The following is a 56,714-nucleotide window of genomic DNA, read 5'->3' on the forward strand; positions in this document are numbered from 1 at the left end:
ACCGGGCAGCGGACGGCCGTGGCGCCAACCGGGCGGTCGAGGACAGAGCCGCCGGGCGGAGCACCGACGACGAAGAGACCGTGCGCTTCTCCGTGGCCGCCCTCTCGGCCGCGGCCGGCAAGACCGGCCTCTCGAACCTCTCGGGCCGCGAGCTGCACATCACCGAGTTGCTGCGCCGTGAAGGCCGCGCCGGTGAAGAGGAGCGCGGCGGCGGGTTCTCCGTGCCGAAGCTCGTCGCGATGGCCAGTGGCGGCGTGGTGCTCGCCGGCACCGTCGCGTTCACCGCGACCAACCTGATGTCGTCCCCGGACGAGCGACCGCTGGCGGAGGTGCGCTTCGACGCCCGCCCGGCCGCCCGCGCCACCAACACCCTCACCAAGGACCTCGCCGCCGCTGCCGCCCAGCAGCAGGCGCAGCAGACGCAGGCCGAGACCACGACGACGACGCCCGAGCAGGCGCCGGAGACGACGACCCAGCGCACGCAGCGGCCCGCCACCCAGCAGACGACGACCACGACGCAGCAGCAGACGCAGCAGGCGCCGTCGAGCACGACCACGCAGCCGCCGAGCTCCAGCAGCCAGCAGACGACGACGCCCCCGCCGCCGAGCACCACGACGCCCGCGCCGCCGAGCGACAGCACTCAGCCGCCGTCGTCCTCCACGCCGCCGTCGTCCTCCACGCCGCCGCCGTCCTCGTCCAACCCGAGCACCCCGCCGTCCGACGACGGCTCCGGTCTCGACCTGGGCCTCGAACTCGACCTGGGCGGGATCCTGAACCCGATCGGCGGGTTCGACTTCTTCGCCCCGGCCAGCTGACCGCCTCACCGGCGTTCCGCGATCCCACCGCTCGGGCACGCCGAGTGGCGGGTTCGCGCCGTGCGGTCCGACGGCCCGGGACGGCGGGCGGGCGTCCGGGGTCCCCTCGACGCGTGACTCCTGCGCCCGAACGGGTGAGATGTCACCGGATTAGTCCGTTCGGCCGCAAAACTGGTGATCTTCGTGCGAACGGGTGTCCTTACGGCCCGGTATCCGGTATCCCTTCCCGGTCACCCCTCGGCTCACGTGACCTGCGCAACGGCTCGAAAGGCGTAGTCACGGCCGGGGTAGGCTCTGCGGGCGAGCGGTGGCCTAGCCTGTTCCGCGCACCGATCCGCACGACGAGGAGCCCGAGCGTGAGACCTGCTGCCCTTGCCGCGGTCACGCAGCGCCCCAGCGAGGTGGTCCGGTGAGCAACGACGGTCGCGTCATCGCCGAGCGCTACCGGTTCCTGGACCGGATCGGCAGCGGTGCGATGGGCGTCGTGTGGCGCGCCCAGGACGAGCGCCTCGGCCGCATCGTGGCGGTCAAGCAGCTGCTGCTGGCGCCGAGCCTCGACGAGCGCGAGCAGGACGAGGCGATCCAGCGCGCCATGCGCGAGGGCCGCATCGCCGCCAAGCTGCACCACCCCAACGCCATCGCCGTCTACGACGTGGTGGAGGAGAACGGCGCTCCGTGCCTGGTCATGGAGTACCTGCCGTCCTACAGCCTGGCCGACACGATGGCCGAGCACGGTCCGCTGGACCCGATCGAGGTGGCGCAGATCGGCATGCAGGCCGCGTCCGCGCTGGCCGCCGCGCACACCGCCGGGATCGTGCACCGCGACGTCAAGCCCGGCAACGTGCTGCTCGCCGACAACGGCCTGGTCAAGATCACCGACTTCGGCATCTCCCGGGCCAGCGACGACGTCACGGTCACCAAGACCGGGCTGATCGCGGGCACGCCCGCCTACCTGGCGCCGGAGATCGCGCGCGGCCAGGACCCGACACCGGCCTCGGACGTGTTCTCGCTCGGCTCGACGCTGTACGCGGCGGTCGAGGGCGAGCCGCCGTTCGGGCTGTCGGAGAACACGCTGGGCGTGCTGCACGCCGTGGCGGCCGGGCGGATCAACCCGCCGACGGTCGACCACCCGTTGACCGACGTGCTGCTGCGGCTGCTCAACTACGACCCCGCCGACCGGCCGACCATGGCGCAGGCGCGCGACATGCTCAGCGCCGTCGCGCACGGCCGCAACCCCAGCCTGACCGGCCTGCTGCCGGCCAGCTCGCCGGGTTTCGCGCCGGTGCCCGCGGGAGCCACGGCCCTCATCGACGCCGACCGGACCCGCGTGGTGCGGCCCGGACCGCGGTCGACGGGCGGCGCCACGCCGGTCGCCCCGCCGCCGCCGCGGTCGAGCGGCAACCGGCCGCTGGTGATCGCCGCGGTGGTGCTGGGCATCGTGCTGCTGCTCGGCTTCCTGGCGGTGGCGCTGGACTGGTTCGGCGGGAAGGACCCGGTCACGCCGCCGGCGGGCGGGTCGAGCTCGTCGTCGGCCACGCCGACCACCACGACCACGACGCAGGCTCCGACGACCACCGTGGAGACGCAGACGGTCACGGTCCAGCCGACCACCACGACCGCGCCGACCACCACCACGACGACGACACCCACCACCACGACCACCACGACGACGAGCACCACGACCACCACCACGACGACCACCACGGCGCCGCCGACCACCACGACTACGACGACGGTGGCGCAAGGAGGGCCGTGAACCTCGTATGGTGGTGCCGAACCCGATCGGGTGACGCAACGTTCTTGTCCTAGTGGCGTCTTGTCGTTCGCCACTGAATGAAGCCCTAGCAGCTACTGGGAGCACGCCGTGAGCGACGATGGCCGCCTGGTTGCCGGCCGCTACCGACTTGGCCGGCGGATCGGCAGCGGTGCGATGGGCATCGTCTGGGAAGCGCACGACGAGCGACTGCACCGCACCGTCGCGGTCAAGCAGCTGCTGCTCCAGCCCGGCTTGGCCGAGTCCGACACGGACGAGGCGAAGCGCCGCGCCATGCGCGAGGGCCGGATCGCGGCACGCCTGCAGCACCCGCACGCCATCGCGGTGTACGACGTGGCTGAGGACGACGGCCAGCCGTGGCTGGTGATGGAGTACCTGCCGTCCAAGAGCCTGTCCACGGCGCTGTCGGAGCGCGGCACGCTGCCGCCCCGTGACGTGGCGTCGATCGGCTCGCAGGTCGCCTCGGCGCTCGCCGCCGCGCACAACGCGGGGATCGTGCACCGCGACATCAAGCCGGGCAACATCCTGCTCGGCAACGACGGCACGGTGAAGATCACCGACTTCGGCATCTCCCGGGCCACCGGCGACGTCACGGTCACCGCGACCGGGATGCTCGCGGGCACGCCCGCCTACCTCGCGCCCGAGGTGGCCAAGGGTTACGACCCCGGCCCGCCCTCGGACGTGTTCTCGCTCGGCTCGACGCTGTACGCGGCCATCGAGGGCGCGCCGCCGTTCGGCCTGAACGAGAACACCATCGCCCTGCTGCACCAGGTCGCGTCGGGCAAGGTGGTGCCGCCGAAGCAGGCCGGCCCGCTGACCGCGCTGCTGATGCGCCTGCTGCGCGCCGAGCCGGAGGACCGGCCGACCATGGCCGAGGCCCGCGAGGCGCTGGCCGCGGTGGCGGCGGGTCGGGCCGCGCCGGAGTTCCCGGTGGCGATGCCGCAGAGCCACCCGCCGTCGTGGCAGGGCGCGCCCGTCCAGGCGCAGCCGACCCACGCGCTGGCCCCGGCCGGCCGACAGAACCCGCCCGCCGCGCAGAACAACCCGCCGCACGCCGCGACCAGGGTGGCGCCCGCGCCGACGCCGCCGCCCGTGCCGCAGCGGCAGGTCAAGCACAGCCCGCCGCCCGTCCGTCCGACCGGCGCGTCGAGACCGGCCGGCGGTCCGATGAAGAGCAAGCGGTCCACGGTGCTCACCGCCCTGGCCATCGCGGGCGCGGCGGTCGTGGGCATCCTGCTGGCGAGCATGCTGTCCAACAACGACGAGCCGGGTGGCGACCAGGCAGGCTCGACCACGACGACCGCGGCGCGCGAAGCGGGCGGCGAGGCGTCGGTCACGCAGTCGAAGAAGCCGTCCACCCCGACCGCGAAGATCACCGTCCTCCCGACGCCCCAGCAGCAGGAGCAGGCGCTGCGCGACTACTTCGCCCTGCTGCCGGAGAACGTGGACGAGGGCTACAGCCGGTTGACCGCCAAGATGCAGGCCACGGCCGGCGGCGCGACCGGCTACCAGGGCCAGTGGAGCCAGGTGAAGTCGATCGAGCTCAAGAACGTGCGGGAGAACTCGTCGTTCGCCTACGAGGTCGACATCGACTACCACATGAAGGACAACTCGGTCAGCACCGAGCGCAAGCTGATCATCCTGAAGTGGGAGAACCAGGGCATCTACATCGACGGTGAGCAGAAGCTCGGTCAGCCGTAGGTCGCCGGGTCCGCCTCCCTGGTCGGTGTCTTCCGGGTCGGAGCCTCCCGGGTCAGCGTGACGACGCCTTCAGCGCGTCGAGCAGGCTGGTCACCGCGGGCGAGCCTGCCCCGCCCTCGCGGATCGCGGCGCAGATGGTCCTGGTCGGCTCCGGGTGGCGCAGCTTGCGGATCACCACCCCGGGGTGCACGACGCCGAGGCTGAGCTTCGGCACGATGGTCACCCCGAGCCCGGCCGCGACGAACCCCTGGGCGGTCGGGTAGTCGTCGGCCTCCACCACGACGTTGGGCGCGAACCCGGCGCCCGCGCAGGCGTCGAGCACGATGTCCCGGCACGGCCCGGGCGGCGTCACGGCGTCCACCCACTGCTCCTCCGCCAGGTCGGCGAGGGCGAGCACGCGCTTGCGGGTCAGCTCGTGGCCGCGCCGCAGCACGGCCAGGTACGGATCGTCGAGCAGGTGCACGAGCTGCACGCCGCGCGGCGGCTCGCCGTCCCGGTGGTGCACGACGATGGCCACGTCGGCGCGACCGGCCTCCACCTCCACCATCGGGTCGTCCGGCTCGGTCAGCTTGAGGTCGAGCTGGACGTCGGCGTGCCTGGTCCGGAACAGGGCGACGGCGGGCGGCACGAGCGCCGCGCCCGCCGTGGCGAAGTAGCGCACCCGCAGCCGCCCGGTGCGACCCTCGCGCAGGTCCGCGAGCGCAGCCTCCGCCTCGACCAGCCGCTCGGTGATGTGCGCGGCGTGCTCGGTGAGCAGCCGGCCCGCCGGCGTCGGCCGCACGCCCCGCCCGACCCGGTCCAGCAGCGGCAGGCCCGCCTGCTTCTCCAGGGCCGAGACCTGCTGGCTGACGGCCGAGGGCGTGTACCCGAGGTTGACCGCCGCGGCGGTGATGGAGCCGGTGGTCACCACGGCCCGGAGCACCTGCATGCGTCGCACGTCCAACATGGTGCAACCGTACAGCTGTGCTTAAGTGACGTGCAGTTCTATTCACTTGTGCTGATGCTTCGGGACCGCGCAAAGTGTGGTCGTGAACAAGCCTGGCACGCTGATCAGGATGGCTGTCCTGGCCCTGCTCTGGGGTTCCAGCTTCCTGTGGATCAAGATCGCACTCACCGGCCTCTCCCCGGTCCAGATCACCCTCACCCGCACCGCGCTCGGCGCGGTGGTGCTGGTCGCGCTCGTCTACTGGAGCAAGCAGCGGCTGCCGCGGGACCGGACGTCCTGGCTGCACCTCGGCTTCGCCGCGCTCTTCGGCAGCGCGGTGCCGTTCGCGCTGTTCGCGTTGGGCGAGCAGACGGTGGACTCGGGCGTGGCCGGTGTGCTCAACGCCACCACGCCGCTGTTCGCGCTGGGCATCGGCTTGGTCCTGGGCACGGAACGGCAGCGCAACCCGGCCCGGTTCGCCGGCCTGGCGCTCGGCTTCGCGGGCGTGCTGATCATCTTCGCGCCGTGGCAGAAGGCCGGGCTGGCGAGCTGGGGCGCGCTGGCGTGCCTGGCCGCCGCGGCGTCGTACGCGGTCAGCTACGCCTACATCGGCCACAAGGTGTCCGGGCGCGGCCTGACGCCGATGCAGATCTCCTCGACCCAGCTGGTGGCCGCGGCGGGCATGACGGCCGTGGTGGTGCCGGTGGCCGGGTTGCAGCCGGTGCAGCTGTCCTGGCAGCCGCTGGTCGCCGTGGCGATCCTGGGCGTGTTCGGGACGGGCGTCGCGTTCGTGCTGAACTACCGCGTGATCGAGGACGAGGGCGCGACCAACGCCACGATGGTCGGCTACCTGCTGCCCGTGGTGTCGGTGCTGCTGGGCGCGATGTTCCTCGGCGAAGCGCTCAACCTCCGCGTCGTGCTGGGCATGGTCGTGGTCCTCGTCGGCGTCGCGCTGACCCGCAAGCAGCCCGCGACGGCGATCGTGCCGCTGTCCGGGGCCACCGCGGACGGGCCGGAGGCTTCGGAGGCGGCTTCGGAGACCAGGGTCGCTACGCTCAAGTGACCTGCGATAACGCAGTGTTACCCGTCGGTATGGCAGGGCCGGCGGCCAACTGAGACACCGGTCCTGGCCAAACGGGTGGACTTGAGAGCCAGGTCTCCCCCGATCGCGTGGTGTTCAGGCGATACGCGTCCTGATTCGCCCTCTCGGACGTCTCCTCACATGAGAGGGACGACTTCGGAAGGGAACCCACAGGCATGAGCAACGACAGCATCACCATCACGACGACGTTCCACCTGCTCGTCCCGGGCGTGGCCGCGGCACCCGTGGAGGCCGAACTCCACTACGAACCCGAGGACCCGTACGCGGTAGCCGTGCTCTTCCACACCGGCCAGGGCAAGGTCGAGTGGATCTTCGCCCGGGACCTGCTCGCGGACGGCCTGCTGACGTCGTCCGGCGAGGGCGACATCCTGGTCCGGCCGGCCGCCGACGACCCGGAGCGGGTCCTGGTGGAGCTCAACGCGCCGACCGGCTTCGCCATCCTGTCGGCCGACGCCGAGGACATCGCCGAGTTCCTGGACATGACCTACGACGTGGTCCAGCCCGGCGAAGAGGACCTGTGGATCGACTTCGACCGCGAACTGGCCAAGCTGGTCTCGACCAACTGACACCATCGAGGGCCACGCCATCGCTTAACCTGCTGGCGTGGCGGAGTCCGGGGGGACAGGAACAGGGACGGGGACGGTCGGCGGTCGGTACGCGCTGGTCGAGCGGGTCGGCAGCGGGGCCATGGGCGTCGTCTGGCGGGCGCGGGACGAACTGCTGGACCGCGAGGTGGCGGTCAAGCAGCTCCGGTGGCCAGACCTGACGGCCGACGAGCTCGAGGTGGCCAGGGCGAGGGCGATGCGCGAGGCGCGCAACGCGGCCCGGCTGCAGCACCCCGACGCGATCTCCGTGTTCGACGTGGTGGTGGAGGACGGCCGGCCTTGGCTGGTCATGGAGTACCTGCCCTCGCGCAGCCTGGCCGGGCTGCTGGCCGAGCGGGGCAGGGTGAGCCCGGACGAGGCGGCCAGGATCGGTGGTCGGGTGGCCACCGCGCTGGCCGCGGCGCACGCGGCGGGCATCGTGCACCGGGACGTCAAGCCGTCGAACGTGCTCATCGGGCACGACGGGACGGTCAAGCTCACCGATTTCGGGATCTCACGGGCCGCCGGCGACGGCACGCTCACCGACAGCGGCATGATCACCGGCACCCCGGCGTACCTGGCGCCCGAGGTGGCGAGGGGTGAGCAGCCGGATCAGGCGTCGGACGTGTTCTCGCTGGGCGCGACGCTGTACGCGGCGACGGAGGGGCAGTCGCCGCACGGGGTGAGCGACAACAGCTTCGGGCTGCTGTACCGGGCCGCGGCGGGGCTGATCGAGCCGCCGACGCGTTCCGGGCCGTTGACGGGTGTGCTGATGAGGTTGCTCGCCGCGGATCCGGCTGAGCGGCCGACGGCGGTGGAGGCGGCCGGGTTGCTGGCCGAACCCCTGCCCGCCGAGCCCTTGCCCGCCAAGCCGCTGACCGCCGGGCCGCGGTCCTCGGAACAACTGCCGGTCGAGCTGCCGCCGGCCGTGCCCGCGGACACCGCGACGGCCGGGCCCGACGCGGCCCCTCCTGGTCCGCGCGTCGGAACCGACCCGGAGCAGGCCCCGTCGGACAAGCAGCGGAAGCGCTGGCAGGCGCCCCTCGTGGCGGCGGTCGTGCTGCTGCTCACCGCGGGCGCGGTCGCGGTGGCCGCGCTCCAGCCGTGGACGTCCCGCGAGGCGGCCCCGACGACGACGTCCCTGGGCCTCACCGCGAGCGACGCGGCGGAACTGGTGCGCAGGCACTACGAGGCGCTGCCCGAGGACACGGCAGCCGCCTACGCGAACCTGGCCGTGCCGTTCCAGCGGCCGTTCGAGGAGTACCAGGCGTTCTGGGGCCAGTACGACGACGTGCGCGCCCAGGGCATCGAGGTCGTCGAGATCGGCCCCGCCAGGTACGCCGTGCGGGTGCACGTGAACTTCACGCACGCGGGCGCGGCGTCGTACGGGCGCTACGAGCTCGGTGTGTGGCCCGACGGCGGCAGGTTGCAGATCTTCTCGTCCCAGCAGCTGGAGTAGCTCCGGGCCAGGTCAGCAGCTCCGGGTCGGCAGCGCCGGGTGGGCGACGCCTCAGACCAGCCTGCGGTCCGAGGCCCAGCGCGACAGCTCGTACCGGTTCGACAGCTGCGTCTTGCGCAGGACGCTCGACACGTGCGTCTCGACCGTCTTCACCGAGATGAACAGCTCGGACGCGATCTCCTTGTACGCGTAACCACGCGCCAGCAGCCGCAGCACGTCCCGTTCGCGCGGGGTCAGCAGGTCCAGCTCCGGGTCGCTGATCGGGGCCGCGCCGGGACGGTCGGCGAACGCGTCCAGCACGAACCCGGCCAGCCGCGGGCTGAACACCGCGTCGCCCTCCGAGACCCGCACGACCGCGCGCACCAGCTCCTGGCTGGAGATGGTCTTCGTCACGTACCCGCGCGCACCGGCGCGGATGACCGCGATGACGTCCTCGGCCGCGTCGGACACCGACAGCGCCAGGAACACCACCTCCGGCAACGCCGTGCGGACCTGCCGCAGCACCTCCGCGCCGCCGCCGTCGGGCATGTGCACGTCGAGCAGCACCACGTCCGGGCGGTGGTGCCCGATGCCCGCGACCGCCTCGCCGACCGAACCGGCCTCACCGACCACCTCGACCTCGTCGGTGATCGAGTCCAGCTCGGCACGCACCCCGGCGCGGAACAACGCGTGGTCGTCCACCAGGAACACCCGAACGGTCATGTCCTGGCCCCCGTCTCTCGCTTGTCTGCGGTCTTCCTCGGCATCATCAGCTGCACCTCCGTGCCCTCACCCAGCCGGGTGCGGATCCGGACTTCGCCGCCGTGCCGGTCCATCCTCCCCCCAATCGAGTCCGCGAGGCCATGCCGGTCCTCCGGCACGGTCTTCGGGTCGAAGCCCTTGCCCCGGTCGCGGACGAACACCGCCACCCGTTCGGGCTCGACTTCGCCGTACACGCTGATCTCGCCGACGCCCGCGTGCTTGGCCGCGTTGACCATCGCCTCGCGGGCCGCCTGGACGAGGGCGTACAGGTTCGGGTCGAGCTCGCAGTCGCCGACGACGACCTGCTGCACGGCCAGCGCGAAGCTGTCCTCGACCTCGCCGGCCGCCTTGGCGATCGCGGCGGACATGGTGGTCGGCTGGCTGTTCTCCTCCACGACCCGCCCGTACAGCCACTCCCGCAGCTGCCGTTCCTGGCCGCGCGCCAGGCGCTTGACCTCGCGCGGCTGCTCGGCCTGCTTCTGGATCAGGGCGAGGGTCTGGAGCACGGAGTCGTGCAGGTGGGCGGCGATCTCGGCGCGTTCCTCGGTGCGGATGCGGACCCGGCGCTCCTCGCCGAGGTCGTTGATCAGCTTGATCCACAGCGGCACGGTGAGCACCGCCACCCCGCCGAGGGTCGCGACCACGGCGAGCAGCGCGAAGCGGAGCTGGTCGATGCCGTAGCTGTTGACGAGCAGCACGCCGATGCCGATGGCGACGAGCGCCACACCGGCGAGGACGCGCACGATCGTGCTGCGGCCCGTGCCGCCGAAGATCCCGGACTTCGCGCCGGCCCGCCAACGGCGGCGCTGCGCCTCGTCCGCCTCGCGCCAGACCACGGCCGCGCCGACCAGGGCCACCGCGAGCGGCCCGGCGATCCAGCCGCTGACCGGGCCGGAGAACAGGCCGGCGAGCACGGCCGCGGCGATGCCGAGGGCGACCAGGCCCAACGCCTGCTGGCGTTCCCTCGGGTTCGAGGGCCCTTCCGGTTCGCCGGCCGCGCGTTGGGGCACGAACAGCCACAGCAGGCCGTACGCGATCACGCCGACGCCGTTGAGCGCGGTCAGCGCGGCGAACGCCGCCCGCACCCAGAACACCTCGATGCCGAGGTGGTCGGCGACACCGCCTGCCACACCCGCGACCACCCGGCCGGTCCGCCTGCGGCGCACGGGCTCGACGGCCTTCGTCTCCACACTCACCCGTTGATGGTCACACGCTGGTCCGGGCCGGTCATCAGGGTTCCACCCGATGCGCGGTTCAGGGTGGCCCCCCGATGTGCGGACGCCCACGCCCGAGCAAGCTTGTCGTTGTGAGCGGGAGCATCAGCGCAGCCAGCGTCGAAGAGACGCTGAAGGACTTCTGGGCCACACGGCCCAGGCGGCCTCACGACGGTCGCAAGATCGCCGGTGTCGCCGCCGGTATCGCCCAGCGGTACCAGATCGACCCGGTGATCGTCCGGGTGGCGTTCGTGGCCATGGCGTTGTGCAACGGCGCCGGAGTGCTCATCTACCTGCTCGGCTGGTTGTGGCTGGCGCAGGCCGACGACGAGGTCTCGGCGGCGGAGGCGCTGATCGGGCGTGGGCGCAGCTCGACCCCGACGGCGTTGACCGTGCTGCTGGGGATCGCGGTGATCCCGGCGACCGGGTTCTTCGTGGACGGCGGGTTCACCATGGTCGGCGGCGTGCTGCTGTCCGTGGGTGCGATCTACCTGCTGCACCGCGGTCGGGGCCAGCTCAACCGGCCGGAGCCGACCGCGGCTCTCGGCGGTGGGAGTGGTGTCGGAGTTGGCGTTGGAGTCGGTGACGGTGTGGGGGGCAAGGTGTCGACGGACGAGCAGACGACCGAACGCGTGACGCCGCCGGCTTGGGATCCGCTCGGCGCGGCGCCGTTCGCGTGGGACCTGCCCGAGCCGGCCGGCGCGCAGGAGCCGGTGGGCGCGACGCCCGCGCCGGTGGCGGTGCGCCGCCGCAGGTCGCGGGTGGGAGTGGCGACGTTCGGGGTCGCCATGGTGGTGCTGGCCGCGTCGTTGGTGACGTCGGCCTACTCGGACTGGTTCGACGCCGGGCACATCCTCGGCCTGCTGGTCGCGGTGCTGGGCGGGGGGATGGTGCTCGGGGCCTTCCGCGGTGGCGGGCGCGGGCTGATCTGGCTGGTCGTGCCGCTGTCGGTGATCGGGGTGGCGATCACCTCGATCGACTTCGACGGGATCGACTCGGATCGGGTCGGCAGCTACCAGGACCGGCCGACGTCGGTGGAGCAGGTCGACCCCCGGTACGCCACCGGCGTCGGCGAGGTGCAGCTGGACCTGACCGCGCTGCCGAACGCGGGTTCGGTGCGGACCGAGGTCGAGGTCGGGCTGGGCAACGCGCACGTCAGGGTGCCCGCGAACGCGGACGTCGTGGTCACCTGCCGGGCCGACGTGGGAGACGTGCAGTGCCTCGGGCAGACGTCCGACGGCAGGGGCGCGCACCAGGAGGTCACCGACCACGGGGCCGACGGCGAGGGCGGGTTGAAGATCGAGCTGGACGTGCGGAGCGAAGTCGGACAGGTGGAGGTGAGTCGTGGCTGACCAGGACCAGATCGAGAAGCGCGGTGTCGACGTGGTGGGGTTGGTGTTCGGGGTCGCGGCCCTGGTGGCCGCCGCCTACATGCTCTCCGACGGCGCGTCCTGGCCGGAGTTCCTGGACCTGAGGTGGGCGTTGGCCGGCGGGGCGATGGTGATCGGGCTGGGGTTGCTGGCGGGTTCCGCTCGACGGCGTCGGTAGTCGGGGGTTCGTCCCGGGGATGCCCAGGTGGTTCCTGGGGAGGAGAAGCGAAAGGCCCGTCCGGGAGGACGGGCCTTTCGCGTGTGGTCCGCTACTCCCACTCGATGGTGCCCGGCGGCTTGCTCGTCACGTCCAGGACCACGCGGTTGACCTCGTTCACCTCGTTGGTGATGCGGGTCGAGATGCGCTCCAGCACGTCGTACGGCAGGCGGGTCCAGTCCGCGGTCATGGCGTCCTCGCTGGACACCGGGCGCAGGACCACCGGGTGGCCGTACGTGCGACCGTCACCCTGCACGCCCACGCTGCGCACGTCGGCCAGCAGCACGACCGGGCACTGCCAGATCTGGCGGTCGAGGCCGGCGCTGGTCAGCTCCTCGCGGGCGATCGCGTCGGCCTTGCGCAGGACGTCCAGGCGCTCCTGGTTGACCTCGCCGATGATGCGGATGCCCAGGCCGGGGCCGGGGAACGGCTGGCGCTGCACGATCGTCTCCGGCAGCCCCAGTTCGGTGCCGACCCGGCGGACCTCGTCCTTGAAGAGCGCGCGGAGCGGCTCGACCAGGGTGAACTGGAGGTCCTCGGGGAGCCCGCCGACGTTGTGGTGGCTCTTGATGTTGGCCGCGCCCGTGCCGCCGCCGGACTCGACCACGTCCGGGTAGAGCGTGCCCTGGACGAGGAACTGGTAGTCGCCCTCGGCCTTGAGGTCGCGTTCGGCCTGCTCGAAGACCCGGATGAACTCGCGGCCGATGATCTTGCGCTTCTGCTCCGGGTCGGTGACGCCCTTGAGCGCGTCGAGGAACCGCTCGCGGGCGTCGACGGTGACGAGGTTGACGCCGGTCGCGGCGACGAAGTCGCGCTCGACCTGAGCGCGTTCACCCGCGCGCAGCAGGCCGTGGTCGACGAAGACGCAGGTCAGGCGGTCGCCGATGGCGCGCTGGACGAGGGCGGCGGCCACGGCGGAGTCCACGCCGCCGGACAGGCCGCAGATCGCCTTGCCGTCGCCGACCTGCTCGCGGATCAGCGCAACCTGCTCGTCCACGATCGAGGACGTGGTCCACTGCGGCCGGATGCCCGCGATCTCGTGCAGGAACCGGCGCAGCACCTCCTGGCCGTGCGGCGAGTGGCCCACCTCCGGGTGGTACTGGACGCCCGCGAAGCGGCGTTCGGCGTCCTCGAACGCGGCCACCGGCGCGCCTTCGCTGGTCGCGGTGACCGTGAAGCCCTCGGGAGCCTTGGTGACGCAGTCGCCGTGGCTCATCCACACCGGGTGGTTGGCGGGCAGCTCCTCGTGGAGCAGGCCGCCGGCGTGCTGGACGCCGAGTTCCGTGCGGCCGTACTCACGGGTGCCGGTGTGCTCGACCGTGCCGCCGAGCGCGCCCGCCATGGCCTGGAAGCCGTAGCAGATTCCGAAGACGGGGACGCCGACCTCGAACAGCTTCGGGTCGACCTGGGGCGCGCCGGGCTCGTACACGCTGGACGGGCCCCCGGACAGCACGATGGCGGCCGGGTCGCGTTCCAGCAGTTCCGCCACGGGTGTGGTGTGCGGGACGACTTCCGAGTAGACCTGCGCCTCCCGGACTCGCCGGGCGATCAGCTGCGCGTACTGCGCGCCGTAGTCGACTACCAGCACGGGGCGGTTGCTGCTCTCGGCCACTGGGGAAAAACCTCTCGTCTGGCGGGTCCGCGCAGGTGAAGGATGTCATGCGTGCAGGAAGAAGTGCTCACCGGAGGCGGGCTCAACGAGGTCGTGCGGGTCGGGTCCACGGTGCGGAGGCCGACCGGTCCGTGGACGCCCAACGTGCACCGGTTGCTGGAACACCTTGCGCCGCTTGGCATCGCGCCGGTGGTGCACGGGGTGGACGAGCGCGGGAGGGAGGTGTTGTCGTACCTGGAGGGTGAGGTCGGCCACCCGCCGTTGGCGTCTTGGTTGCGGTCGGACGAGGTGCTGGTGGCGGTGGCGCGGATGGTGCGGCGGTTGCACGACGCGTCGGCGGGGTTGGTGGGGTCGGCGGAGTTGGTCGGCGGGTCGGAGGGGTGACAGTTCGAGGCCGTTCAGCCGGTGGAGGTGATCTGTCACAACGACCTCGCGCCGTACAACATGGCGTTCCGGGATGGGGCGCCGGTCGGGGTGTTCGATTTCGACGGGGCTCGGCCGGGACCCCGGTGGTGGGATGTCGCGTACACGGCGTACTGCCTGGTGCCGTTTTCGCCGGAGTTCGGGACGGTTGAGGAGCAGCGGCGGCGGGTGGGGTTGTTCTGCGAGGCGTACGGGTTGCCGGAGGCGGTGGCGGTTGAGGGGATGGGGTTGAGGGTGTTGGCGAGGTTGGAGGACATGGTCGCGATGATTCGGGAGCGACCCGAGTTCTGGCGGCAGAGGGAAGAGGGGCACGCGGAGTACTACCTGGGGCACATCGAGTACGTGCGGGAGAATTTTGTGGATTTGTAGGTGAGTGGTGGTTGGGAAGTTTCGGGTTTGTTGCGGTGCGGCGGGGGTCTGCGGTCCTCGCGCGCCGGTCGCCGCCCTCCTGGGGTTCCCGACTCGCGGCCGGACGGGCAGCGGCTCCCGGCCACCCACCGGGGTCCCGCCGGGGTGCACCCCCCGTGGTCGTGGGGTGGCGTCCGGGGGGGTAGTTCGAAGATCAATAGGTCGAAGGGCGCGGGTCGGGCATACGGTGTTCGGCATGGACGCGTTCACGCCGCAGCCACGGCCTTGTTGGATTGCCGGACACGCCGAGCAGGGTGTTTCCGCCCTCACTGTCCATCACCCGTTCGACGGAACAGAGGTGGCCTCGGTCGCGGTGCCGGGGTTGGAGCAGGTGGAGCGGGCCGTTGCCGCTGCGGCGGCGGTGGCGAAGGAGTTCAGGCGGACGCCGGCGCACGTGCGGGCGGGCGCGCTGTTGCAGGTGTCCAGGGCGTTGGAGGAGCGGGCCGAGGAGATCGCGGAGACGATCACGGCCGAGAACGGCAAGCCGTTGAAGTGGGCGGACGTCGAGGTGAAGCGGGCGGTCAACACGTTCCGGTTCGCGGCGGAGGAGGCGCGGCGGTTCACCGGCGACTTGCAGCGGTTGGACACGGATGCCACCGGTGAGGGGCGGTTGGCGGTTGTCCGGCGGGTGCCACGTGGGCCCGTGTTGGCGGTGGCGCCGTTCAACTTCCCGTTGAACCTCGTGGCGCACAAGGTGGCGCCCGCTTTGGCGGTGGGTGCGCCGGTGATCGTGAAGCCCGCTTCGGCGACCCCGTTGTCCGCGTTGTTGTTGGGCGAGTTGTTGGCGGAGACGGATCTGCCCGAGGGTGCGTTCTCCGTGCTGCCGGTGCGCGGTTCGGACATGAAGGCTTTGGTGACGGACGAGCGGTTGCCCGTCATCTCGTTCACCGGGTCGACGGAGGTCGGGTGGTCGTTGACGGATTCGGCGCCCCGCAAGCACGTGCTGATGGAGTTGGGGTCGAACTCTGCGGCGATCGTGTGCGCGGATTGGGACGACCTGGAGTTCGCGGCCGGGAGGATCGCCACGTTCGGGAATTACCAGGCGGGGCAGTCGTGCATCGCGGTGCAGCGGGTGTTGGTGCACCGGGACGTGGCCGATGAGTTCGTGCCGAAGTTGGTGGAGGCGGTTCGGGGGTTGAAGACCGGGGATCCGCACGACCCCGAGGTGGAAGTCGGGCCGTTGATCGACGAGGACAACGCTCGGCGGGTCGCGGAGTGGGTTTCCGAAGCCGTGGCGGGTGGCGCGGTGCTGCACGTCGGTGGTGGGAGGTCGGGCACTTCGGTCGAGCCGACGGTGGTGCAGGACGTGCCCGTGGACGCGAAGTTGTGGCGCCAGGAGGTGTTCGGGCCCGTGCTGGCCGTCGCGGTGGTGGATTCGGTCGACGAGGCGTTCGAGCAGGCCAACGCGACGGAGTACGGACTTCAGGCGGGTGTGTTCACCAAGGACGTGACGGTGGCGTTCGCGGCGGCTGCGGAGTTGGAGGTCGGCGGGGTGATCATCGGCGACGTGCCGTCCTACCGGGCCGACCAGATGCCGTACGGCGGGGTGAAGGGGTCGGGGACCGGGCGGGAAGGTGTCCGGTCGGCGATGGTGGACTTCACCGAGGAACGCACGATGGTGCTCACCGGCATCACTCTTTGAGCGCGCCCTTGGCGAGCATCAGCAGGCCGTTGACCAGGTCGTCCGCACCGGAGCCGGTGGCGAGGGCGCGGAGCTTGAGGCCCATCACCATGCCGACGACGGCACTGGCGACCTGGTCGGCGTCCTTCACGCCGATGGACGCCAGGACCGTTTCGGCGAGCTTGTCGTAGGCGGCGAAGCACTCGGCGGCGGCGGCCCGGAGTTCCGGGTCGCGGCCGGCGTGCAGGTAGAGCTCGTAGGGCGCGATGCGATCGCTGTCGGTGCCCGTGGCCTCGGCGACCTGGCCGACGATCTCGACCACCTGGTCGAAATCGGCGCACTTCGCGTCGTTCCGGGTGGCCAGCTCGCCGAAGCGCCTGGTCTCCTCGGTGACGAAGTGCCGCAGGCTCTCCCGCAGCAGGTCCTGCTGGGTGGCGAAGTGGTAGGTGACGGAGCCGAGCGAGACGCCCGCCTCGTGCGCGATGCGCCGGTTGGTCACGCCGGCGACGCCGTCGTCACCGATGATCCGCAGCACGGCCGCGATGATCCGCTGCCTCGTCTCGGCCGGTCTCGTCATGTCGTTCATTGTCCGCCATGGGACGGATCGGCGGATTCGCGATACTGTTCGTTCGAACGAACAGTATCGGGAGGGCGCATGCGGGTCTCGGGATCGACCGTGTTGTTGACCGGCGCGACGGGTGGGATCGGGCACTCGATCGCCCGTGCGCTGGCCGGTCGTGGCGCGACGGTGGTCTTGACCGGGCGGAAGGTCGCCGAGCTGGCGCGGCTCGCCGACGAGGTCGGCGGGCGCGCGGTGGCGGCCGACCTGGCCGAGCCGGGGGCGGTCGGGCGGTTGCTGGACGAGGCGGGCGCGGTGGACGTGCTCGTCGCCAACGCCGCGCTGCCGGCCAGCGGGGCGTTGGTGGACTTCACGGCCGAGCAGGTGAAGCGGGCGTTGGCGGTGAACCTGGAGGCGCCGATCGCGTTGGCGCACGCGTTGACGCCGTCGATGGTGGCGGCGGGGCGTGGGCACGTGGTGCTCATCGGGTCGTTGGCGGGCAAGGTGGCGTCGGCGTACGCGTCGCTGTACAACGCGACGAAGTTCGGGCTGCGCGGCTTCGCGCTGGGACTGCGGGAGGACCTGCGCGGCAGCGGGGTCGGCGTGTCGGTCGTGCAGCCCGGGTTCGTGCGGGACGCCGGGATGTTCGCCGACACGGGCGCGAAGCCACCGGCGGGGATGCGGACGGTGTCGCCGGAGCAGGTCGCGGAGGCGGTGGTGCGGGCGGTCGAGGAGGACCGGGCGGAGGTGAACGTGGCGCCGGTGGAGCTGCGGGCGGCGAGCCTGCTCGGTGGCGCGTTCCCGGCGTTCTCGGCCGGGTTGCAGCGGCGGATGTCGAACGACGAGGTGATGCGGCGGATGAGCACGGCGAACCGGGGGAAGCGGTGACGGCCGCGGTGATCCCGCACCCCCGGTGGCGGGTGCCGTTCCTGGGTGACGTGCTCGGCACGAACCGGCGGACGCCGGTGCAGGACACCATGCGGATGGGACGGGAACTCGGCCCCATCTTCACGCGGCGGTTCCTGGACCAGGAGATCGTGTTCGTCGGCGGGGCGGCGTTGGCGGCGGACCTGGCCGACGAGTCGCGCTTCGCCAAGCACCTGGCGCTGGGCGTGGAGGCGTTGCGGGACGTCGGCGGGGACGGGCTGTTCACCGCGTACAACGAGGAGCCGAACTGGAAGGCGGCGCACGAGGTGCTGCTGCCCGCGTTCACGCAGAGCGCCATGCGCGCCTACCACCCGACGATGGTGGACGTGACCGCGCAGCTGGTCGGGAAGTGGGACCGCGGCGGGGTCGTCGACGTCTCCGGCGACATGACGAAGTTGACGTTGGAGACGATCGGGCGGGTCGGGTTCGGGTACTCGTTCGAGTCGTTCTCGCGGTCCGAGACCCACCCGTTCGTGCGGGCGATGATCGGGTCTTTGCGGTACGCGCAGCGCAAGAACTTCGTGCTGCCGCTGCTGCGCCGGGTGTTCGGGCGGGAGGCTGAGGAGCGCTACCAGCGCGACCTCGCCTACCTGGCGCAGGTCGTGGACGAGGTGGTGCGGTCGCGGCGCGGGTCGGGCGGTTCCGACCTGCTCGGGCTGATGCTGTCGTCCGGTGAGCTGGACGAGGTGAACATCCGCAACCAGGTGATCACGTTCCTGATCGCCGGTCACGAGACGACGTCCGGCGCGCTGTCGTTCGCGCTGTACTACCTGTCGCGGCACCCCGAGGTCGTGGAGAAGGCCCGCGCCGAGATCGACGCCGTGTGGGGCTCGGCGGAGGTGCCCGAGTTCGAGCAGGTCACGAAGCTGCGGTACGTGCGGCGGGTGTTGGACGAGGCGTTGCGGCTGTGGCCGACGGCGCCGGGGTTCGCGCGGGAGGCCCGTGCGGACACCGTGCTCGGCGGGCGGTACCCGATGCGGGCGGGCCAGTGGGCGCTCGTGCTGTTGCCGCTGGTGCACCGTGATCCGTCGGTGTGGGCGTCGCCGGAGTCGTTCGACCCGGACCGGTTCGCGCCGGCGGAGGTGAAGGCTCGGCCGGCGCACGCGTACAAGCCGTTCGGGACGGGGGAACGGGCGTGCATCGGGCGGCAGTTCGCGGTGCACGAGGCGACGTTGGCGCTGGCCACGGTGTTGCGCCGGTACGAGCTGGTCGCCTCCGCCGACTACGAGCTGCGGGTGGCGGAGATGCTGACGTTGAAGCCGGACGGGTTCACCGTGACGCCTCGGCGGAGGTGAAGCCCTTGGCCCGCCGCAGCGCCCGGTCGAGGTCGGTCGCGGTCGCGGCGGTGTGGCCGTCGGGGCGGATCAGCGCGTCCCCCTCGACGGTGAAGCCGGGGCCGTAGCGGTGGCTGTTCGGGCGGAGTTCGCCGTCGCCGTTGGTGGTGAGGGGCGAGTCGCGGTAGGCGAAGGGCTCGAAGAGCTTGCCGGAGTCGATCTGCTCGGTGAGGCCGTGCTCCAGGACGTGGCGGCGGTGGGCTCGTTCGGCCGGTGTGCGCGGCACGAGGAAGCGCATGGTCGCGCCGGTGATGCGGAGGTTCTCGTCGGCCGCCGCGGCGCGTTCCCGGTGGTAGGACTCCAGGAGGTGCGGGCCCGCTTCGCCGGCGCGGTCGAGGGCGATCTTCCAGGCGGCGTTGTCGGCGTCGCAGATCCCGGAGTTGAGGCCGCGCGCGCCGAACGGGCTCATCACGTGTGCCGCGTCGCCCGCGAGGAGGACCTTGCCGACGCGGAGGCGGGCGGCCCGGCGCTGGTGGAAGCGGTAGGTGGACTGCCAGAGGACCTCGTACGGGCGGTCGCCGGTGATCGCCCGTACGTGGTCGGGCGTGAGCTCGAAGCCCTCCGGGACCTGCCAGTCGATGCGGTGGACGCCGTCGGGCTGGGGGTGGACGAGCACCTGGCGGCCGGGGTGCCACGGCGGGTCGAAGTAGAAGCGGCGCTCCGGCTCGGGGTGGCCCAGGTCGACCCGGATGTCGGCGATGACGAATCGGTCGGCGAACGAGTGGCCCTCGAACGGGATGCCGAGCAGGTCGCGGACGGTGGAGTGGGCGCCGTCGGCGGCGACGCAGTGCGTGCCCTCGAACGTGCGGTCGGGCGTGTGGACGGTGACCGTGTCGGCCTGCCGGACTTGCACGGCCCGCCGGCCGAAGTGGAGGTCGATCAGGGGGCTGGCCAGGGCTTTCGCGTGCAGGATGTGCTCGACGGTGGTTTGCGGGGTGTTGACGAACGGCGGGAAGCCTTCGGTCCGCGGCAGTTCGACGGTGAGCACCTCGCGGTCGCGGAAGTAGGTCCGGCCGCGGTACCAGGTGACGCCGGCGTCCACGACGGCTTGGCCGACGCCGACGCGTTCGAGGATGTTCAGGACGTCCCGGTGGACGCAGATGGAACGGCTGCCGATGGCTTCGCGGTCCGCGGAGGCTTCCAGGACGGTCGTCGGCACGCCCGCTCGGGCCAGCAGGAGCGCGGTGGCCAGGCCGACCGGGCCCGCGCCGACGACCAGCACCGGGGTCATCGCAACGCCGCCCACACCTCGCGGTCCCGTTCGGCGGTCCAGATCCGGGGCCAGTCGACGCCGTCGCACTCGTCCCAGTACCGCTGCACGTTGAACGGCATGCAGTGCTCGAAGATCGGCCACCGGCCGTAGCGCGGCGCCAGGGCGGCGTGCGCGGCCTCGAACGCGTCCTTCACCGTGCCGCCGCTGAGGTGCGTGGTCCCTACCGTGCGGCGGAGCTCGTCCAGGAAGTGCCTCGACTGGGCGATGGCCGCGTCGACCTCGGTCCGGTCACGGGCGAGCGCGCCGCGTCCGCCGACGAGTTGCTCGGCGCCCAGCGCGGCGACCCGGTCCAACGTCGACGTGGCCCACTCGTCGTGGAACGCGTCGCCGGTGTAGAGCGCGGCCTGCGACTCGACCAGGTCGCCCGCGAACAGGACGCGCTGGTGCGGCAGCCAGGCCACGACGTCGCCCGCGGTGTGGCCGCGTCCGCAGAAGCGGAGCTCCACCTCGCCCCGGTCGCCGCCGAGCGGGATCGTGAGGCGGTCGGAGAACGTGACGGTGGGCCAGGTGAGGCCGGGGATGGTTTCGGGCTCCTCGAACAGCCGGGGCATCCGGCCGTACTCGCTGAGCCAGTCCTCCCGGCCGCGTTCGGCGATCAACGCCCTGGTGTTCTCGTGCGCGATGATCTCGGCGGCGTCGAACGCGCTCGCGCCGAGCGTGCGGACCGCGTGGTAGTGGGTCAGCACCAGGTGGCGGACGGGTTTGTCGGTGCGCTCGCGGAGCCGGTCCAGCCAGCGCCGGGCGGCCGTCGGCGTGGCCCTGGCCTCGATGCAGACCAGGAAGTCCTCGCCCTCGATCGCGCCGACGTTCGGGTCGCCTCCGGCGGTGAGGGCGTAGACGCCGTCGGCGAGCTCGACGAACCGCTCGTCCTTGGGCGTGAGGTCGGCGCTGGACGCGAACGGCTTCGTTGCCACACAACCCACCATAGGGCGATCAGGTCGACTTGACCTCCACGATCGGCAGCCGCAGCGCGCCGGGCGCCCCGGCCGGGACGGCGGGGTTCTTCGGCGCCACCGCAGCGATCCGCCGGTAGCCGGCGGACTGGTCGGGGCGCTGGTCCGGCTCGCCCTTGTTCGGCCACACCGAGAACGCCCGCTCGGCCTGCGCGGTGATCGTCAACGACGGGTTCACGCCCAGGTTCGCCGAGATCGCCGAGCCGTCCACGACGGACAGGCCCGGGTAGCCGTAGACCCGGTGGTACGGGTCGATGACGCCGCCGGCCGGGTCCGAGCCGATCGGGCAGCCACCGATGAAGTGCGCGGTCAGGGGGATGTTGAACAGCTCGCCCCACGTGCCGCCCGGGATGCCGTCGATGTGCTCGGCCGCCCGCAGGTTGGCCTCGTGGCCCGCCTCGATGAACGTCGGGTTCGGCTGCCCGTGCCCCTGCTTCGACGTGAGCTTGCGACCGAACAGGCCCTTCTTGGTGAACGTGGTGATGGAGTTGTCGAGGCTCTGCATCACCAGCAGGATCACCGTCCGCTCGCTCCACCGGTGCACCGACATGAGCCGGGCCAGCCGCAGCGGGTGGCGGACCGCCTGGGACAGGAACTGCAGGATGCGCGGGGTGGACTTCGCGCCGTCCGTGGCCAGCGTCTGGAGCAGCCCCATGGCGTTGCTGCCCCTGCCGTAGCGGACCGGCTCGATGTGGGTCTGCTCGTCCGGGTGGATGGAGGACGTGATCGCCACGCCCTGGCTGAAGTTGCGCTCCTCGTCCACCGTGAAGCGGGCCGCGCCGATGATCGACTCGGAGTTCGTCCTGGTCAACTCGCCGAGCTTGGGCGAGAGCTCCGGCAGCGCGCCGTCGGCCTTCATCCGGTGCAGCAGCTGCTGGGTGCCCCACGTGCCGGCGGCCAGCACGACCTGGCCCGCGGTGATCGTCCGCCTGCCCTTGCGCAGCTTGCCGCCCGTGCGCCGGGTGCCGATCGCCCACGTGCCGTCCGGCGCCTGGCGCAGGTCGGTGACGGTGGTCAGCGGCAGCACCCGCGCGCCGTTGCGCTCGGCCAGGTAGAGGTAGTTCTTGACCAGGGTGTTCTTCGCGCCGACCCGGCAGCCGGACATGCACGCGCCGCACTGCGTGCAGCCGGTCCGACTCGGGCCCGCGCCGCCGAAGTACGGGTCCTCGGCGGGCTTGCCCGGCTCGCCGAAGAACACGCCGACCGGCGTCGGGTGGTAGGTGTCGGCCACGCCCATGTCCTCGGCGACCTGCCGCATCACCACGTCCGACGGCGTGGTGGTCGGGTTCTCCACCACGCCCAGCATCCGGCTCGCCTGGTCGTAGAACGGGGCGAGCTCGGCCTCCCAGTCGGTGATGTGCGCCCACTGCCGGTCGGCGTAGAACGGCTTGAGCGGCCGGTACAGGGTGTTGGCGTACACCAGCGACCCGCCGCCGACGCCCGATCCGGCCAGGATCATCACGCTGCGCAGGGCGTGGATGCGCTGGATGCCGTAGCAGCCCAGCGCGGGGGCCCACAGGTATCGCCGCAGGTCCCAGGACGTCTCGGCGAACTCGTCGTCGGCGAACCGGCGGCCGGCCTCGATGACGGCCACCCGGTAGCCCTTCTCGGTGAGCCGGAGCGCGGCGACGCTGCCGCCGAAGCCCGACCCCACCACCACGACGTCGTAGTCGGTGTTGTTACCGGCGAGTTCACCCATGGCACAGGAGGTTAGGCGTAACTTCCGGTAACAGGCTAGTGCTCAATCGGTTCAGGCACTTCCGGGCACGAAAAAGCCCCCGCCTGGAGCAGGGGCTCTTCTCGGTGTCGGGTGGCCGCTGCTCCGCAGACGGCCGGCGTCTCCTAGCCGCGGATCGTCAGGCCGACCTTCTGGAACTCCTTGAGGTCCGAGTAGCCGGTCTTCGCCATCGCCCGGCGCAGCGAGCCGAACAGGTTCGTCACGCCGCGCGGGTCGACGGACGGGCCGAACAGCAGCGTGCGCAGGTCGACGACCTGGTCCACCCCGGTCGACACGTGGCTGCGCGGCACCGACGGGTGCGCCGACGCGGCCGTCCAGTACAGGCCCTGGCCCGGCGCCTCGGACGCCGCCGCCAGCGGCTCGCCCAGCATCACCGCGTCCGCGCCGCAGGCGATCGACTTCGCGATGTCGCCGCTGGTCAGCACGCCACCGTCGGCGATCACGTGCACGTACCGGCCACCGGTCTCGTCCAGGTAGTCCCGGCGGGCCGCGGCGGCGTCGGAGATGGCCGTCGCCATCGGCACGCCGATGCCGAGCACCGAGTCCGTCGTGGTCACGCCCGGCGTGTAGCCGTAGCCGACGATCACGCCCGCCGCGCCCGTGCGCATCAGGTGCATCGCGGTCCGGTAGTCGCCGACGCCGCCCGCGATCACCGGGATGTCGAGGTCCGCGATGAACGACTTCAGGTTCAGCGGCTCGCCGTCGCGCGAGACGTGCTCGGCCGAGATGATCGTGCCCTGCACGACCAGGATCTCCACGCCGGCCGCCAGCAGGTCCGGCGTGAGCTCGGCGGCGCGCTGCGGGCTGACCCGCACCGCCACCGTGACGCCCGACTCGCGCACCTGCTTGATCGCCTCGGCGATCAGGTCCATCCGCACCGGCTCGGCGTGCAACTCTTGGAGCACCCGCACCGGCGCGGCCGGGTCGTCGGTGTCCTCCACCGCCTGCACCAGGCGGAACAGGGCCTCTTCCACGTCACCGTGGCGGGCCCACAGGCCCTCCGCGTTGAGGACGCCCATGCCGCCAAGCTCGCCGATCGCGACCGCCGTGCCCGGCGACACGATCGCGTCGGTGGGGTGGGTGATCAGCGGGATCTCGAACCGGTAGGCGTCGATCTGCCACGCCGTCGAGACGTCCTTCGAGGATCGGGTCCTGCGGGACGGGATGATCTCGAGGTCGTCCAGCTCGTAGGCCCGCCTCGCGGTCCGGCCCATGCCGATCTCGACCAGATCGCGCACCTTTGTCGTCCTTCCGTGGAGCTGATGGTCCCGGGGGATGCCGGCGGAACCTGCGAACACTAGCCCAGGGCGATCCGATTCAGCGGGTCGTGTAGTTCGGGGCCTCGACGGTCATGGTGATGTCGTGCGGGTGGCTCTCCTTCAGCCCGGCCGCCGTGATCCGCACCAGCTGCTTGCGCTGCAGGTCGGCGACGGTCTTCGAGCCGGTGTAGCCCATGGCCGCGCGCAGGCCGCCCACCAGCTGGTGCACCACGGTCGACAGCGGGCCGCGGAACGGCGTGCGGCCCTCGATGCCCTCGGGCACCAGCTTGTCCTCCGACAGCACGTCGTCCTGGAAGTAGCGGTCCTTGGAGTAGGACTTGGCCTCGCCGCGGCCCTGGAGCGCGGCCAGGGAGCCCATGCCCCGGTAGGTCTTGAACTGCTTGCCGTTGACCAGCACCAGCTCGCCCGGCGACTCGGCCGTGCCCGCGAGCAGGCTGCCGAGCATGACCGCGCTCGCGCCCGCCGCGATCGCCTTGGCGATGTCGCCCGAGTACTGGATGCCGCCGTCGCCGATCACCGGCACGCCCGCCGGCCCGCACGCCAGGCTCGCCTCGTAGATCGCGGTGATCTGCGGCACGCCGACGCCCGCGACCACGCGCGTGGTGCAGATCGAGCCGGGGCCGACGCCGACCTTCACGCCGTCCGCGCCCGCGTCGACCAGCGCCTGGGCGCCCGCGCGGGTGGCGACGTTGCCGCCGACCACGTCGACCTCGTCACCCAGCTCCTTCTTCACCTTGGCGACCATCTCCAGCACGTTGCGCTGGTGGCCGTGGGCCGTGTCGACCATGATCACGTCGACGCCCGCGTCGGCCAGCGCCATCGCCCGCGCGAAGCTGTCGTCGCCGACGCCGATCGCGGCGGCGCACAGCAGCCGGCCGTCCGGGTCCTTCGAGGCGTTCGGGTACTGCTCGGTCTTGACGAAGTCCTTGACCGTGATCAGGCCGCGCAGCTTGCCGTCGCCGTCCACGATCGGCAGCTTCTCCACCTTGTGCCTGCGCAGCAGGCCCAGCGCGGCCTCCGCCGACACGCCGACCTGCGCCGTGACCAGCGGGCCCTTGGTCATCACCTCGCTGACCTTGCGCGAGTGGTCGACCTCGAAGCGCATGTCGCGGTTGGTGATGATGCCGACGAGCTTGCCGCTCGCGTCCGTGACCGGCACGCCGGAGATCCGGTAGCGCGCGCACAGCTCGTCGACGTGGCGGATCGTGTCGTCCGGGGTGCACGTGACCGGGTCGCTCACCATGCCGGCCTCGGACCGCTTCACGGTCTCCACCTGGCGGGCCTGCTCCTCCAGGGACAGGTTGCGGTGCAGCACGCCGATGCCGCCCTGGCGGGCCATCGAGATGGCCATCCGGCCCTCGGTCACGGTGTCCATCGCCGCCGATGCCAGCGGCACGCGCAACGTGATGTTGCGCGAGAGCTTGGTGCTGGTGTCCACGCCGCTCGGCACGATCTCCGACTCGGCGGGCAGCAGCAGTACGTCGTCGAAGGTCAGTCCCAGCATGGCGAACTTGGGCGGGACTCCGTCAGCGTTGAGCTCGCTGGTCATGGCGGCTGGCTTGCCTTCCGTCGTGCGGCGATCCCGCCGCCGCGGATCGGGTTCCACGCAGCGGCGATGGGTTCAGGTCATGGTATCTGGACGTGGCCGGGGGTCCGCCCGGTACCGTGCGGGGTCGTGCCGCACGACGCGTTGCCACCAGACCCGTTCGCGGGCGACCCGGAGGACCCGGCCCGGGCCCTCGGCGAACCCGACCACGACCACCCGCCGATGGACGACGCCGAGCGGGCCGAGCTGGTCGGCGACCTCAGCGACCTCGCGGTGTACCAGGCGCTGCTCGAACCCCGTGGTGTCAGGGGAATCGTGGTCGACTGCGGCGAGTGCCAGGAGCCGCACTACCACGACTGGGCCCTGCTGCGGTCGAGCCTCGAGCAGCTGCTGGCCGACGGCCGGATGCGCCCGCACGAGCCCGCGTACGACCCCGACCCGGCGGCCTACGTCAGCTGGGAGTACTGCCGCGGTTACGCGGACGGGGTCACCGCGACCGAGAGCGCCCGCTGACGATGTGACGAAGCCCGCCCCCGGACGAGGGGCGGGCTTCGTCACAAGCGTGCTCCGGGTCAGCCGCCGGACGACGGGGTCTCGCCGTCGGTGCCGCCGGGCGTCTGCGTCTCGCCCCGGTTCTGGCCGTTGGTCGACTCGCCCGAGGTGGGCGGCGGCGGCTGGGCCGTGCCGTCCGTGGTCGGGACCGTCGAGGTGGTCGTCGTCGGCGCGGTCGTCGTGGTCGGGTCGGGCGTCGTCGTCGAGGTCGGTGACGGCAGGCTGGGCTCGGTCGTGGGCAGCACCGGCGTCGTGGACGGTCCGACGGTGGTCGGCGTGTTCGGCGACGGCGTGGTGCTGGTCAGCTCCTCCAGCAGCGACTCGTGCTTCTGGGTGAGGTCGTCCTTGCCGTCGTCCGGCGAGACCGACGGCAGGCTCTCGCCCGCCTTGAGCAGCGCGTCACGGGCCTCGCTGTACCGGCCGTCGCGCAGTGCCGCGCGAGCGGTGTCGAGGTCGGTGCGCACGGCCACGGCGGCTTCCACCGACCGCGCGTGCTCGGAGTACAGGACCCGGGTCAGGCCCCAGAGCGCGTCGCCGGGCTGGGCGTCCCGCGCGACCAGGCTCATCCCGGTGAACGCGATCGCCAGCACGGCGGCGGCCGCGGCGAGGGGGATGAGGAGGCGCTGCCTGGCCCTGGGCTGGGTGCGGGCGGCGGCGATCGTGGCCACCGCCGTGTCGGTGTCGACCAGCTCACCCATGGGTGGGCGGTCGACCTCGCGCCGCCAGGCCAGCAGCAGTGCGTTCAGCTCGTCGTCGACGAGCGAATCCGGCTGGTCGCCGTCACGCCCGCCCAGCACGTCGAGCAGCACGTCGTCAGCCCGGATGCCCGCGAGGTCGTCCCCCGGCTCGGCCGCGACGCCCTCGACCAGGGTGTCATCAGACTGCGGCGGTCTCTCATCTCGTCCGCGCACGACTTCTCCGTTGCCCTTCTCGTGCTGGTCGGCCACTCAGACCACCTCCTCCGCTGCCAGCGTCTTGCGAAGGCGGGCCAGGGCGCGGTGTTGCGCCACCCGAACCGCGCCCGGCGTCGAGCCGACCGCGTCGGCGGTCTCTTCGGCCGACAGGCCGACGACCACGCGAAGCAGCAGGATCTCCCGCTGCTTCTCCGGAAGGACCTTGAGGAGCAGGGCCATCCGCTCCGACAGCTCGCCCTGCATGGCGCGCTGCTCGGGACCGGCCTCCGTCTCGGGGGCGTCGGGCACCTCCGGGACCGGTTCGGACCGGTTCCGGGCTGCGGAGCGATGCGCGTCGGCCACCTTGTGCGCGGCGATCCCGTAGACGAACGCCAAGAACGGCCGACCCTGGTCGCGATAGCTGGGCAGGGCCGTCAGCACCGCGAGACACACCTCCTGGGCCACGTCGTCCGCCGAAGCGAAGGACCTCTCCTGCCTTCCGACTCTGGCGCGGCAGTACCGCACCACGAGGGGTCGGATGGATGCCAGGAGCCGCTCGATCGCGTGGCGGTCGCCATCGACGGCTGCGCCCACTTCGGCGTCCAGTCCGTCCCCCAAGTTGGTCATCGCAGACAACTGCCCTGGTGTTACGCGTAGGCGTACCGACAAAGAGCAGCACGGGACGATCGACGTCGCCCGTACTGGTGATGCTCACCGTACCGGTCGCCTGGCCGAATGTTCCGCAATGGGGTCCAGATGGGGTCTTTCGACCTCACCTGACCAGCCGACACGCCGGAGGCGCGCGACGGCCCGCGGAGGCCCGGGAACCCGGCCTTGCGGGACAGCCCGCCGACGCCGCGCCGGCCCGGCGAAACCCGGTGCCAGGCCGCGGCACGTGAGGTGCGAGGCGGCCTCACCGCGTCCCGATACGACGCACGGTGCCCCACGGCATCCCGGTGGGCGCACGGCAGCCTCACGGCGTCTCCGTGGGCGCACGACGGCGTCACGGCGGCCGGTGGACGCACGGCGGCCCGGCGACGCCTGATGACGTCGCCGGGCCGTGGCTGGAGGAAGGAGTGCCGGTGCGACTCGCCTGACGAGTCCGACGAGCCTGTGCCCCGAGCCCTGGGTGCCGTGCGCTACGACACGAGGCCGCGCCGGAAGCCGTGTGCGACGGCCTGGGCACGGTCGCGCACGCCGAGCTTGCGGAACAAGCGCCGGGCATGCGTCTTCACCGTGTCCTCGGACAGGTAGAGCTCACGCCCGATCTGCCCGTTGCTCTTGCCCTGGCTCATCCCGCGCAGCACCTGGAGCTCGCGCTCGGTGAGCTGGACGCCCGGATCCGACGGCTGGCGCGGCGCGGGCACGCTCGTGCTCGCGAGCGTGTGCGCCAGTGCGGCGACCAGCTCGGGGCGCGAGGCGTCCCAGCGCAGGTAGCCGCGGGCCCCGCCGGCGATCGCGGCGGCGATGCTGCCCGCGTCGTCCGGTGCGCCGAAGACGATGACGTTTGCCTGCGGGTTGGCCGAGACGAGTCGCCGGGTCGCTTCGACCCCGGTCGGGACGGCGCGCTGGGTGCCAACCAGTACGACGTCGACCGGCTGCCGAGAGAACCGAGCCAACAACTCGTCACCGTGCGCTACGCAGTCGATGCGGCTAACCCCTGGGACAGCCGACATCACGCGGGTGAGACCCTCCCGCACACTGCGCCGGTCGTCGCAAATAAGGACCGTGGTCACGGGGACTCCTTCCTGCAGCCGAGTGACGTTCCACATCCCCTATCGGACGCTAGAGGCCGAACCTTGACACGATCCGGTGCTTAATCCGTCAAGAAGTTCGTCTCAGCGTCTGCGTTCGGGGGTTCCCCGGAACGGAGCAGCGAAGTCGGGATCCACGGCGAGCGGTGCGCGAGCCGGCGGCCCGACGGGTCGGCTCTGCGCAACACGCAGCTCAGAGCGTTTTCGGCGCGATCCTTCACGTTTCCCGCGTCCGCAATAGTGCGGTCTGCCAGGGCGTTTGCCAGGACGAGCGCCGTCGGCCAGATCAACGAGAAAAGCCCTCGACGGTCAGTGTGATTTAGGTCACACAGTAGCACTTCGACCCCTCGGTCGACGCTTTCGGGTGTCCCCCACACCACCAATGCCGCACCCAGGACGAGGTCGGACTTGAGGATGTGTCGCGTTGCGCCGGCCTCACGGGCGGTCGCGGCGGCCACCTCGGCCGGGTGCACCGCCTGCTCGGCGTGACCGCCGGCCAAGGCGATCTCGGCGGCCAGCCACTGATGCCGCACCCGGCTGCGCCATCCGCGTGGCTCGACCCCGGCGTGCAGCCGCCGTGCCTCTCCGAGCCGGCCCGCGCCGATCGCGTCGGCGGCGAGCCCGAGGAGCGCGTCGGCCCGCGCACCGGCCGGGTCCACGTCGTCGGGGTCCCGGTCGTCGCCTCCGGGCGCCATGGCCAGCGCCCGCCCGTCGAGCACCCGTGCCGCCGCGTGGCCGCCCAACTGCCGCCGGTGCGACGCGAGCGTCGAAGCCGCCAACGACCCGAACAACCCACCGCGCCCGATCAGCTCACCGAGCACCGAGGCCGCCGCCGCGTAGCGCCCCTGACCGCCGAGCACGACCGCCGCCAGCCACCGCTCCTCCACCCCGCCGCGCAACGCCGCCCACACGTCGGCCTCGGGCCGATCCCCGAACGCCGCCTCCCGCACCTGCACCGCTCCACCCACCTCACTCGCGTGTCCTACCTCCAGGACGCGCGTGTCCTACGTCCAGAACACCCGAGTTGAACGCTCAGGACCAGCGCGGTCGCGCCCTGGCGGCAGTTGTCCACAGGCAGCGCGCGGACGCGTCGGATTGTCGGACCTTCGTGGCAGGGTAAAAGCAGGGGTCCCCTTGGCGGGGACCCCTGCGGAGCAGGAGCAGGAGGCGGCGGCGCGGGCGGCCGGGCGCGAGAGAGGGCCGGTCGGGTGCGGTGGGGCCGCAGCCGGGCCCGAGGCAAGACCGGTCGGGTGCGGTGGGCGCGGTCGCGTCCGAGGCAGGACAGGTCGGGCACAGGGGCGAGGGCGGCCGGGCCCGAGGCGGGGGCAGGGTCGGTCGGGTCAGCAGACGGCGCGTTCGATGGCGTCGGCGGCGGTGGCGAGGTCGTTGATCCGCTCCGCCGGCTGCGGCACGACGCCCCGTTCCCAACCCGGTCCCCCGGCGAACACGCGGACCTGTTGGCGGGTCCTCGGCAACGCCGTGACGACACCCGGATCGGCGTAGCGCGGCAGCTGCGCCCACAGCACCACGGCGGCCGGTGCGGTGCGCCGGACCGCCGAGGACAGGGCGTCCACCGGCAACGCCGCGCCCAACTGCCGCACGCCGACGCCGCGCTGCGCCAACACCGCCGCCAACGGGTACAGCGGCAGGTTGTGCCGTTCGTCCGGCATGCACGCCAGCAGCACGGGACGGTGGTTGCGCGGGCCCGCCACGACCGGGGTCGCGCGCACCACGGCGGCCAGCACGCACTCCTCCACCAGGTGCGACACCTCGACCCCCGCGCCGGAGTGCTCCCACCTCGCCGCGATCGCGGCCATCACCGGCCGCACCACCTCGTCCCACGTCGTGATCACGCCGTCCGCCTCGATCGCGTCGGCCAGCAGCGTCTGCACCGCCGCCGAGTCCATCGCCAACGCCGCCCGCCCCACGCCGCGCGCCCGCCGGTTCGCCGCCTGCAGCTTCAGGCCGCGCCCACCGGTCGGGGGCGAACCACCGTCGAGCTCACCGCCGGTCAGCGACGCCGGCACGGCCGCCAGCGGCGCGCGGACCGGGCTGGCGAGGGCGTACTTGGCGGCCTCGGCGGACGACGCGCCGCGCAGCAGGGCCCGCTGCATCAGCTCCAACCGGGCCACGTCGAGTGGCGCGTACTTCCGGTGTCGCCCGGTTGTGTGATCACTGGGTCCGAGGCCGTACCGGCGGTCCCAGGTGCGCAGGGTGGCCGGCGCGACACCGAGCCGGCGCGCGACGGCGGCCACCGAGAGGGTCACCGTATGCGCTGGATCATCTTCCGCCGCAACGGTTCCCCGGTCGCCTTCCGGCACGGTCCCGGTGTGGTCGGGGGGCGTCATCACGCTGACATCGTCCGTTCACCTGACGTCACCGGCAACTCCGGCACGGGCGCTCAACGATCACCCATCGTATGAATTGCCGGCAAAAGCCCCCGCACCCCCTTGAACAAGTTTTGGCGCGGTTCTACGGTGGATCATCGTTAAGCCGAATGGAGCAGTTCTCGTCCATGGGCCAAGGAGGCGGTCTCGATGGCGGACACCCGAAGGCTTCCCGGTCCCAACGCGGATCTGTGGGACTGGCAGATGCGCGGCTCGTGCCGCGGGATGGACAGCGCGTTCTTCTTCCACCCGGACGGGGAGCGCGGACCGGCGCGGGCTCGGCGGGAGGCGCGGGCGAAGGCCGTGTGCCTGTCGTGCCCGGTGTTGGAGATGTGCCGGCGGCACGCCCTGGCGGTCCAGGAGCCCTACGGGATCTGGGGCGGCCTGTCGGAGTCCGAGCGGGACAGCATCATCAAGGCGCGCAAGCGGCAGTTGACGCCCGCCTGACGCAGAACGCGCGGGAGGGACGGCACCTCGTGGGCGCCGCCCCTCCCGTTCGCGCGATTTCCGACCGATAACGCCTGGTCAGTGACCGTGGCCGTGGCCGTGGCCCTGACCGGCGCCGCCGGCGGGCTCCTCTTCCTTCTTCTCCACGACGGCGCTCTCCGTGGTGAGCACCATGCGGGCGATGGAAGCGGCGTTGGTGACCGCGGAGCGCGTCACCTTCACCGGGTCGATGATCCCGGCCTCGAGCAGGTCGCCGTAGACCAGGGTGGCGGCGTTGAGGCCGAAGCCCCACTCCTGCTCACGCACCTTGTTCACCACGACGGCGCCTTCGAGGCCCGCGTTCGCGGCGATCCAGAACAGCGCCGAGCCGAGGGCCTCGCGGACGATCGCGACACCGGTCGCCTCGTCACCGGACAGGCCGAGGCCGCCGTCGAGCACCTTGGCCGCGTGCACCAGGGCCGAGCCGCCGCCGGGGACGATGCCCTCCTCGACCGCGGCCTTGGTCGCCGACACCGCGTCCTCGATGCGGTGCTTGCGCTCCTTCAGCTCGGTCTCGGTGGCCGCGCCGACCTTGATCACCGCGATGCCGCCGGACAGCTTGGCCAGCCGCTCCTGCAGCTTCTCGCGGTCCCAGTCGGAGTCCGTGGCCTCGATCTCGCGGCGCAGCTGCTCCGCGCGACCCGCCAGGTCGGCCTTGGCGCCGCCACCGTCGACGATGGTCGTGTTGTCCTTGGACACGACGACCCGACGGGCGGTGCCCAGCACGTCGAGGTTGGCCTCGGACAGCTTGAGGCCGACCTCGGCCGCGATGACCTGCGCACCGGTGACGACGGCCAGGTCGTCCAGGAACGCCTTGCGGCGGTCGCCGAAGTACGGCGCCTTGACCGCGACCACGCGCAGCGTCTTGCGCAGGGCGTTGACCACCAGGGTGGACAGCGCCTCGCCCTCGACGTCCTCGGCGATGATCACCAGCGGCTTGCCGGCCTCGGCGACCTTCTCCAGGATCGGCAGCAGGTCGGCCAGGGCCGAGATCTTCTCGCGGTGCAGCAGGATGCGGGCGTCCTCGAACACCGTCTCCTGGGCCTCGAGGTCGGTGGCGAAGTGCGCCGACACGTAGCCCTTGTCGAACTGCACGCCCTCGGTGATCTGGAGCTCGGTGGCCATCGAGGAGGACTCCTCGACGGTGATCACACCGTCCTCGCCGACCTTCTCGATGGCCTCGCCGAGCAGGGCGCCGATGGACTCGTCACGGGACGAGACGGTGCCGACCTGGGCGATGTTGTCGCGGCCCTTGACCGGGGTGGCCTTGGCCTTGAGGGCGTCCACGACGGCCTCGGCCGCGGCCTGGATGCCGACGCCGAGCGACATCGGGTTCGCGCCGGCGGCGACGTTGCGCAGACCGACCCGGACCATGGCCTGGGCCAGCACGGTCGCGGTCGTCGTGCCGTCGCCGGCCACGTCGTTGGTCTTGGTGGCGACGCTCTTGGCGAGCTGCGCGCCGAGGTTCTCGAACGCGTCGTCCAGCTCGATCTCGCGGGCGATGGTCACGCCGTCGTTGGTGACGGTGGGCCCGCCGAACTTCTTGTCGAGGACGACGTGCCTGCCGCGCGGGCCGAGGGTGACCTTGACCGTGTCCGCGAGCTTGTTCACGCCGCGCTCGAGTGCCCGACGAGCGTCCTCGTCGAAGCTGATCTGCTTGGGCATTGCCTACGCCTCTCTTGATGCGAAACGCCCCGGGAGCCCCGGTGAGGGGTTCGCCGGGGCGTCTTGCGTGTCAGCCGAGCGTCAGTTGATGACGGCCAGCACGTCGCGGGCGGAGAGGATGAGGTACTCCTCGCCGTTGTACTTGACCTCGGTGCCGCCGTACTTGGAGTAGATGACGACGTCGCCGACAGCCACGTCCACCGGGACGCGGTTGCCCTTGTCGTCGATCCGGCCGGGGCCCACCGCGATGACCTTGCCCTCCTGGGGCTTCTCCTTCGCGGTGTCCGGGATCACGAGGCCGGAAGCGGTCGTGGTCTCGGCCTCACTGGCCTGGACGACGATCTTGTCCTCGAGCGGCTTGATGTTCACGCTCACCGGGCTGACCTCCACGGTCGTCGAAAGCGTTGGCAGGTTGCGTTACGGCTCCTGCCACCCCGCCGTCGCGGGGGTCGGGGCGGTTGCTGGTGCCGTGCATCTAGCACTCTACCCACGCGAGTGCCAACGCTTCAACGACCCCCCGCTACCGGTCGGGTGAAGTCGTCCACTCGTGTAACACCGCCGTTCACCTGGTCGCCAACCTCGTCGGCAACGGTGAGCCGCATGACCACGGTGACCCGACGTTCCCTGCTCATCGGCGGTGTGGCCGGTGTGGCGCTCGCCACCACCGGCGCAGGCTCCCCCCGGCTCGACGACCCCTTCACCCTCGGCGTCGCGTCCGGCGACCCCAGGCCCGACAGCGTGGTGCTGTGGACGCGCCTGGCGCCCCAGCCGCTCGCCGAGGACGGTCTCGGCGGCATGCCGGACCGGGTCGTCCCGGTGCACTGGGAGCTGGCCGAGGACGAGCGGTTCCGGCGCGTGGTGCGCCGCGGCGCGCAGCCCGCCCGGCCCGAGCTCGGGCACAGCGTGCACGTGGAGCCGTTCGGCCTGCGGCCCGGTCGCGAGTACTTCTACCGGTTCCGGGTCGACGGCCACCTGTCCCCCGTCGGCCGCACCCGCACCACGCCCGAGCCGTGGGTCCTCGGGCAGGACCTGACCATGTGCTTCGCGTCGTGCGCGCACTTCGGCGAGGGCTACTTCACCGCGTACCGGCGGCTGGCCGAGGATCACCCGGACGTGGTGCTGCACCTGGGCGACTACCAGTACGAGTACGCGGCCAAGGCGGCGGACGTGCGGCCGGTGCTCGGGCCGGAGACGCGGACGCTGGCCGACTACCGGCTCCGGCACGCCCAGTACAAGACGGACGCCGACCTCCAGCTCGCGCACTCCGTGGCGCCCTGGTTGGTGGTGTGGGACGACCACGAGATCGAGAACAACTGGGCCGACGACGTGCCCGAGCAGCCCGACCCGGCCTTCGCGGCCCGGCGGACCGCGGCGTTCCAGGCGTACTACGAGAACATGCCGCTGCGGCGCGGGGCCCGGCCCAACGGCGCCGACATGCAGCTCTACCGGCGGGCCCAGTGGGGCGGGCTGGTCAACTTCCACATGCTCGACACCCGGCAGTACCGCGACGACCAGTCGTGCGGCGACGGCTGGAAGACCTGCGCGGACGCCGGGCTGCCGACGCGGTCGATCACCGGCGCGGAGCAGGAGGAGTGGCTGCTCGACGGGTTCCGCCGGTCCCGGTCGCGGTGGGACGTGCTGGGCCAGCAGGTGTTCTTCGCCGAGCGCGACCGCAAGGACGGGCCGGAGAAGGAGGTCTCCATGGACGGGTGGGACGGCTACCTGGCCTCCCGCGACCGGGTGACGCGCGGGTGGGTCGACGCGGGCGTGCGCAACGCGGTCGTGCTGACCGGTGACGTGCACGCGCACTACGCGGCGGACGTGAAGCTGGACTGGAACGACCCGGCGTCGTCGCCGACCGTCGGCACCGAGCTGGTGTGCTCGTCGGTGACCTCCGGCGGCGACGGCAACGACACCGTCGACCAGGTGCAGCTGCGGCTGAACCCGCACATCAAGCTGCACAGCAGGCGGCGCGGGTACGTGCGGACGAAGTTCACCGCGCGGGAGATGCGGGCGGACTTCCGCACGCTGCCGTACGTGCGGACGGCCGGGGCCGGGGCCACGACGCTCAAGTCGTTCGTCGTCGAGGACCGCAACCCCGGCCTGAACCCCGTGTGATCAGCCGCGGATGACGTTGATCAGGGCGGTGAAGCTGTCCTTGCCGTGCCCCGCCTCGATGGCGCGGTCGTAGAGGGCCTTCACCGCCCTGGGCAGCTCCGCGTCGATCCCGGCGGCCTCGCTCGCGCCCAGGACGTGCGCCGCGGTGGCGCCCATCATGGCCGTGTTGGCGAGGTCGCCGGGGTGCTCGCCGGAGTCGACGTGCTTCGCCATCTCCGCGACGTACATCGTCAGCGTGGAGACGTTGTCGGTGAGGTAGGGCGCGAACCGCTCCGCCGTGACGCCCGCCGACTTGGCCAGGGCGATGCCGTGCAGCATCGCGGTCATCGAGGTGAGGAAGACGTCCAGCTGCGCCTGGTAGAGCAGCTGGGCGAGGGTGTGGTCCTCGCCCATGTAGTCGGGCCTGCCGAGCACCGCGAGCGTGTCGGCGTGCCGGTCGAACACCTCGCGCGGTCCGCTGTAGAAGACGTACACGGCCGGGTCGCCGACCATCTCCGCGTTCGACATCACGCCGCCGACCAGCAGTTCCGCGCCCCGTTCGGCGAGCCAGGCGGCGGCCTTGAGGGTCTTGTCCGGCGTCTCGGAGCTGAGGTTGACCACGACGCGGCCGGCGAGGTCGACGCCGTCGAGGATCTCGTACATGGCGGCGTAGTCGGTGAGGCTGAGGATCAGCAGCCGGTTCGCGGCCACGGCGTCGGCGGCGGTGGCGGCCCGGACGGCGCCCTTGGCGACGACGGCGTCGGCCCGGGACGGGGTGCGGTTCCAGACCGTGGTCGGGTGGCCGGCGTCGAGGAACCGGGTGACCATGGCCTGACCCATCGGGCCGAGGCCGATCAGGGTCAACGGGGTCTTGGCAGTCATGTGTTCTTCACTCCTTCGTGTGACTTCCACGGTGGCCGGTGGCGCGCACGGATCGCTGCGGGACCGCTGGGGGTCCGCTGCGGGTGGTCCGGTTACGGTCCGGGCGTGAGATTCGGGGTGTTGGGGCCGCTCGGGGTGTGGACGGCGGGCGGTGAGGCGGTCCGGGTGCCCGAGGCCAAGGTCCGGCTGCTGCTGGCGGACCTGCTCGCGCACGAGGGGCGGCCCGTGTCGGCGGACCGGTTGGCGTTCGACCTGTGGGGCGACGAGCCGCCCGGCAACCCGGTGAACACGTTGCAGACCAAGGTCTCGCAGCTGCGGCGGGCGCTGGAGGCGGCCGAGCCGGGTGGGCGGGAGCTGGTCGCGCACGGTCCGGCCGGGTACGCGGTGCGCGTTGATCCGTCCACTTTCGACGTGCTGCGGTTCCGGGAGCTGGTGGCCCGCGGGCGGTTCGGCGAGGCGCTGGCGTTGTGGCGCGGCGAGCCGCTGGCGGAGCTCGCGGACGCGCCGTTCCTGGCGCCGGTCCTCGCGCGGTGGGCCGAGGAGCGGTTGGCCGCGCTGGAGGAGTTCGCCGAGTCGTCTCCCGGTGAGGTGGACCTGGCGGCCGAGGTGGCGCGGCACCCGTTGCGCGAACGCTTGCGCGGACTGCACATGCGTGCGCTCTACCGGGCCGGGCGGCAGGTCGAGGCGTTGGAGAGCTACGCCGAGCTGCGCCGGTCGCTGGCCGAGGAGCAGGGGCTGGAGCCCGGCCCCGAGTTGGCCGAGCTGCACCGGGCGATCCTCGACCACGACCTCGCGCCGGTCGCGCGGACGAACCTGCCGGTGCCCGTGACGGAGCTGGTCGGCCGGGACCAGGCGGTGCGGGACCTGTGCGAGCTGCCCCGTGACGCCCGGTTGGTCACGCTCACCGGTCCCGGAGGTGTCGGCAAGACGAGCCTGGCCCTGGAGGTCGCGCGGCAGGTGTCGGTCGCCGACGGGGTGTGGCTGGTCGAGCTGGCGGGTGTCGGCCGGGCCGAGCAGGTGGTGGGCGCGGTGGCCGACGTGCTCGGGGTGCGCGAGGACGCGTCGGGGACGGCGCTGGTGGAGGCGTTGCGCGGGCGTGAGGTGCTGCTCGTGCTGGACAACTGCGAGCGGTTGGTCGAGCCGGTGGCCGCGCTGGTCTCCCGGCTGCTGCGGGCGGTGCCGGAGCTGCGCGTGCTCGCCACCAGCCAGGAACCGCTCGGCCTGGCGTTCGAGACGGTGTGGGCCGTGCCGCCGTTGGACCTCTCGGACGCGGTCACGTTGTTCACAGCGCGCGCTGCCGCCGCCGCGCCCGGTTTCACGGTGACGCCGGACAACGCGGCGGTGGTGGAGGCGATCTGCCGACGGCTCGACGGGTTGCCGCTGGCGGTGGAGCTGGCCGCGACGCGCGTGCGCGGGTTGGGCGTGACGGCCCTGCTCGACCGGCTGGACGACCGGTTCCGGTTGCTGGCCACCGGGCACCGGGACGCGCCTGCCCGGCAGCGGACGTTGCGCGCGATGATCGACTGGAGCTGGGACCTGCTCGGCGAGGCCGAGCGGGTGGTGCTGCGGCGGTTGTCCGTGCACGTGGACGGGTGCGCGTTGGACGCCGCCGAGGCGGTGTGCGCGGGTGACGGCGTGGCGGCCGACGAGGTGGCGGACGTGCTGGCCAGGCTGGTCGACCGGTCGCTCGTGGTCGCGCCCGAGCACACGGGCGAGCCGCGGTTCCGGCTGCTGGAGTCGGTCGCCGACTACGGGCGGGAGCGGCTGCGCGAGGCGGGCGAGTTCGACCGGGTGCGGGCGCGGCACGCGGCGTTCTACCTGGGGTTGGCCGAACGCGCGGACCCCCGGTTGCGCGAGGCCGGGCAGTTGGCGTGGTTGGACCGGCTGGACGCGGACACGGCGAACCTGCGCGCCGCGCACGACGCGTTGGGGCCGGCGGACGCCGTTCGGCTGACGTGCGCGCTGACCTGGTACTGGTTCCTGCGCGGCCGGCTGCGGGAGGGTCGGTGGCTGATGACCTCGACCGATCCGGTGACGGTGGCGTGGCGGGCCGGGTTCGGGGTGCTGCTGGGTGAGGCGGCGGAACCGTCGGCGATCTCGGGGACGGCGGAGATCGCGGATCGCCTGGAGCAGGCGCGGGCCCGGTGGTTCCTGGGGTACGTGCTGTCGACCGTGGGCGACATGCCGTCCGGCGAGGTGTTGACCGAGCAGGCGCTGGAGGCGTTCGAGGAGCTGGGTGACGAGTGGGGCGTGGCCGCGGCGCACAGCGACCGGGTGAGCCAGGCGCTGGCCCGGGGTTCGGTCGACGAGGCGCGGGCGTCGGCCTCGCGGTGTGCGGAGCTGTTCGGGTCGTCGGGTGAGCGGTGGGGGCAGCTGAAGGCGTCGTTCGGGTTGGGGATGCTCGCGCAGCTGTCGGGTGACTACGAGCGGGCGGAGGCCGTGCACCGGGACGGGCTGCGGGTGGCGGAGGAGCTGCGGTCGTGGCCGGAGGTGTCGTACAAGCTGTCCTGGCTCGGGCGGGTCGCGTTGACGGTCGGTGACTACGCGAAGGCGCGTGAGCTGCACGAACAGGCTCGGCGCGCGGCGGCGGAGCACGGGTTCTCGCCGGGTGAGGTGTACGCGGAGACGGGGTTGGCGCTGGGCGCGCGGCGGGAGGGGCGGCTGGGCGCGGCGGAGGCGCACTGGGAGCGGCTGCGGTCGTGGCACCGGCAGGTCGGGTTCGAGGCGGGTTCGACGTTGGTGCTGGCGGAGCTGGGGTTCGTGGCCGAGCTGCGTGGTGACGCGGCGCGGGCCTTGGAGCTGCAGTCGGAGGGGTTGGCGCTGGCGCGGCAGGTGGGCGACCCGCGCGCGATCGCGTTGGCGTTGGAGGGGATGGCGGGCGCTCGGGCGTTGGCGGGTGACGCGGAGGAGGCGGCCCGGCTGCTGGGTGCGGCGACGGCGGCGCGGGCGTCCGTGGGCGTGCCGCTGCCGGCGGGTGAACGCGGTGACGTGGACCGGATCGCCGCCACCGCGCGTGCGGCCCTGGGCGCCGAGGCCTACGCCGCCGCGTTCGCCTCGGGCCACGCCGAAGCCCTCGACATCTCCACCTAACCCGCGTGTCGAACCTTCAGGACCGGCGTGTCGAACCCTCGCGTCCCGCGTGTCGAACGTTCAGGACCCCCGAATTCAACGCTCGGGCCCGGCCGGGGCCGACGTGAACGTAGAACTCGGGGGTCCTGAGTGTTCGACACGCGGGACCTGGAGGTTCGACACGCGCGGGGGTCAGAGGATTTGGATGGTGCTCACCGGGAGGCCGGGGGTGGTGGAGAGGTCGAGGGCGGAGGGCTTCGCGCCGGCGGCCACCAGGTGGGCGCCGAGGGCGGCGATCATCGCGCCGTTGTCGGTGCACAGCCGGGGACGCGGGACGCGCAGCTCGATGCCCGCCTCGGCGCAGCGCTCGGCCGCGAGGCCCGACAGGCGGGAGTTCGCCGCCACGCCGCCGGAGATCACCAAGGTGTCCACGGCCAGGTCCTTGCACGCCCGGATCGCCTTGGCGGTCAGCACGTCGGCCACCGCCTCCTGGAACGACGCGGCGACGTCGGCCAGCGGGATCTCCTCGCCCGCGCGTTCCTGCTTCTCGACCCACCGGGCGACGGACGTCTTCAGGCCGGAGAACGAGAAGTCGTACTTCGAGTCGCGCGGCCCGGTCAGCCCGCGCGGGAACGCGATCGCGCAGCCGTTGCCCTGCTTGGCGAGCTTGTCGATCGGCGGACCACCGGGGTACGGCAGGTCGAGCAGCCGGGCCACCTTGTCGTAGGCCTCGCCCGCCGCGTCGTCCACGGTCGACCCGATCTCGGTGATCTTCTCCGCCAGGCCCTCGATCAGCAGCAGCTGCGAGTGGCCGCCCGACACCAGCAGCGCCAAGCACCGCTTCGGCAGCGGGCCGTGCTGGAGGGTGTCCGCGGCGACGTGCCCCGCGAGGTGGTTGACGCCGTAGAGCGGCTTGTCCAACGCCGCCGCGTACGCCTTCGCCGCCGACACGCCGACCAGCAGCGCGCCCGCGAGCCCGGGACCGGCGGTGACCGCGATGGAGTGCACGTCGCGCAGCTCGATCCCGGCCGTCTCCACGGCACGGCGCATGGTCGGCACCATCGCCTCCAGGTGCGCGCGGGACGCGACCTCGGGCACGACGCCGCCGAAGCGGGCGTGCTCCTCGACGCTGGACGCGACCTCGTCGGCGAGCAGTTCCACCGACCCGTCCGGGCCGAGCCGGACGATGCCGACGCCGGTCTCGTCGCACGAGCTCTCGATACCGAGGATGAGCCGGTCAGTCACGGTTAGCGGGCCTTCCCATCGTGTACGCGTCGGCGCCCGACGGCTGGTAGTAGCGGCGGCGCACGCCCAGGTGCTCGAAGCCGTGCGCCAGGTAGAGGCCGATCGCCCGCGCGTTGTCCGTGCGGACTTCCAGGAAAACCGGCAGACCCAGCTCGTCGGCCTTGGCGAGCAGGGCGCCCAGCAGGGTCTTGCCGACGCCGCCGCCCTGGTAGTCGGGCACGACGGCGATGGTGTGCACGCTCGACTCGAAGTCGGTCAGACCCAGCCCCGCGTACCCGATCAGCGTCTCGCCGACGTACGCGCCGACGTAGAAGTTGCCGTTGTCGAGCTCGCTTCGGAACGCGTTCGCGCTCCACGGGTCGTCGCCGGGGAAAAGCTCCTTCTCGATCTGCGCGCACCGCACGGCGTCCTGCCTGCGCAGCGGTGCGATCGTGACGGTGCCGGAGCTCACGCCTTGGTCACCCGCTTGCGCCCGACCGGCTCCACGGCGTCGGGACGTCGCAGGTAGAGGGGGGTGAGCGCGGCAGGACGCGCGCCGGCCAGCAGCTCTTCGGCCGCCGCCGCGACCAGGGAGACCGGTGACGGGTGGCGCGCCGCGACCAGCGGGAGCCCGATCACGTCGGCGTACAGCTCCGCGCCCTCGCCGGCGGCCTCGACCACGGCGGGCAGCACCGCGGGGAGCTTCGCGACCAGGTCGGCGGGCCGGTCCACGTGCGGCCCGTCGGTGCGCCGGCCGGCCGCGTCGTAGGCCGCCCAGTACACCTCCTTGCGTCGCGCGTCGGTGGCCACGAGCAGCGGTTTGCCGGTGGCGGCGTCCAGCGCGACGGCGTCCGGCGTCGGCACGGGGTAGACGGGCCGGTTGAGCGCCTGGCCGAGCGCGGCGGCGGTGACCAGGCCGACGCGCAGGCCGGTGAACGGTCCCGGACCCGAGCCGCACACGATCGCGTCGAGGTCGGCGAGCCGGTGACCGGCCTCCGCCAACGCCTCCTGCAGGTGCGGTGTGAGCAGCTCACCATGCGCCTTCGCGTTCACCGTCACCCGCTGGGCGAGCAGTCGGGGAGGCGAACCGGGCGTCAGTTCGACGACGCCGGCCGTGACGGCGGGGGTCGCGGTGTCCAAGGCGAGCACTAGCACAACTGACAAGGGTATCGGGTGGCGTGAACCACACTTGTGTTGACGTCGGCGTCAAGGCGGATGATCGACGCGTGCGCATCGGAGAACTGGCACGGCGGGGCGGCACGACCACCCGCGCGCTGCGCTACTACGAGTCCCTGGGACTGCTGCCCGCGCGCCGCGCGGCGAACGGCCAGCGGGAGTACGACGAGGACGACCTGAGGCTGGTGCACGAGATCCGCTCGCTCGCCGGCATCGGGTTCGCCTTGGAGGACACCCGGCCGTTCGTGCAGTGCCTGCGCGACGGCCACACCACCGGCGACGCCTGCGCGGCGTCCGTCGAGGTGTACCGGCGCAAGGTGGCCGAGCTGGACGACTGCATCACCCGGCTGCAGGCCGTGCGGGACCAGGTGCGCGCGCAGCTGCAGGAAGCCGAGCAGAGGAGCAGGCCGTGCGGACGTTGACCGACGACGAGTTCACCGGGGCCGTGGCCGCCGGGAACGTGCTGGTGGAGTTCGGCGCCGACTGGTGCGGGCCGTGCCGGATGCTGGAACCGGTGCTCGACGAGATCGACCGGGAGCGCGGCGACCTGACCGTGGTGAAGGTGGACATGGACGCGAGCCCGCGCACGGCGCGCGACCAGCGGATCATGTCCGCGCCCACGCTCCAGCTCTACCAGGACGGCCGATTGGTGGCACAGACCGTGGGCGCTCGGCCGAAGATCCACCTGATGGCGTGGCTCGAACCACACTTGTGATGCGAGCGGCGGCCGGGAACATCACTGTATGGAGATGCTGCTGCCGGCACTGGCCTCGCCGCCGTCCAAGATCGCCCTCCGGTTCCCCGAGCGGGAGCTGACGTACGAGCGGTTGGCGCGCGAGGCGCGTGCGGTCGCGGCCGGGTTGGTGGGCAGGCGGCGGGTCGCGGTGTGGGCCCGGTCGACGCCCGAGACGTGCGTGGCGGTCGTCGGCGCGCTGCTGGCGGGTGTGCCGGTCGTGCCGCTCAACCCCAGGATCGGGGAACGGGAGCTCGCGCACGTCCTCGCCGACAGCGCGCCTGACCTCGTGATCGACGACGAGCTGCCGTCCGGTCCGGTGGTCGACCTGCCGGAGCCGGACGGCGAGGCGCCCGCGTTGATCGTCTACACGAGCGGCACGACAGGACCACCCAAAGGTGTGGTGCTGCCGAGGCGTGCGCTGGCGACGAACCTCGACGCGCTGGCGGCGGCGTGGGCGTGGACCGAGGACGACGTGGTGGTGCACGGCCTGCCGCTGTTCCACGTGCACGGACTCGCCGTCGGGGTGATCGGGCCGTTGCGGCGCGGTGGGACGGTGCGCCACCTCGGGTCGTTCAGCGTGGCGAAGGCCGCCGAGGCGTTGGGCGACGGCGGCACGATGCTGTTCGGCGTGCCGACCATGTACCACCGGACCGCGGCCGAACCCGAGCACGCGGGGGCGTTCGGCAAGGCCCGGCTGCTGGTGTCCGGCTCGGCCGCGCTGCCCGCGTCGCTGCACGAGCGCATCGAGCAGCTGACCGGCCAACGGGTGGTCGAGCGGTACGGGATGACCGAGACGTTGATGAACACCAGCGTGCGGGCGGACGGCGACCGGCGGCCCGGCACGGTGGGGTTGCCGCTGGACGGGGTGGAGCTGCGGGTCGTGGGCGGCGGGTCGGGTGATCGAGCGGGTGACGAGCCCGGCGAGATCGAGGTGCGCGGGCCGAACCTGTTCCTGGAGTACCTGAACCGCCCGGACGCCACGCGTGAGGCGTTCCGCGACGGCTGGTTCCGCACCGGCGACCTGGCCGTGGTCGAGCCGGACGGGTACGTGCGGATCGTCGGCCGGCGCGCCACGGACCTGATCAAGAGCGGTGGCTACAAGATCGGCGCGGGCGAGATCGAGAACGCCCTGCTGGAGCACCCCTCGGTGGCCGAGGTGGCGGTGACGGGCGAGCCGGACGACGACCTGGGTGAGCGAGTGGTGGCGTGGGTCGTGGTGAACGGCGAGCCGCCCGCGCCGGAGGCGTTGAGCGATCACGTGGCCCGGCTGCTGTCGCCGCACAAGCGGCCGAGAGTGGTCCGGTACGTGGACTCGTTGCCCCGCAACGACATGGGCAAGGTGCTGAAGCGGGAACTGCGGTGAACCCGCTCGGCTGGCCGGGGTACGAGGCCCAGCTCGACCGGGCGCGGGAACGGTCCGGTGGCGTCGAGTCGGTGTCGTGGCGACGGCAGCAGCGCTCGGTGGAGATCACCTTCGACTTCCGTTTCCTCGGTGGTTCGGTCGGCACGGCCGCCGGCGCGTTGATCGAGGAGGCGTTCACGGAGGCGCGGCTGGCGCGGCTGCCGGTGGTGTCGCGGATCGCCACCGGTGGGAGCCGGATGCAGGAGGGGATGCTGTCGCTGCGGCAGCTCCAGCGCGTGGCGCGGCTGTGCGCGACGCACCGGGAGGCCGGTCTGCCGCACGTGTCCGTGCTGCGCGACCCGACCACCGGTGGGCTGTGGGCGTCGCTGGGCGCGGGCGCGGACGTCGTGATCGGGGTGTCCGGCGCCCAGGTGGGGTTCGCGGGCAGCCGGGTGCGACCGGCGGACGATCCCGCTTACACGGCGGAAGGCCAGTTCGCGGCGGGCACGGTGGACCTCGTGGTGGAGCCGGAGGACGTCGACGCGACCGTGGCGAAGGTCCTCTTCCTGATGACGCGTGGTGACGCCGTGCCCGCTGAGGTGCCGCGCGCTCTGGGTGCTCAAGAGCTTCCCGTGGACGGGTGGAGCGCCGTTCTGCGGGCGCGCGCCGCCGGGCGTCCCCGTGCTGCGGCTTATCTCGACGACTACTTCGACTTCCGGCTGCCGATCAGCGGCGATCGGGCTGGTGGTGTGGACGCGGGGATGCTGTGCGGCATCGGGCGGCGGGGTGAGCGGGCGATCGCGTTCGCCGCGCAGACCGGGACGGCCAACACCCCGGCCGGGTTCCGCACGGCGGCTCGCCTGGTGCGGCTCGCGTCGCGGTTCGCCCTGCCCGTGTTGACGTTGGTGGACACCCCGGGCGCGGCCAACGACGTGGCGGCGGAGCGGGCCGGTGTCGGCGCGGCCATCGCGGAGCTGTTCGCCGCCGTTGCGGAAACGCGGGTGCCGATCACGACGTTGGTCATCGGCGAAGGCGGGTCCGGTGGGGCGTTGGCGCTGTCGTCGCCGGAGCACACGTGGATCACGCCTGACGCCTATTTCTCGGTGATCGCGCCAGAACTCGCGGCGGCGATTCTGAAACGCGACGACGTGCGAACGCTTGCCGAGGACTTGCGCTTGCGGCCACAGGACTTGGTGGAGCTCGGCGTGGTGCGCGGCATATCGGAACGTTGAACACCAGGCCGATTCGCCGCCGAGGCCTCAAGAGCTTGAAAGATCAAAAATGTCCGGTGAGGACGTGCTTTCAAGCTCTCAAGGCTTTGTCTTCGAACCTTGAGGAGCGGCTGGGTCAAGCGGGGAGTTCGCGGTCGACCCAAGCGCCGTGCGGGTGAAGGTGGGCGATGCGCACGTCGTCGTCCCGGCGTTCCAGCCTGATCAACAGGTGGTCCTCGGACAGACGCTCCGCCGCGCCCTCGCCCCACTCCACCGCCACCACGGCGTCCACCAGGTCGGTGTCCAGGTCGAGGTCGTCCAACTCGTCCAGGTGACCGCCGAGCCGGTAGGCGTCCACGTGCACCAAAGGCACGCCGCGACCGTTGGGCGCGGGATCGTGGACGCGGGCGATCACGAAGGTCGGCGAACTGACCCGGCCCGTCACGCCGAGGCCGTCGGCGAGGCCGCGCACCAGCGCCGTCTTGCCCGCGCCCAACGGCCCGGACAGCAGCACCAGGTCACCACCTCGCACCAGACCACCCAGCTTGCGCCCGAACTCCTCGGTGTCCTGCACCTCGGGGAGCGTCACGCTCACGCTCGTCGCCACCACCGTCGCCTGCTTTCCGACCGTTCGGCGCCACTGCGCCGAACCAATCCGACCAGGTGCCCGGTGACCAGGTCGGGTTGTTCCAACATGAGCATGTGGCCCGCCCCGGACACGCGGACCAGTTCGCCGTGCGGCATCTCCTCGGCCATCCGCTCGGCGTGCGAGAACGGCGTCAGCTTGTCCGCGTCGCCGCTGATGACGAGCACCTCGCAGTGCCGGAGGCCGGCCAGCGCCTTGTAGCGGTTGTGGGTGCCGAGGGTCTCCAGGAACTCGGTGAGCACCTGCACCGTGGCGCCGCTGATCATCTGTTCCATCAGGTCGACCAACGACGGGCTGACCTTGCCGTTCCCGAACGCCAGCGCGCGGATCCCGCTCCACGTCAGCGTCGACGCCCTGCGCCTGACCCACTCGACCAGGCCCGGCTGAAGGCCTGCGAGCCTGCCGACGCCCAGCGTCACGGGGTTGTACCGGGACAGCACGGACTTCGGCAGTCCCGCGCCGCCGACCGCGCCCGCCGCCGTGCCGACGAGCGCCACCCCGCGCACCCGGTCGGCGAACAGCTCGGGCCGCTGCTCGGCCAACGCCATGATCGTCATGCCGCCCATGGAGTGGCCGACCAGCACCAACGGGCCGTCGGGGGCCATCGAGCGGATCACCGCGTCGAGGTCCTTGGCGCACTGCTCGATCGTGCTGCCCTCGACGGTGGACCGACCGGAACGGCCGTGGCTGCGCTGGTCGTACAGGATCTGGCGCACGCGGGGCTCGACGAGCGGGGCCAGGTCGCGGCGCTGGAAGTGCCAGCAGCGGCGGTCGAGGGCGAAGCCGTGCACGAGGACGACCGTGACGTCGGGCTTCCCGCCGTCCTCCGGGTCGACCTCCTCGGCCGACAGCGGCACGCCGTCGTCGGCCGCGACGGTGGACTCGCGGGTCGGGGTGAGGCGGCCGAGCGGTTCGTCGGCGAGCGGGTCGTCGGCCTGGCGGTCGTTCGAGACCTTCTTCTGGTTCGCGGCCACGCCGACCGCGACACCGGTCGCGGCAGCGCCGAGGATGCCGCCGGCCCAACCGACGGCCTTCCACACCGTGTTCACGGGCGTGTCCCGACATACGTCCGGGTGACACGCGGTCGGTACATGCCGGTGACGATCTCGTAGTCGATGGTGCCGGTGGTGTCGGCCCACTCGCGGGCCGTCGGCTCGCCCTCGCCGCCGGATCCGAACAGCACGACCTCGTCCCCCTCCACCACCGCGTCGTCGCCGCAGTCGACCACGACCTGGTCCATGCAGATCCGGCCGACGACCGGGCGACGACGCCCGGCCAACCAGACGTCCATCCGGTTCGACAGGCTGCGCGGCACGCCGTCGCCGTAACCGACGGGCACCAGGGCCAGGTTCGTGTCGCTCCTCGCGGTCCAGCTCAGACCGTAGGACACCGATTCACCGGCGGGGATGCGCTTGGCGAGCGCGACTGCGGACCGGAACGTCATCACGGGGCGCAGGTCGGCGGGCACGGGCACCGGGTTGAGGCCGTAGATCGCGATGCCCGGGCGGACCAGGTCGAGGTGGAGGTCGGGGCGGGTGATGAGGGCGGCGGAGTTGGCGATGTGGCGGCGCGGGTCGAGGCCGGCGGCGAGCGCTTCGCGGTAGGCGTCGTCGAAGCGCTCGGCCTGGGCGTCGGTGCCGCGGTGGCCGATCTCGTCGGCGACGGCCAGGTGTGACCAGATCGAGTGAACTTCGACGTTGTGGGTCTTGGCGGCGCGTTCGACCAGCTCGGGCCAGCGGGTGGCCGGGCAGCCGTTGCGGGACAGGCCGGTGTCGATCTTGAGGTGGACGCGGGCGGTCTTGCCGGCCTTGTCGGCCGCCGCCGAGATCTCCTCCAGTTGGGCGAGGGAGGAGGCGGACAGGTCGACGTCCTGCTCGATGCCGGGCGCGTAGTCCGTGCCGAAGGGGTCCAGCCAGGCCAGGATCGGCACGGTGAGGCCGGCCGCGCGCAGCGCCAGGGCTTCGGCCAGGGAGCAGGAGCCGAGCCACGTCGCGCCCGCCTCCACCGCCGCTCTGGCCACCTCCACGGCGCCGTGCCCGTACCCGTCGGCCTTGACGACGGCCATCGTGTCGGCGTTGGGCGCGAGGGCGTCGAGGTGGGCGACGTTGTGCCGGAGGTTGTCGAGGTCGATCACGACCTCAGCGCGAGGAGCAGCCATAACGCCGTTCATGGTGACACAGCCAACCCGAACCGCCCGCGAGAGTCCTACGTTCAGAACGCGCGTGTCCTGCGTTCAGGTACCCCGAGTTGAACGCTCGGAACGGGCCGCTCGCGTGCTGAGCGTTGAACTCGGGGGTTCTGAACGTAGGACACGCGCGACGCGAACGTAGGACTCACGCGCTCTGAGCGTAGGACTCTCGCGTGCTGAAGGTAGGACTCGCGCGGGGGTTAGAGGGGGTGGACGGGGCGGATGGCGCGGATGGCGTCGGGGATGGCGTGCAGGAGCGAGGTGGCGGGGATCGGGGCGCCGTCGGCGGCCAGGTCGGCGGCCAGGACGTGGACCTTCGCGGCGCAGCCCGCTGCCAGCACCGGGTCGAGGCCGGCGGCCAGGAGGGAGCCCAGCAGGCCCGACAGGACGTCGCCGGAACCCGCCGTCGCGGCCCACGACGAGCGGGCGCGGTTGACCAGGACGCGGCCGTCGGGGCCGGCGATCACGGTGGCGTGGCCCTTCAGCAGCACGACGGCGTTGTACCGCTCCGCGGCCTTCCGCGCGGCCGTCACGCGATCGTCTCCGACGGGACCGACCAGCCGCTCGTACTCGCGGTCGTGCGGCGTCAGGACCAGCGGGGTGTCGGGGTCGCGCGCGTCCCACAGGTCCGGGTTGTTGGCCAGCATGGTGATCGCGTCGGCGTCCGCGCACACGGGCACACCGGCCTCCAGGACCGTCCGCAGGACGGCCTCCGCGCCCAACCCGGTGCCGAGGCCCGGCCCGACGACCCACGCCTGCACCCGGCCCGCGTCCGTGATCGACCCCGTGCAGATCGCCTCCGGCCACCGCGCCCGCACGCCCTCGACCGCCGCACCGGCATACCTGACCAGGCCGGACGTCGACAGCAGCGCCGCACCGGTCGCCAGCACCGCCGCGCCCGGGTACGTGGCCGAACCGGCCGCCACACCCGTCACGCCCTGCGTGTACTTGTCGTCCTCCGGCCCCGGCACCGGCCACGCCCCGCCGACGTCGGCGACGTCCAACTCGACCAGGTCCGGCCCGTGCAGCTCGCCGCCCAGCCCGATGTCGACCAGCCGCACGTCACCGCAGTCGGCCAGCGCGTGCACGGGCTTGAGGCAGCCGAACGCCACGGTCGTGTGCGCGCGCACGGCGGGCCCGGAGATCGCGCCCGTGTCGGGGTCCACGCCGCTGGGCAGGTCGACCGACAGCACGGGCGCGTCGAGGTGCGCGACGTGCTCGGCGGCGTCCGGGCGCAACGGGCCGCGGGCCGAGAGGCCCACGATGCCGTCGATCACCAGGTCGACGTCGCGCAGTTCCGGGACCACCCGCCCACCGACGCGACGGAACGCGGCCAAGCCCTCGGCGTGGACTCGATCAGGTGTCAGCAGGACAGCGGACACGGTGACGCCGCGTTTGCGGAGGTAGTAGCCCGCCCAGAGCGCGTCGCCACCGTTGTTGCCCGCGCCCACGAGCAGGCCGACCCGCCGCTCGCCCGCCAGCAGCTCCGCCGCGACCACCGCGACGCCGAACGCCGCACGGCGCATCAGCGCGCCGGGCGGCACGACCGCCATGACGCGCTCTTCCGCCGCCCTGACCCGATCCGTCGTCCACAGACCCCGCATGGGGCCAAGCCTGCCCTACTCGACCGTGACGGACTTCGCGAGGTTGCGCGGCTTGTCCACGTCGTAGCCGCGGCTGCGGGCGATCTCCGCGGCCAGCACCTGCAACGGCACCGTGGAGATCAACGGCTGCAGCAGCGTCGGCACCGCCGGGATCTCGATCAGGTGATCCGCGAACGGGCGCACCGTCTCGTCACCCTCTTCAGCGATCACGATCGTGCGCGCACCCCGTGCCTGGATCTCCGAGATGTTCGACACCAGCTTCGAGTGCAGCACCGCCCGCCCCTTGGGCGACGGCATGACCACGACCACCGGCAAGCCCTCTTCGATCAACGCGATCGGGCCGTGCTTCAGCTCGCCCGCCGCGAATCCCTCGGCGTGCATGTAGGCGAGTTCCTTGAGCTTCAGCGCGCCCTCGAGCGCGACCGGGTAGCCGACGTGCCTGCCCAGGAACAGCACGGCCTTCGAGTCGGCCAGCTCGCGGCCGAGCGCGCGGACCTGGTCGATGGTGCCCAGCACCTTCTGCACCGCGTCCGCCATGGCCTCCAGCTGGTGGAACTCCTGGGCCACCTCGTCGGGGTACTTCGTGCCGCGCGCCTGCGCCAGGGCCAGGCCGACCAGGTAGTTCGCCGCGATCTGGGCGAGGAACGCCTTGGTCGACGCGACACCGATCTCCGGCCCCGCGTGCGTGTAGAGCACGGCGTCGGACTCGCGCGGGATCTGCGCGCCGTTGGTGTTGCAGACCGCCAGCACGCGAGCCTTCTGCGACCGCGCGTGACGGACGGCCTCCAACGTGTCGGCGGTCTCACCTGACTGGGAGACGGCGACGACGAGCGTGTCGCGGTCCAGCACGGGGTCGCGGTAGCGGAACTCGCTGGCCAGCTCGACCTCGACGGGCAGCCGCGTCCAGTGCTCGATGGCGTACTTGGCGACCAGGCCGGAGTGGTAGGCCGAGCCGCAGGCGACGACGAAGACCTTGTCCACGTCCCGGAGGTCCTGGTCGGAGAGGCGCTGCTCGTCGAGCACGACCCGGCCGTCGCGGAAGTGGCCGCGCAGCGTGTTGGCCAGCGCTTCCGGCTGCTCCTCGATCTCCTTGAGCATGAAGTACTCGTGGCCGCCCTTCTCGGCGGCCGACAGGTCCCAGTTCACCGTGAACGGCTTGGCCTGCGCGTCGGCGCCGTCGAAGTCGGTGACGCGGTAGCCGTCGCGGTCGATCACCACGACCTGGTCCTGGCCCAGCTCGACGGCCTCGCGGGTGTGCTCGATGAACGCCGACACGTCGCTGGCGACGAACGTCTCGCCCTCGCCGACGCCCACCACCAGCGGCGACGAACGGCGGGCGGCGACGACCACGTCCGGGTGATCCGCGTGCGTCACGACGAGGGTGAACGCGCCTTCGAGGCGGCGGACCACCGTGCGGACGCTGGCCTCCAGGTCGCCCTTGGTGTCGCCCTCGTCGTACGCACGGGCGATGAGGTGCGCGGTGGTCTCGGTGTCGGTGTCGCTGGCCATCTCGACGCCGACGGCTTCGAGTTCGGCGCGCAGGGCGGCGAAGTTCTCGATGATGCCGTTGTGGACGACGGCGACGCGGCCCGTGACGTCGCAGTGCGGGTGGGAGTTGCGGTCGATCGGCGCGCCGTGGGTGGCCCAGCGGGTGTGGCCCATGCCCGCGGTGCCGGTGAAGGCGTCGCGGCCGACCTCGTCCAGCCGTGCCTCCAGGTTCGTCAGGCGGCCGGCCTTGCGCTCGACGGCCAGGCCGCCGTCACCGTCGAGGACGGCGACGCCCGCCGAGTCGTAGCCCCGGTACTCCAGCCGCCGCAGCCCGTCGAGCACGACGTCCAGCGCCGACCTGTGTCCCACATATCCCACGATTCCGCACACGAGGCACAGCGTAACTAGACCAGGGCCGTCACCCGACAGGGCCACTTCACCGCGTTTGCGCAGGTCACCGCGTCAATTGGTGTAGACCAATCGGAACGTGCGCGCCGTCACCGCGATCGACTACCGTTCGCGGGGTGAGCGGCTACTCGGCGAAGCAGGTGCTCGACCAGCTCAGCAGGCCCGGTGAGCACCCCGTGCTGCGCGGCGACCTGGCGCTGGTCGGACTTCCGGGCCTGGTCTACACGCCCTCGGTCGGGCTGGGGCTGCCGGCGGTGGCCTTCGGGCACGGCTGGTTGCAGCCCGTCAACCGCTACCGGGCGCTGCTGCGGCACCTGGCCTCGTGGGGTTTCGTGGCCGCCGCGCCGGGGACGCAGCGCGGGCCGTTGATGTCGTCGCGGCTGATGGCCGGGAACCTGCGCACGGCGCTCGACGTGTGCACCGGCGTGCGGCTGGGTGACGGCGGGATCAGCGTGGACGCGTCACGGCTGGCGCTCGCCGGTCACTCGATGGGTGGTGGCGCGGCGGTGCTCGCGGCGGCGGACGACCCGCGCGTGCGGGCGGTCGTGACGTTGGCCGCGTCCGAGACCCGGCCGTCGGCGCTGGACGCGGCCCGGCGGGTCACCGTGCCCGGGTTGCACCTGGCCGGCGGGGAGGACCGCATCGCGCCGCCGGTCGGGCACGCGGAGGCGATCGCGGAGGCGTGGCAGGGGCCGGTGCAGCTGCGGTCGTTGCCGAAGGCCAGCCACCTGGGGTTCGCGGAGGGGCGGCACTGGAGCGAGCTGCTGCTCGACGGCAAGGGCGAGCGGGCGGCGCAGAAGCTGGCCCGGGCTCTGGTGACGGCGTTCCTGCTGCGGACGCTCAAGGGCGAGAAGAAGTGGGACGCGCTGCTGGACGGCGACGTGAAGGGCGCCGTGCTGACGTTCCGACGCGGGCCGCTGGACCGGCTGCCAACGCGATGAGCCCCGCCGGAGCGGGGCTCATGGGTCACGTCAACCAGCTCTGACCACCGAAGTCGTCGTCATCGTCCACCTGCCGCGCGGGACGGCGCGGCGGCGCGGGCGGCCGGGCCGGCTGCACCGGCGGCGGCGGGGGAACCGGCGGGCCGCTCGGGGTCCGCCCCCACTGGTTGCGGTTCGCCGGCTCCGGGCCGCGCAGGAACGAGTCACCGGGAGCCTGGGCCGCCGCGTTCGCGGCACGCGCCCGTTCCAGCGCGGCCAGCTCGTCGGCGATCTCGTCCGGCACCGCGTCGTCGTCGGCCGGGCCGAACGCGTACTCCTTCGGCTTGTTCCGGTTCGCCGCCGCCTCGCGCTTGGCCTCCGCCATCTCGCGCAGCCGCGCGACCAGCTTCTTCTCCTTCTCGACGAACTTCTGGTGGCTCTCCTTGGTCGCCTTGTCCGATTCCTCGAACTTGCGCGCGGCCAACTCCATCCGCGCCGAGTGCTCGGACTTGATGCCTTCGAGCCGTCGCTTGACGGTCTCCAGCGAGTCGAAGTCAGACACCAACGCTCCCCCCGTCCGAGCCGATCACCGGCGGTCTTCGCCCAGCAGCCCGCCCAGGCGTTGCATGCTCAGGTCGTCGTCGTCGAACAGCGACCCGGTGGTGCGCCACTGGCCGGAACTGCTGCTGCGCTCGGTGTCACCGCCACCCTGCTGCTGGCCACCACCCGCCATGCCGCCACCCATCATCCCGCCGCCCATCATGCCCCCGCCCGCGGGGGAGCCGGCGGGCTGGCCCGTGCCGCTCTCCTGCATGGTCGGCAGGGTCGCCGAACCGGGCTGGGCCGCGTGGGAGGCGTTGGTGTCGGCGAGACCTCCCTGGTCCGAGGTGGGCGGAGGGCTGCTCCACGGGTTGTCGTGGCCGGCGCTCGGTCCGCCGAGCACGGAGTCCGCGCCGTTGAAGCCCGATCCGCTGCCGAGGACCGACGCGCCGGAGGTCGAGGTCGTGCCGGCCGAGTCCGCGGCCTGCAACGGGATGCCGAGGCCGGGGTTCTGGCCGCCGCCCTGACCGAAGCCCTGGTCGAACGACGGGCCGGGCGCCGGCTGCGTGAAGACGGGTTCGGTGAAGCCGCCCGGCACGGCCGAGGGAGCGGTGAAGCCCGGCGCCGCCGGCGGCGCGGTGAACCCGGGTTGGGCGGCCGAGGGCTCGGTGAAGCCGGGCTGGGCCGCGACGGGCTCGGTGAAGCCGGGGCCGCCACCGCCGAACGCCGGCGCCCCTTCGGCCGGCATCGTGCCGATCAGCGGTTCGCCGACCGGACCGCCCTGGGGCGCCATCGAGCCGAACTCGGCCGAACCGCCGAAACCGGGCGCGCCACCACCGACACCGACACCGGCGGGCGACCCGCCCTCGGCAGGCATCGGGCCGAAGTCGGCCGTCCCGCCGAACGACGCACCACCGGCCGCCGCACCACCGAACGACGCGCCGTCGGCGCCGGCCTGAGCGGTGCCGACCATCGACTCCGCGATCAAGGGTTCCGGTCGGCCCAGGTCACCCGGCAGGTCTTCCGGCCGGGAGCCCGCGGGCTCGTCCTCGCCGAACTCGACGCCGTACTGCTCGGGCGAGCCGTCGCCGTTGTCGACGGAGAGGTTGATCTCACCGGTCAGCGGGTCGACCTCGGCCGTGATGGCGAGGCCGTCCAGCTCGATCAGCGCCTTGCCGTCCGCGCCCGCCTGCACCGGCGTCACGTCGCCGGGCGCGCCGGCGCCGCCCGCGGCGACCGGGGCCCCGGGGGTCGCGCCGGCCGCGGCCACCGGCGTGGCGCCGCTCAGCGCGCTCGCCAGGGCCGCGCCGCCGTTCTGGCCCATCAGGGCCTTCGCCGCGTCCGGGTTCGCGCTGAAGTCGACCTGGTAGCTCTTCGGCTCGCTGGTCGGCGTGTCGACGGTGATCAGCACCTGGCCCCGGGCGTCCGGCTCGGTGATCTTGATCTCGTTGTCGCCGCTCTTGATGGTGACGGTCTCCGGCGCTTCCTCGTCCGACTTGAGGCCGTCGGGCTTGCCGTCGCCGTCGAGGTCCGCCCCCGCGTCCGGCTTGCCGTCGCCGTCCAGGTCGCCGGGCACGTCGGGCTTGCCGTCGCCGTCCTTGTCGAGCGGGTTCTCCACCTTCGGGATCTCCGGCGTGCCGCCGCCACCGCCAGGGGTGCCACCGCCGCCACCGGGCGTGCCGCCGCCACCGCCGCCGGGGGTGCCGCCACCGCCGCCGGGCTGGTCGGACCCGCCCGTGCCCGGCTTGTCACCGGGCTTGTCGGCGGGCGGCTCCTCCTTGGCGGGCTCGAACGGCTTGGTGTTGAACGCGTCGATCTGCTTGCCCAGTTCTTCCCAGGCCTTGTCGACCGATTCCTTGGTCGTCTTGCAGATGTTGTCGAACAGCTCCCACTTGCCGTTCACGTCGTTGTGGAAGGTGCCCTGAAGCCATTCGCGCGACTTCTTCCGGACCTCTTCCTTCCACACGTCCTCGTCGCACGCCTCGTCGTTGATCTCGAAGTTCACGAACCCGGCCACGCGGCGCAGCAGCGCCTCGTCGTCGCTGGTCGCGCCCTGCACGACCTGCTCGACCTGCGCCGGGCTCACGCCCGCGATGTCGTAAGGGCTCGCGACGCCCTCCAGGATCGTCCGCGCCTTCGCGTTCACCAGACCGGACACCGTGTGGCACGCGGCCCGCGTGACCTCCGCGATGTGGTCGATGGCGTCGGCGTGCGTGGACGCCTTCTTCGACATGTCGGTGACGAACTGGCGGGAGTTGTCCGCCGCGGTGCCGGTCCAGTTGGCCCAGACCTTGCCCATCGACCGCTCGGCGTCCGCCTGCCGGTTGCGGGTGTCGGTGGCGACCTGGCGCAGCTCGACGATGTCGATGTCGATCTTGTGGAAGTCGATGTCGCGCTGCTCGTCGTAGCGCTTGCGCAGGTTGTCGACCGAGGTGTCGACCTTGGTGCCCACGCCGATGATGCTCTTGGCCTTCTCGTAGGCCGGCAGGAAGTTCTCGAAGTACTTCAGCCCCGGCGCGCCCGCGTCGAGCAGCTCGTTGGAGTTCGCCACGCCCGCACCGCCGTCGGACGCGCGCTGCTCGGACGCGGCCAGCGCGTCCTGCCCCGCCTGCTTCTTCTCGTTGTGCTCCTCGGTCTTCCGAGCACCTTCGTCGTACGACTTCTTGGCCTGGTCGTACGCGTTGTTCAGCCGGTCTTCCGAGCTGTCCGACCACGGCATCGAGTTGGAGAACGACTGGCCGAAGCCGTCGCCCCACGAAACGTCGTAGTCGTCGAGGTACTCCTCGAGCTCGTTGTTGTGCGTGCCGCCGAGGACGTTCCCCTCTGCGTCGGCGACGTAGTACGCCTCGAGCAGCGCCTTCTTCTGATCGTGCGGGACCGAGGGGTCGTCGACGATCTTCTTGACTTCTTCCCAGGACGGAGTCGCCATCACTTGTTCCCGGTGTTGTTGAACGAGTCGGCGTTGCCCTGGTCGGACCAGTCGTAGCCGTTGGCCGATTCGCGGAGCTTGTCGGCGACGCCGCGCATGGCGGTCGCGTGCGCGGTGATCGCCTCGGCGATCTTCGGCAGGCCGGCGAGGTAGCGGGAGCCGCCCGCGGTGTGCTCGCGGCCGAAGTCCTTGGCCGTGACCGCGCTGGACGTGACCTTGGTCTTGTACTCCTCGATGTCACCCGCGACGCCTTGGATGGTCGTCGCGGAAGCCATCAGCTCGCCCGCGTTCGCCTGGTAACCCGACATGCGCTGGTGCCTCCCCTTCGTCCCCGTTCAGACGCGACGGCGCCGTTCCGGGTTCCGACCAAGGATCGCAGCCCGGGTGGGCGGACTCGCTCGGATCGGCGAAGTCGATTGCCTTCGCGAACCGGCCTCAGCCCTGCGGTGGCGGCGTGCCGTCCGACGGCGGGCCGGGCGGGTAGGGCCCCGGGTCCTGCGGCGGCCGGCCGTGCGGCGGTTGGCCCGGTTGGCCGTAGCCAGGCTGTCCGGGCGGCGGCTGGCCCGGCCCCGGCTGGCCGTAACCAGGCTGTCCGGGCGGCGGCTGGCCCGGCCCCGGCTGGCCGAAGCCCGGTTGCCCCTGAGGCGGCTGGCCGTAGCCGGGCTGCCCTGGTGGCTGACCGTAACCGGGCTGTCCCGGAGGTGGGCCGTAGCCCGGTTGTCCCTGGCCGTAGCCCTGGGGCGGGCCGTAGCCCGGCTGCCCGTGGGGTGGGCCGTAACCGGGTGGCGGGTAGCCGCCGGGTTGGTGCGGGTGGCCGGGCGGCCGGTTGCGCTTCTTCGTGGTGACCACGATCAGGACCACCACCCCGGCGACGAGCACCAGGAAGATGATGATCAGCTCCATCGGTCCGATGTTCACCACCGGCGCACCCCCCGCGTCTT

At 72.2% G+C, this 56,714-nt stretch carries 52 protein-coding genes (1 of these 52 only partly in view); 22 read left to right on the forward strand and 30 right to left on the reverse strand.

The genetic code is table 11. From position 1 onward, the window contains the following. The 3 genes from AB0H12_RS15990 to AB0H12_RS16000 form a co-directional block, all read left to right on the forward strand. Positions 1-815 carry the 3' portion of a hypothetical protein gene (locus AB0H12_RS15990; RefSeq protein WP_499623620.1) on the forward strand. Its footprint begins 154 nt before the window's first position, so the window shows 815 of its 969 coding nt (coding positions 155-969); its start codon lies beyond the left edge, outside the window; it ends in the stop codon at positions 813-815. Between the two features lie 409 nt (positions 816-1,224). After that, complete coding sequence (locus AB0H12_RS15995) at positions 1,225-2,571, forward strand: serine/threonine-protein kinase (protein WP_499623621.1); 1,347 nt, start codon at positions 1,225-1,227, stop codon at positions 2,569-2,571. A 108-nt stretch (positions 2,572-2,679) separates the two neighbouring features. After that, complete coding sequence (locus AB0H12_RS16000) at positions 2,680-4,290, forward strand: serine/threonine-protein kinase (RefSeq protein ID WP_499623622.1); 1,611 nt, start codon at positions 2,680-2,682, stop codon at positions 4,288-4,290. Between the two features lie 52 nt (positions 4,291-4,342). On the opposite strand, the gene AB0H12_RS16005 is transcribed toward AB0H12_RS16000, so the two are convergent. Then, positions 4,343-5,236 (reverse strand): LysR family transcriptional regulator, encoded by an 894-nt coding sequence (locus AB0H12_RS16005; RefSeq protein ID WP_499623623.1) that lies wholly within the window; start codon positions 5,234-5,236, stop codon positions 4,343-4,345. Positions 5,237-5,345: 109 nt separating this feature from the next. Between AB0H12_RS16005 and AB0H12_RS16010 the strand changes: the two genes are divergently transcribed. From AB0H12_RS16010 to AB0H12_RS16020, 3 genes are all read left to right on the forward strand, one after another. Beyond that, positions 5,346-6,278, forward strand: coding sequence for a DMT family transporter (locus tag AB0H12_RS16010; RefSeq protein WP_499623624.1), 933 nt, complete (start codon positions 5,346-5,348; stop codon positions 6,276-6,278). A gap of 194 nt (positions 6,279-6,472) precedes the next feature. Then, positions 6,473-6,883, forward strand: coding sequence for an SsgA family sporulation/cell division regulator (locus AB0H12_RS16015; protein ID WP_499623625.1), 411 nt, complete (start codon positions 6,473-6,475; stop codon positions 6,881-6,883). Positions 6,884-6,920: 37 nt separating this feature from the next. Further along, a complete protein-coding gene (locus tag AB0H12_RS16020) occupies positions 6,921-8,360 on the forward strand; it encodes a serine/threonine-protein kinase (protein ID WP_499623626.1) in 1,440 nt (479 codons plus the stop codon). Positions 8,361-8,411: 51 nt separating this feature from the next. On the opposite strand, the gene AB0H12_RS16025 is transcribed toward AB0H12_RS16020, so the two are convergent. Then, entirely contained in the window at positions 8,412-9,062 is a 651-nt protein-coding gene (locus AB0H12_RS16025; RefSeq protein ID WP_230572391.1) for a response regulator, read from the reverse strand. After that, entirely contained in the window at positions 9,059-10,297 is a 1,239-nt protein-coding gene (locus AB0H12_RS16030; protein ID WP_499623627.1) for an ATP-binding protein, read from the reverse strand. The genes AB0H12_RS16025 and AB0H12_RS16030 overlap by 4 nt, the downstream gene beginning before the upstream one ends. Positions 10,298-10,407: 110 nt before the next feature. Here AB0H12_RS16030 and AB0H12_RS16035 point away from each other — a divergent pair, with 110 nt between their 5' ends. Together AB0H12_RS16035 and AB0H12_RS16040 are read left to right on the forward strand one after the other, a co-directional pair. Continuing rightward, a complete protein-coding gene (locus AB0H12_RS16035; RefSeq protein WP_499623629.1) occupies positions 10,408-11,667 on the forward strand; it encodes a PspC domain-containing protein in 1,260 nt (419 codons plus the stop codon). Further along, positions 11,660-11,863 carry a hypothetical protein gene (locus AB0H12_RS16040; protein ID WP_461121143.1) on the forward strand — a complete coding sequence of 68 codons (204 nt, stop codon included), beginning with the start codon at positions 11,660-11,662 and terminating at the stop codon, positions 11,861-11,863. The genes AB0H12_RS16035 and AB0H12_RS16040 overlap by 8 nt, the downstream gene beginning before the upstream one ends. Positions 11,864-11,954: 91 nt before the next feature. On the opposite strand, the gene guaA is transcribed toward AB0H12_RS16040, so the two are convergent. Next, a complete protein-coding gene (gene guaA / locus AB0H12_RS16045; protein WP_499623630.1) occupies positions 11,955-13,514 on the reverse strand; it encodes a glutamine-hydrolyzing GMP synthase in 1,560 nt (519 codons plus the stop codon). A 51-nt stretch (positions 13,515-13,565) separates the two neighbouring features. Here guaA and AB0H12_RS16050 point away from each other — a divergent pair, with 51 nt between their 5' ends. The 3 genes from AB0H12_RS16050 (at position 13,566) to AB0H12_RS16060 (ending at position 15,987) form a co-directional block, all read left to right on the forward strand. Beyond that, entirely contained in the window at positions 13,566-13,898 is a 333-nt protein-coding gene (locus tag AB0H12_RS16050) for a phosphotransferase (protein WP_499623631.1), read from the forward strand. Positions 13,899-13,919: 21 nt separating this feature from the next. After that, positions 13,920-14,306 carry a phosphotransferase gene (locus AB0H12_RS16055; protein WP_499623632.1) on the forward strand — a complete coding sequence of 129 codons (387 nt, stop codon included), beginning with the start codon at positions 13,920-13,922 and terminating at the stop codon, positions 14,304-14,306. Between the two features lie 235 nt (positions 14,307-14,541). Beyond that, the gene (locus tag AB0H12_RS16060) at positions 14,542-15,987 is read left to right on the forward strand and encodes an aldehyde dehydrogenase family protein (protein ID WP_499623633.1); all 1,446 of its coding nucleotides are present in this window, start codon (positions 14,542-14,544) and stop codon (positions 15,985-15,987) included. On the opposite strand, the gene AB0H12_RS16065 is transcribed toward AB0H12_RS16060, so the two are convergent. Further along, on the reverse strand, positions 15,977-16,543 hold the full coding sequence (locus AB0H12_RS16065) for a TetR/AcrR family transcriptional regulator (protein ID WP_499623634.1): 567 nt from the start codon (positions 16,541-16,543) through the stop codon (positions 15,977-15,979). The two genes, AB0H12_RS16060 and AB0H12_RS16065, sit on opposite strands and share 11 nt — an antisense overlap. A gap of 78 nt (positions 16,544-16,621) precedes the next feature. On the opposite strand from AB0H12_RS16065, the gene AB0H12_RS16070 reads away from it, so the two are divergent. Both AB0H12_RS16070 and AB0H12_RS16075 read left to right on the forward strand, forming a co-directional pair. Continuing rightward, positions 16,622-17,413 (forward strand): SDR family NAD(P)-dependent oxidoreductase, encoded by a 792-nt coding sequence (locus AB0H12_RS16070; RefSeq protein WP_499623635.1) that lies wholly within the window; start codon positions 16,622-16,624, stop codon positions 17,411-17,413. Then, the gene (locus tag AB0H12_RS16075; protein ID WP_499623637.1) at positions 17,410-18,747 is read left to right on the forward strand and encodes a cytochrome P450; all 1,338 of its coding nucleotides are present in this window, start codon (positions 17,410-17,412) and stop codon (positions 18,745-18,747) included. The genes AB0H12_RS16070 and AB0H12_RS16075 overlap by 4 nt, the downstream gene beginning before the upstream one ends. Here AB0H12_RS16075 and AB0H12_RS16080 read toward each other — a convergent pair. The 5 genes from AB0H12_RS16080 to guaB all read right to left on the reverse strand — a co-directional run bounded on the left by AB0H12_RS16080 (position 18,722) and on the right by guaB (position 25,579). Beyond that, positions 18,722-20,017, reverse strand: coding sequence for an FAD-dependent monooxygenase (locus AB0H12_RS16080; protein ID WP_499623638.1), 1,296 nt, complete (start codon positions 20,015-20,017; stop codon positions 18,722-18,724). The two genes, AB0H12_RS16075 and AB0H12_RS16080, sit on opposite strands and share 26 nt — an antisense overlap. Further along, on the reverse strand, positions 20,014-20,973 hold the full coding sequence (locus tag AB0H12_RS16085; RefSeq protein WP_499623639.1) for an MBL fold metallo-hydrolase: 960 nt from the start codon (positions 20,971-20,973) through the stop codon (positions 20,014-20,016). The genes AB0H12_RS16080 and AB0H12_RS16085 overlap by 4 nt, the downstream gene beginning before the upstream one ends. A gap of 19 nt (positions 20,974-20,992) precedes the next feature. After that, entirely contained in the window at positions 20,993-22,711 is a 1,719-nt protein-coding gene (locus tag AB0H12_RS16090) for an FAD-dependent oxidoreductase (protein WP_499623640.1), read from the reverse strand. 143 nt (positions 22,712-22,854) lie between these two features. After that, positions 22,855-23,988, reverse strand: coding sequence for a GuaB3 family IMP dehydrogenase-related protein (locus tag AB0H12_RS16095; RefSeq protein ID WP_230572404.1), 1,134 nt, complete (start codon positions 23,986-23,988; stop codon positions 22,855-22,857). A 79-nt stretch (positions 23,989-24,067) separates the two neighbouring features. Next, positions 24,068-25,579 carry an IMP dehydrogenase gene (gene guaB / locus AB0H12_RS16100; RefSeq protein ID WP_499623641.1) on the reverse strand — a complete coding sequence of 504 codons (1,512 nt, stop codon included), beginning with the start codon at positions 25,577-25,579 and terminating at the stop codon, positions 24,068-24,070. Between the two features lie 66 nt (positions 25,580-25,645). Between guaB and AB0H12_RS16105 the strand changes: the two genes are divergently transcribed. Beyond that, positions 25,646-26,089, forward strand: coding sequence for a DUF5319 domain-containing protein (locus tag AB0H12_RS16105; protein ID WP_499623642.1), 444 nt, complete (start codon positions 25,646-25,648; stop codon positions 26,087-26,089). 59 nt (positions 26,090-26,148) lie between these two features. Here AB0H12_RS16105 and AB0H12_RS16110 read toward each other — a convergent pair whose 3' ends face one another. The 5 genes from AB0H12_RS16110 to AB0H12_RS16130 form a co-directional block, all read right to left on the reverse strand. Then, positions 26,149-27,075: an anti-sigma-D factor RsdA gene (locus AB0H12_RS16110; RefSeq protein WP_499623643.1), complete on the reverse strand. Its 927-nt coding sequence runs from the start codon at positions 27,073-27,075 to the stop codon at positions 26,149-26,151. Next, the gene (locus AB0H12_RS16115; protein WP_158844722.1) at positions 27,076-27,648 is read right to left on the reverse strand and encodes a sigma-70 family RNA polymerase sigma factor; all 573 of its coding nucleotides are present in this window, start codon (positions 27,646-27,648) and stop codon (positions 27,076-27,078) included. A gap of 512 nt (positions 27,649-28,160) precedes the next feature. Continuing rightward, entirely contained in the window at positions 28,161-28,757 is a 597-nt protein-coding gene (locus AB0H12_RS16120) for a response regulator transcription factor (RefSeq protein ID WP_015805222.1), read from the reverse strand. 80 nt (positions 28,758-28,837) lie between these two features. Beyond that, positions 28,838-29,731, reverse strand: coding sequence for a hypothetical protein (locus AB0H12_RS16125; RefSeq protein ID WP_499623644.1), 894 nt, complete (start codon positions 29,729-29,731; stop codon positions 28,838-28,840). A gap of 384 nt (positions 29,732-30,115) precedes the next feature. Beyond that, positions 30,116-31,123 (reverse strand): MerR family transcriptional regulator, encoded by a 1,008-nt coding sequence (locus AB0H12_RS16130; RefSeq protein WP_499623815.1) that lies wholly within the window; start codon positions 31,121-31,123, stop codon positions 30,116-30,118. 189 nt (positions 31,124-31,312) lie between these two features. On the opposite strand from AB0H12_RS16130, the gene AB0H12_RS16135 reads away from it, so the two are divergent. After that, positions 31,313-31,609 (forward strand): WhiB family transcriptional regulator, encoded by a 297-nt coding sequence (locus AB0H12_RS16135; protein WP_033428626.1) that lies wholly within the window; start codon positions 31,313-31,315, stop codon positions 31,607-31,609. Between the two features lie 78 nt (positions 31,610-31,687). On the opposite strand, the gene groL is transcribed toward AB0H12_RS16135, so the two are convergent. Together groL and groES are read right to left on the reverse strand one after the other, a co-directional pair. After that, positions 31,688-33,313 carry a chaperonin GroEL gene (groL, locus tag AB0H12_RS16140; RefSeq protein WP_499623645.1) on the reverse strand — a complete coding sequence of 542 codons (1,626 nt, stop codon included), beginning with the start codon at positions 33,311-33,313 and terminating at the stop codon, positions 31,688-31,690. 81 nt (positions 33,314-33,394) lie between these two features. After that, a complete protein-coding gene (gene groES, locus AB0H12_RS16145; protein WP_015105192.1) occupies positions 33,395-33,688 on the reverse strand; it encodes a co-chaperone GroES in 294 nt (97 codons plus the stop codon). Between the two features lie 225 nt (positions 33,689-33,913). Here groES and AB0H12_RS16150 point away from each other — a divergent pair, with 225 nt between their 5' ends. Next, entirely contained in the window at positions 33,914-35,431 is a 1,518-nt protein-coding gene (locus tag AB0H12_RS16150) for an alkaline phosphatase D family protein (protein WP_499623646.1), read from the forward strand. On the opposite strand, the gene AB0H12_RS16155 is transcribed toward AB0H12_RS16150, so the two are convergent. Next, complete coding sequence (locus tag AB0H12_RS16155) at positions 35,432-36,292, reverse strand: NAD(P)-dependent oxidoreductase (protein WP_499623647.1); 861 nt, start codon at positions 36,290-36,292, stop codon at positions 35,432-35,434. A 105-nt stretch (positions 36,293-36,397) separates the two neighbouring features. Here AB0H12_RS16155 and AB0H12_RS16160 point away from each other — a divergent pair, with 105 nt between their 5' ends. Beyond that, a complete protein-coding gene (locus AB0H12_RS16160) occupies positions 36,398-39,382 on the forward strand; it encodes an AfsR/SARP family transcriptional regulator (protein WP_499623649.1) in 2,985 nt (994 codons plus the stop codon). A gap of 171 nt (positions 39,383-39,553) precedes the next feature. On the opposite strand, the gene tsaD is transcribed toward AB0H12_RS16160, so the two are convergent. The 3 genes from tsaD to tsaB are packed head-to-tail and all read right to left on the reverse strand — an operon-like array spanning position 39,554 to position 41,740. Further along, positions 39,554-40,606 carry a tRNA (adenosine(37)-N6)-threonylcarbamoyltransferase complex transferase subunit TsaD gene (tsaD, locus tag AB0H12_RS16165; protein WP_499623650.1) on the reverse strand — a complete coding sequence of 351 codons (1,053 nt, stop codon included), beginning with the start codon at positions 40,604-40,606 and terminating at the stop codon, positions 39,554-39,556. Then, positions 40,599-41,057, reverse strand: a complete 459-nt coding sequence (gene rimI / locus AB0H12_RS16170) for a ribosomal protein S18-alanine N-acetyltransferase (protein ID WP_499623651.1) — start codon at positions 41,055-41,057, stop codon at positions 40,599-40,601. Before rimI ends, tsaD begins: the two co-directional genes overlap by 8 nt. After that, positions 41,054-41,740, reverse strand: a complete 687-nt coding sequence (gene tsaB, locus AB0H12_RS16175; protein WP_499623652.1) for a tRNA (adenosine(37)-N6)-threonylcarbamoyltransferase complex dimerization subunit type 1 TsaB — start codon at positions 41,738-41,740, stop codon at positions 41,054-41,056. The genes rimI and tsaB overlap by 4 nt, the downstream gene beginning before the upstream one ends. Before the next feature lie 71 nt (positions 41,741-41,811). On the opposite strand from tsaB, the gene AB0H12_RS16180 reads away from it, so the two are divergent. From AB0H12_RS16180 to AB0H12_RS16195, 4 genes are read left to right on the forward strand one after another with little or no spacing between them, the layout of a single operon-like run. Continuing rightward, positions 41,812-42,183, forward strand: coding sequence for a MerR family transcriptional regulator (locus tag AB0H12_RS16180; protein WP_499623653.1), 372 nt, complete (start codon positions 41,812-41,814; stop codon positions 42,181-42,183). Continuing rightward, a complete protein-coding gene (locus AB0H12_RS16185; RefSeq protein WP_498783441.1) occupies positions 42,171-42,476 on the forward strand; it encodes a thioredoxin family protein in 306 nt (101 codons plus the stop codon). The genes AB0H12_RS16180 and AB0H12_RS16185 overlap by 13 nt, the downstream gene beginning before the upstream one ends. Positions 42,477-42,510: 34 nt before the next feature. After that, positions 42,511-43,860, forward strand: a complete 1,350-nt coding sequence (locus AB0H12_RS16190) for an acyl-CoA synthetase (RefSeq protein ID WP_499623816.1) — start codon at positions 42,511-42,513, stop codon at positions 43,858-43,860. Then, positions 43,857-45,071 (forward strand): carboxyl transferase domain-containing protein, encoded by a 1,215-nt coding sequence (locus AB0H12_RS16195; protein WP_499623654.1) that lies wholly within the window; start codon positions 43,857-43,859, stop codon positions 45,069-45,071. Before AB0H12_RS16190 ends, AB0H12_RS16195 begins: the two co-directional genes overlap by 4 nt. Positions 45,072-45,186: 115 nt before the next feature. On the opposite strand, the gene tsaE is transcribed toward AB0H12_RS16195, so the two are convergent. From tsaE to glmS, 5 genes are all read right to left on the reverse strand, one after another. Continuing rightward, positions 45,187-45,645 carry a tRNA (adenosine(37)-N6)-threonylcarbamoyltransferase complex ATPase subunit type 1 TsaE gene (gene tsaE, locus AB0H12_RS16200; protein WP_499623656.1) on the reverse strand — a complete coding sequence of 153 codons (459 nt, stop codon included), beginning with the start codon at positions 45,643-45,645 and terminating at the stop codon, positions 45,187-45,189. Then, positions 45,642-46,745 (reverse strand): alpha/beta fold hydrolase, encoded by a 1,104-nt coding sequence (locus AB0H12_RS16205; protein WP_499623657.1) that lies wholly within the window; start codon positions 46,743-46,745, stop codon positions 45,642-45,644. The genes tsaE and AB0H12_RS16205 overlap by 4 nt, the downstream gene beginning before the upstream one ends. Continuing rightward, the gene (gene alr / locus AB0H12_RS16210) at positions 46,742-47,854 is read right to left on the reverse strand and encodes an alanine racemase (protein WP_499623658.1); all 1,113 of its coding nucleotides are present in this window, start codon (positions 47,852-47,854) and stop codon (positions 46,742-46,744) included. The genes AB0H12_RS16205 and alr overlap by 4 nt, the downstream gene beginning before the upstream one ends. 230 nt (positions 47,855-48,084) lie before the next feature. Beyond that, positions 48,085-49,488, reverse strand: a complete 1,404-nt coding sequence (locus AB0H12_RS16215; protein ID WP_499623659.1) for an NAD(P)H-hydrate dehydratase — start codon at positions 49,486-49,488, stop codon at positions 48,085-48,087. Between the two features lie 15 nt (positions 49,489-49,503). Then, on the reverse strand, positions 49,504-51,366 hold the full coding sequence (gene glmS / locus AB0H12_RS16220; RefSeq protein WP_499623660.1) for a glutamine--fructose-6-phosphate transaminase (isomerizing): 1,863 nt from the start codon (positions 51,364-51,366) through the stop codon (positions 49,504-49,506). Positions 51,367-51,500: 134 nt separating this feature from the next. On the opposite strand from glmS, the gene AB0H12_RS16225 reads away from it, so the two are divergent. Further along, a complete protein-coding gene (locus AB0H12_RS16225) occupies positions 51,501-52,325 on the forward strand; it encodes a dienelactone hydrolase family protein (RefSeq protein ID WP_499623661.1) in 825 nt (274 codons plus the stop codon). Between the two features lie 25 nt (positions 52,326-52,350). Here the strand turns inward: AB0H12_RS16225 and AB0H12_RS16230 are convergent, their stop codons facing one another. The 4 genes from AB0H12_RS16230 to AB0H12_RS16245 all read right to left on the reverse strand — a co-directional run bounded on the left by AB0H12_RS16230 (position 52,351) and on the right by AB0H12_RS16245 (position 56,676). After that, positions 52,351-52,866: a hypothetical protein gene (locus AB0H12_RS16230; RefSeq protein WP_499623662.1), complete on the reverse strand. Its 516-nt coding sequence runs from the start codon at positions 52,864-52,866 to the stop codon at positions 52,351-52,353. 24 nt (positions 52,867-52,890) lie between these two features. Next, positions 52,891-55,773 carry a hypothetical protein gene (locus tag AB0H12_RS16235; RefSeq protein ID WP_499623663.1) on the reverse strand — a complete coding sequence of 961 codons (2,883 nt, stop codon included), beginning with the start codon at positions 55,771-55,773 and terminating at the stop codon, positions 52,891-52,893. Then, complete coding sequence (locus AB0H12_RS16240; protein ID WP_499623664.1) at positions 55,773-56,081, reverse strand: type VII secretion target; 309 nt, start codon at positions 56,079-56,081, stop codon at positions 55,773-55,775. Before AB0H12_RS16240 ends, AB0H12_RS16235 begins: the two co-directional genes overlap by 1 nt. Before the next feature lie 127 nt (positions 56,082-56,208). Continuing rightward, positions 56,209-56,676: a hypothetical protein gene (locus AB0H12_RS16245; protein WP_499623665.1), complete on the reverse strand. Its 468-nt coding sequence runs from the start codon at positions 56,674-56,676 to the stop codon at positions 56,209-56,211. Positions 56,677-56,714: the final 38 nt, after the last annotated feature.

The organism is Actinosynnema sp. NPDC023794 (assembly GCF_040639675.1).
Lineage (GTDB): Bacteria > Actinomycetota > Actinomycetes > Mycobacteriales > Pseudonocardiaceae > Actinosynnema > Actinosynnema luteola.

Bases quoted from the DNA above. Each gene is read 5' to 3' on its own strand.
- AB0H12_RS16005 (WP_499623623.1), bottom strand. From the start codon at position 5,236: ATGTTGGACGTGCGACGCATGCAGGTGCTCCGGGCCGTGGTGACCACC.
- AB0H12_RS16010 (WP_499623624.1), top strand. From the start codon at position 5,346: ATGGCTGTCCTGGCCCTGCTCTGGGGTTCCAGCTTCCTGTGGATCAAG.
- AB0H12_RS16015 (WP_499623625.1), top strand. From the start codon at position 6,473: ATGAGCAACGACAGCATCACCATCACGACGACGTTCCACCTGCTCGTC.
- AB0H12_RS16025 (WP_230572391.1), bottom strand. From the start codon at position 9,062: ATGACCGTTCGGGTGTTCCTGGTGGACGACCACGCGTTGTTCCGCGCC.
- AB0H12_RS16060 (WP_499623633.1), top strand. From the start codon at position 14,542: ATGGACGCGTTCACGCCGCAGCCACGGCCTTGTTGGATTGCCGGACAC.
- AB0H12_RS16065 (WP_499623634.1), bottom strand. From the start codon at position 16,543: ATGACGAGACCGGCCGAGACGAGGCAGCGGATCATCGCGGCCGTGCTG.
- AB0H12_RS16070 (WP_499623635.1), top strand. From the start codon at position 16,622: ATGCGGGTCTCGGGATCGACCGTGTTGTTGACCGGCGCGACGGGTGGG.
- AB0H12_RS16080 (WP_499623638.1), bottom strand. From the start codon at position 20,017: ATGACCCCGGTGCTGGTCGTCGGCGCGGGCCCGGTCGGCCTGGCCACC.
- AB0H12_RS16090 (WP_499623640.1), bottom strand. From the start codon at position 22,711: ATGGGTGAACTCGCCGGTAACAACACCGACTACGACGTCGTGGTGGTG.
- guaB (WP_499623641.1), bottom strand. From the start codon at position 25,579: ATGACCAGCGAGCTCAACGCTGACGGAGTCCCGCCCAAGTTCGCCATG.
- AB0H12_RS16105 (WP_499623642.1), top strand. From the start codon at position 25,646: ATGGGTTCAGGTCATGGTATCTGGACGTGGCCGGGGGTCCGCCCGGTA.
- AB0H12_RS16115 (WP_158844722.1), bottom strand. From the start codon at position 27,648: ATGACCAACTTGGGGGACGGACTGGACGCCGAAGTGGGCGCAGCCGTC.
- AB0H12_RS16130 (WP_499623815.1), bottom strand. From the start codon at position 31,123: ATGACGCCCCCCGACCACACCGGGACCGTGCCGGAAGGCGACCGGGGA.
- AB0H12_RS16135 (WP_033428626.1), top strand. From the start codon at position 31,313: ATGGCGGACACCCGAAGGCTTCCCGGTCCCAACGCGGATCTGTGGGAC.
- groL (WP_499623645.1), bottom strand. From the start codon at position 33,313: ATGCCCAAGCAGATCAGCTTCGACGAGGACGCTCGTCGGGCACTCGAG.
- AB0H12_RS16150 (WP_499623646.1), top strand. From the start codon at position 33,914: ATGACCACGGTGACCCGACGTTCCCTGCTCATCGGCGGTGTGGCCGGT.
- AB0H12_RS16155 (WP_499623647.1), bottom strand. From the start codon at position 36,292: ATGACTGCCAAGACCCCGTTGACCCTGATCGGCCTCGGCCCGATGGGT.
- AB0H12_RS16190 (WP_499623816.1), top strand. From the start codon at position 42,511: ATGCTGCTGCCGGCACTGGCCTCGCCGCCGTCCAAGATCGCCCTCCGG.
- alr (WP_499623658.1), bottom strand. From the start codon at position 47,854: ATGGCTGCTCCTCGCGCTGAGGTCGTGATCGACCTCGACAACCTCCGG.
- AB0H12_RS16215 (WP_499623659.1), bottom strand. From the start codon at position 49,488: ATGCGGGGTCTGTGGACGACGGATCGGGTCAGGGCGGCGGAAGAGCGC.
- AB0H12_RS16235 (WP_499623663.1), bottom strand. From the start codon at position 55,773: ATGGCGACTCCGTCCTGGGAAGAAGTCAAGAAGATCGTCGACGACCCC.
- AB0H12_RS16240 (WP_499623664.1), bottom strand. From the start codon at position 56,081: ATGTCGGGTTACCAGGCGAACGCGGGCGAGCTGATGGCTTCCGCGACG.
- AB0H12_RS16245 (WP_499623665.1), bottom strand. From the start codon at position 56,676: ATGGAGCTGATCATCATCTTCCTGGTGCTCGTCGCCGGGGTGGTGGTC.